Annotated in this window: 49 protein-coding genes (2 of these 49 only partly in view); 11 read left to right on the top strand and 38 right to left on the bottom strand. The window is 67.3% G+C overall.

Annotation, left to right across the window (positions count from 1 at the left end):
- A protein-coding gene (locus tag AC3QLZ_RS04605) for a methyl-accepting chemotaxis protein (protein WP_014238137.1) crosses the window boundary here: on the bottom strand, positions 1–1,062 show its 5' portion. The gene continues 234 nt to the left of window position 1, outside the view; only the first 1,062 of its 1,296 coding nucleotides appear in the window; the start codon lies at positions 1,060–1,062; the stop codon falls past the left edge of the window.
- Positions 1,037–1,558 (bottom strand): PAS domain-containing protein, encoded by a 522-nt coding sequence (locus AC3QLZ_RS04600; protein WP_130458801.1) that lies wholly within the window; start codon positions 1,556–1,558, stop codon positions 1,037–1,039. Before AC3QLZ_RS04600 ends, AC3QLZ_RS04605 begins: the two co-directional genes overlap by 26 nt.
- 228 nt (positions 1,559–1,786) lie before the next feature.
- Here AC3QLZ_RS04600 and AC3QLZ_RS04595 point away from each other — a divergent pair, with 228 nt between their 5' ends.
- Positions 1,787–2,521 carry a S1 family peptidase gene (locus AC3QLZ_RS04595; protein WP_014238135.1) on the top strand — a complete coding sequence of 245 codons (735 nt, stop codon included), beginning with the start codon at positions 1,787–1,789 and terminating at the stop codon, positions 2,519–2,521.
- Positions 2,522–2,533: 12 nt separating this feature from the next.
- On the opposite strand, the gene AC3QLZ_RS04590 is transcribed toward AC3QLZ_RS04595, so the two are convergent.
- The 12 genes from AC3QLZ_RS04590 to AC3QLZ_RS04535 all read right to left on the bottom strand — a co-directional run bounded on the left by AC3QLZ_RS04590 (position 2,534) and on the right by AC3QLZ_RS04535 (position 14,735).
- Complete coding sequence (locus AC3QLZ_RS04590; protein WP_014238134.1) at positions 2,534–3,274, bottom strand: Crp/Fnr family transcriptional regulator; 741 nt, start codon at positions 3,272–3,274, stop codon at positions 2,534–2,536.
- Positions 3,275–3,306: 32 nt separating this feature from the next.
- Complete coding sequence (locus AC3QLZ_RS04585; protein ID WP_130458799.1) at positions 3,307–5,154, bottom strand: nitric oxide reductase activation protein NorD; 1,848 nt, start codon at positions 5,152–5,154, stop codon at positions 3,307–3,309.
- A gap of 92 nt (positions 5,155–5,246) precedes the next feature.
- Positions 5,247–6,239: a 4Fe-4S binding protein gene (locus AC3QLZ_RS04580; protein ID WP_130458798.1), complete on the bottom strand. Its 993-nt coding sequence runs from the start codon at positions 6,237–6,239 to the stop codon at positions 5,247–5,249.
- A gap of 22 nt (positions 6,240–6,261) precedes the next feature.
- Entirely contained in the window at positions 6,262–6,666 is a 405-nt protein-coding gene (locus AC3QLZ_RS04575; RefSeq protein WP_492783412.1) for a hypothetical protein, read from the bottom strand.
- Between the two features lie 9 nt (positions 6,667–6,675).
- Complete coding sequence (locus AC3QLZ_RS04570) at positions 6,676–7,467, bottom strand: CbbQ/NirQ/NorQ/GpvN family protein (RefSeq protein WP_130458797.1); 792 nt, start codon at positions 7,465–7,467, stop codon at positions 6,676–6,678.
- A complete protein-coding gene (locus AC3QLZ_RS04565; RefSeq protein ID WP_492783411.1) occupies positions 7,467–7,757 on the bottom strand; it encodes a cytochrome C oxidase subunit IV family protein in 291 nt (96 codons plus the stop codon). Before AC3QLZ_RS04565 ends, AC3QLZ_RS04570 begins: the two co-directional genes overlap by 1 nt.
- A gap of 10 nt (positions 7,758–7,767) precedes the next feature.
- Positions 7,768–8,370: a cytochrome c oxidase subunit 3 family protein gene (locus AC3QLZ_RS04560; RefSeq protein WP_152088922.1), complete on the bottom strand. Its 603-nt coding sequence runs from the start codon at positions 8,368–8,370 to the stop codon at positions 7,768–7,770.
- 96 nt (positions 8,371–8,466) lie between these two features.
- Complete coding sequence (locus AC3QLZ_RS04555; protein WP_492783410.1) at positions 8,467–10,848, bottom strand: putative bifunctional diguanylate cyclase/phosphodiesterase; 2,382 nt, start codon at positions 10,846–10,848, stop codon at positions 8,467–8,469.
- The gene (locus AC3QLZ_RS04550; protein ID WP_152088924.1) at positions 10,845–11,291 is read right to left on the bottom strand and encodes a type 2 periplasmic-binding domain-containing protein; all 447 of its coding nucleotides are present in this window, start codon (positions 11,289–11,291) and stop codon (positions 10,845–10,847) included. Before AC3QLZ_RS04550 ends, AC3QLZ_RS04555 begins: the two co-directional genes overlap by 4 nt.
- A 10-nt stretch (positions 11,292–11,301) precedes the next feature.
- Positions 11,302–12,594, bottom strand: a complete 1,293-nt coding sequence (locus AC3QLZ_RS04545; protein WP_287873756.1) for a porin — start codon at positions 12,592–12,594, stop codon at positions 11,302–11,304.
- A 285-nt stretch (positions 12,595–12,879) separates the two neighbouring features.
- Positions 12,880–14,256: a cbb3-type cytochrome c oxidase subunit I gene (locus tag AC3QLZ_RS04540; protein WP_014238124.1), complete on the bottom strand. Its 1,377-nt coding sequence runs from the start codon at positions 14,254–14,256 to the stop codon at positions 12,880–12,882.
- A gap of 53 nt (positions 14,257–14,309) precedes the next feature.
- Positions 14,310–14,735 carry a c-type cytochrome gene (locus AC3QLZ_RS04535; RefSeq protein WP_014238123.1) on the bottom strand — a complete coding sequence of 142 codons (426 nt, stop codon included), beginning with the start codon at positions 14,733–14,735 and terminating at the stop codon, positions 14,310–14,312.
- A gap of 198 nt (positions 14,736–14,933) precedes the next feature.
- Here AC3QLZ_RS04535 and AC3QLZ_RS04530 point away from each other — a divergent pair, with 198 nt between their 5' ends.
- The 4 genes from AC3QLZ_RS04530 to AC3QLZ_RS04515 all read left to right on the top strand — a co-directional run bounded on the left by AC3QLZ_RS04530 (position 14,934) and on the right by AC3QLZ_RS04515 (position 20,906).
- A complete protein-coding gene (locus tag AC3QLZ_RS04530; RefSeq protein ID WP_492783409.1) occupies positions 14,934–18,248 on the top strand; it encodes an EAL domain-containing protein in 3,315 nt (1,104 codons plus the stop codon).
- A gap of 38 nt (positions 18,249–18,286) precedes the next feature.
- Complete coding sequence (locus tag AC3QLZ_RS04525) at positions 18,287–18,925, top strand: MBL fold metallo-hydrolase (protein WP_492783408.1); 639 nt, start codon at positions 18,287–18,289, stop codon at positions 18,923–18,925.
- Positions 18,918–19,298: a GIY-YIG nuclease family protein gene (locus AC3QLZ_RS04520; protein ID WP_014238120.1), complete on the top strand. Its 381-nt coding sequence runs from the start codon at positions 18,918–18,920 to the stop codon at positions 19,296–19,298. The genes AC3QLZ_RS04525 and AC3QLZ_RS04520 overlap by 8 nt, the downstream gene beginning before the upstream one ends.
- A 291-nt stretch (positions 19,299–19,589) precedes the next feature.
- Positions 19,590–20,906, top strand: a complete 1,317-nt coding sequence (locus AC3QLZ_RS04515; RefSeq protein WP_014238119.1) for a hemolysin family protein — start codon at positions 19,590–19,592, stop codon at positions 20,904–20,906.
- Between the two features lie 54 nt (positions 20,907–20,960).
- On the opposite strand, the gene AC3QLZ_RS04510 is transcribed toward AC3QLZ_RS04515, so the two are convergent.
- The 4 genes from AC3QLZ_RS04510 to AC3QLZ_RS04495 form a co-directional block, all read right to left on the bottom strand.
- On the bottom strand, positions 20,961–23,462 hold the full coding sequence (locus AC3QLZ_RS04510; RefSeq protein WP_287873753.1) for a putative bifunctional diguanylate cyclase/phosphodiesterase: 2,502 nt from the start codon (positions 23,460–23,462) through the stop codon (positions 20,961–20,963).
- 16 nt (positions 23,463–23,478) lie between these two features.
- Positions 23,479–24,678: an EAL and HDOD domain-containing protein gene (locus AC3QLZ_RS04505; RefSeq protein WP_014238117.1), complete on the bottom strand. Its 1,200-nt coding sequence runs from the start codon at positions 24,676–24,678 to the stop codon at positions 23,479–23,481.
- A 165-nt stretch (positions 24,679–24,843) separates the two neighbouring features.
- Entirely contained in the window at positions 24,844–25,431 is a 588-nt protein-coding gene (mobA, locus tag AC3QLZ_RS04500; RefSeq protein WP_287873751.1) for a molybdenum cofactor guanylyltransferase MobA, read from the bottom strand.
- A 62-nt stretch (positions 25,432–25,493) separates the two neighbouring features.
- Positions 25,494–26,432 (bottom strand): LysR substrate-binding domain-containing protein, encoded by a 939-nt coding sequence (locus AC3QLZ_RS04495; protein WP_287873750.1) that lies wholly within the window; start codon positions 26,430–26,432, stop codon positions 25,494–25,496.
- Positions 26,433–26,501: 69 nt separating this feature from the next.
- Between AC3QLZ_RS04495 and AC3QLZ_RS04490 the strand changes: the two genes are divergently transcribed.
- On the top strand, positions 26,502–27,431 hold the full coding sequence (locus AC3QLZ_RS04490; RefSeq protein WP_287873749.1) for an AEC family transporter: 930 nt from the start codon (positions 26,502–26,504) through the stop codon (positions 27,429–27,431).
- Between the two features lie 7 nt (positions 27,432–27,438).
- Here the strand turns inward: AC3QLZ_RS04490 and AC3QLZ_RS04485 are convergent, their stop codons facing one another.
- The 3 genes from AC3QLZ_RS04485 to ada are packed head-to-tail and all read right to left on the bottom strand — an operon-like array spanning position 27,439 to position 30,301.
- Positions 27,439–28,419 (bottom strand): DNA-3-methyladenine glycosylase 2, encoded by a 981-nt coding sequence (locus AC3QLZ_RS04485; RefSeq protein WP_287873748.1) that lies wholly within the window; start codon positions 28,417–28,419, stop codon positions 27,439–27,441.
- On the bottom strand, positions 28,416–29,069 hold the full coding sequence (gene alkB / locus AC3QLZ_RS04480; RefSeq protein WP_287873747.1) for a DNA oxidative demethylase AlkB: 654 nt from the start codon (positions 29,067–29,069) through the stop codon (positions 28,416–28,418). The genes AC3QLZ_RS04485 and alkB overlap by 4 nt, the downstream gene beginning before the upstream one ends.
- Complete coding sequence (gene ada / locus AC3QLZ_RS04475; protein ID WP_287873746.1) at positions 29,066–30,301, bottom strand: bifunctional DNA-binding transcriptional regulator/O6-methylguanine-DNA methyltransferase Ada; 1,236 nt, start codon at positions 30,299–30,301, stop codon at positions 29,066–29,068. Before ada ends, alkB begins: the two co-directional genes overlap by 4 nt.
- Before the next feature lie 196 nt (positions 30,302–30,497).
- Between ada and AC3QLZ_RS04470 the strand changes: the two genes are divergently transcribed.
- The 3 genes from AC3QLZ_RS04470 (at position 30,498) to AC3QLZ_RS04460 (ending at position 33,154) form a co-directional block, all read left to right on the top strand.
- Complete coding sequence (locus tag AC3QLZ_RS04470; RefSeq protein WP_287873745.1) at positions 30,498–31,817, top strand: FAD-dependent oxidoreductase; 1,320 nt, start codon at positions 30,498–30,500, stop codon at positions 31,815–31,817.
- 121 nt (positions 31,818–31,938) lie between these two features.
- Positions 31,939–32,415, top strand: coding sequence for a DUF2726 domain-containing protein (locus AC3QLZ_RS04465; protein ID WP_492783407.1), 477 nt, complete (start codon positions 31,939–31,941; stop codon positions 32,413–32,415).
- Positions 32,416–32,497: 82 nt separating this feature from the next.
- The gene (locus AC3QLZ_RS04460; RefSeq protein ID WP_492783406.1) at positions 32,498–33,154 is read left to right on the top strand and encodes an HD domain-containing protein; all 657 of its coding nucleotides are present in this window, start codon (positions 32,498–32,500) and stop codon (positions 33,152–33,154) included.
- A 120-nt stretch (positions 33,155–33,274) separates the two neighbouring features.
- On the opposite strand, the gene recQ is transcribed toward AC3QLZ_RS04460, so the two are convergent.
- The 8 genes from recQ to AC3QLZ_RS04420 all read right to left on the bottom strand — a co-directional run bounded on the left by recQ (position 33,275) and on the right by AC3QLZ_RS04420 (position 41,224).
- Entirely contained in the window at positions 33,275–35,113 is a 1,839-nt protein-coding gene (recQ, locus tag AC3QLZ_RS04455; RefSeq protein WP_205229876.1) for a DNA helicase RecQ, read from the bottom strand.
- Positions 35,114–35,235: 122 nt separating this feature from the next.
- Positions 35,236–36,201, bottom strand: coding sequence for a TerC family protein (locus AC3QLZ_RS04450; RefSeq protein ID WP_492783405.1), 966 nt, complete (start codon positions 36,199–36,201; stop codon positions 35,236–35,238).
- 9 nt (positions 36,202–36,210) lie between these two features.
- Positions 36,211–36,489 (bottom strand): hypothetical protein, encoded by a 279-nt coding sequence (locus AC3QLZ_RS04445; RefSeq protein ID WP_492783404.1) that lies wholly within the window; start codon positions 36,487–36,489, stop codon positions 36,211–36,213.
- A 286-nt stretch (positions 36,490–36,775) separates the two neighbouring features.
- Positions 36,776–37,534 carry a UDP-2,3-diacylglucosamine diphosphatase gene (locus AC3QLZ_RS04440; protein ID WP_492783403.1) on the bottom strand — a complete coding sequence of 253 codons (759 nt, stop codon included), beginning with the start codon at positions 37,532–37,534 and terminating at the stop codon, positions 36,776–36,778.
- 48 nt (positions 37,535–37,582) lie between these two features.
- Positions 37,583–38,074 carry a peptidylprolyl isomerase gene (locus AC3QLZ_RS04435; protein WP_014238102.1) on the bottom strand — a complete coding sequence of 164 codons (492 nt, stop codon included), beginning with the start codon at positions 38,072–38,074 and terminating at the stop codon, positions 37,583–37,585.
- Positions 38,075–38,184: 110 nt separating this feature from the next.
- Positions 38,185–38,760, bottom strand: a complete 576-nt coding sequence (locus AC3QLZ_RS04430; RefSeq protein WP_492783402.1) for a peptidylprolyl isomerase — start codon at positions 38,758–38,760, stop codon at positions 38,185–38,187.
- Positions 38,760–40,061, bottom strand: coding sequence for a L,D-transpeptidase family protein (locus AC3QLZ_RS04425; protein WP_014238100.1), 1,302 nt, complete (start codon positions 40,059–40,061; stop codon positions 38,760–38,762). The genes AC3QLZ_RS04430 and AC3QLZ_RS04425 overlap by 1 nt, the downstream gene beginning before the upstream one ends.
- Entirely contained in the window at positions 40,061–41,224 is a 1,164-nt protein-coding gene (locus AC3QLZ_RS04420; protein ID WP_014238099.1) for a nuclear transport factor 2 family protein, read from the bottom strand. The genes AC3QLZ_RS04425 and AC3QLZ_RS04420 overlap by 1 nt, the downstream gene beginning before the upstream one ends.
- 274 nt (positions 41,225–41,498) lie before the next feature.
- On the opposite strand from AC3QLZ_RS04420, the gene cysS reads away from it, so the two are divergent.
- Positions 41,499–42,875: a cysteine--tRNA ligase gene (cysS, locus tag AC3QLZ_RS04415; protein WP_152088938.1), complete on the top strand. Its 1,377-nt coding sequence runs from the start codon at positions 41,499–41,501 to the stop codon at positions 42,873–42,875.
- Positions 42,876–42,973: 98 nt separating this feature from the next.
- On the opposite strand, the gene AC3QLZ_RS04410 is transcribed toward cysS, so the two are convergent.
- The 4 genes from AC3QLZ_RS04410 to grpE all read right to left on the bottom strand — a co-directional run bounded on the left by AC3QLZ_RS04410 (position 42,974) and on the right by grpE (position 48,127).
- Positions 42,974–44,119: an ABC transporter substrate-binding protein gene (locus AC3QLZ_RS04410; RefSeq protein WP_014238097.1), complete on the bottom strand. Its 1,146-nt coding sequence runs from the start codon at positions 44,117–44,119 to the stop codon at positions 42,974–42,976.
- A gap of 139 nt (positions 44,120–44,258) precedes the next feature.
- On the bottom strand, positions 44,259–45,398 hold the full coding sequence (gene dnaJ, locus AC3QLZ_RS04405; protein WP_287873735.1) for a molecular chaperone DnaJ: 1,140 nt from the start codon (positions 45,396–45,398) through the stop codon (positions 44,259–44,261).
- 98 nt (positions 45,399–45,496) lie between these two features.
- Positions 45,497–47,428 carry a molecular chaperone DnaK gene (dnaK, locus tag AC3QLZ_RS04400; RefSeq protein WP_492783401.1) on the bottom strand — a complete coding sequence of 644 codons (1,932 nt, stop codon included), beginning with the start codon at positions 47,426–47,428 and terminating at the stop codon, positions 45,497–45,499.
- A gap of 141 nt (positions 47,429–47,569) precedes the next feature.
- Positions 47,570–48,127, bottom strand: coding sequence for a nucleotide exchange factor GrpE (grpE, locus tag AC3QLZ_RS04395; protein ID WP_492783400.1), 558 nt, complete (start codon positions 48,125–48,127; stop codon positions 47,570–47,572).
- Between the two features lie 145 nt (positions 48,128–48,272).
- On the opposite strand from grpE, the gene AC3QLZ_RS04390 reads away from it, so the two are divergent.
- Positions 48,273–49,670, top strand: a complete 1,398-nt coding sequence (locus AC3QLZ_RS04390; RefSeq protein ID WP_014238093.1) for a protein kinase domain-containing protein — start codon at positions 48,273–48,275, stop codon at positions 49,668–49,670.
- 88 nt (positions 49,671–49,758) lie between these two features.
- On the opposite strand, the gene AC3QLZ_RS04385 is transcribed toward AC3QLZ_RS04390, so the two are convergent.
- The 5 genes from AC3QLZ_RS04385 to hrcA all read right to left on the bottom strand — a co-directional run.
- On the bottom strand, positions 49,759–51,378 hold the full coding sequence (locus AC3QLZ_RS04385) for a methyl-accepting chemotaxis protein (RefSeq protein WP_014238092.1): 1,620 nt from the start codon (positions 51,376–51,378) through the stop codon (positions 49,759–49,761).
- Positions 51,379–51,419: 41 nt separating this feature from the next.
- On the bottom strand, positions 51,420–52,487 hold the full coding sequence (locus AC3QLZ_RS04380) for an FG-GAP repeat domain-containing protein (protein WP_492783399.1): 1,068 nt from the start codon (positions 52,485–52,487) through the stop codon (positions 51,420–51,422).
- A gap of 65 nt (positions 52,488–52,552) precedes the next feature.
- Positions 52,553–52,996: a thioredoxin TrxC gene (gene trxC / locus AC3QLZ_RS04375; RefSeq protein ID WP_492783398.1), complete on the bottom strand. Its 444-nt coding sequence runs from the start codon at positions 52,994–52,996 to the stop codon at positions 52,553–52,555.
- Positions 52,997–53,057: 61 nt separating this feature from the next.
- Positions 53,058–54,161, bottom strand: coding sequence for a ferrochelatase (gene hemH, locus AC3QLZ_RS04370; protein ID WP_492783397.1), 1,104 nt, complete (start codon positions 54,159–54,161; stop codon positions 53,058–53,060).
- Positions 54,161–54,971, bottom strand: the 3' portion of a protein-coding gene (hrcA, locus tag AC3QLZ_RS04365; RefSeq protein ID WP_130458770.1) for a heat-inducible transcriptional repressor HrcA. It continues 218 nt past the right edge of the window; the window shows 811 of its 1,029 coding nt (coding positions 219–1,029); its start codon lies off the right edge, out of view; its stop codon occupies positions 54,161–54,163. Before hrcA ends, hemH begins: the two co-directional genes overlap by 1 nt.

Raw genomic sequence — 54,971 nt, 5'->3', positions numbered from 1 at the left:
GCCGGCACCCTGGCCGATGGTGCCCGCCAGTTCCTCCACCACGGAGGCGGAGCTGGCGGAGCCGGCCAGTTCCTGGCTGAAGGTGTCGGCGGTGCCGCGGGCGTCGGAGACGGCGCCCCCCAGTTCTTCCATGCGCCGGGAGACGTCTTCCATGGCGCCGGAAACGTCGCCGATGGCCTGGGTGATCTCCACCGCGGCCTTCTGGGACTGGTCGGCCAGCTTGCGCACCTCGTCGGCCACCACGGCAAAGCCGCGGCCCGTCTCGCCGGCCCGGGCCGCCTCGATGGCGGCGTTGAGGGCCAGCAGGTTGGTCTGCTTGGCGATGGCGTCGATGTGGCCGGTCAGCTGGCGGATGGCGTTGGTCTTGCCGTCCAGCTCGTGCAGGGCCTCGGCGCTGTGCTGGGCCGAGGTCTGGGCCTGACCGAGGGCGGCGGACATGGATTCGGCTGCACCGGACATGGCGCCAGCGGATTCGGCGAAGGCCCGGGCCAGGGATTCGGCCTGGGCCGATTCCTGGGCCACGGTTTCCAGGGCCTCGCTGACCCGGCCGATGGCGGTGGACAGGCCCCGTTCCGAACGCAGGAAGATCTTCGACAGCAGGGCCTCCCGGGCCACGGATTCCCGGGCCTCGTCGAGGCGGTCGAGCATGCCCTGCATCTGCTCCAGCACGTCGCGGAAGGTGCCGTGCAGGCCCGCGGTATGCAGGCGGCGCCAGGGGCGGCCCTGGGTCGAGGCAGCCATGGCGCCGAGCATTTCGCGGAAGGCGGTTTCGGTCTGGTCCAGGGCCGAGTTGATGCTGATGCGGATGGCGTCGAGCTGGGGATCGTCGATGCTGCGGGGCATGCGTTCCACCAGCAGGCCGTTCTGCACCTTGTCCATCAGGGCGTTCAGCTCTTTCAGGCGCTCCTGGCGGGAAGCGGCGGGCAGGACCAGCAGCAGGGCCGCCAGCAGCAGGGCCGGCAGGGCGTAGAGCGGGTCGAGGAAGGCCAGGCCGGCACCGGCCAGCACCAGGATCAGGAGCGGCCAGCGCCGCTTGTCAAAGTGAGAGAACCAGCTGTTCATAGCTCATTCCGGAAGATTGCAGGAGGTCGGTCAGCACCTTGGTGCCGGCGGCGATGGCGTCTTTGCTGCCGGCGGCCTTTTCGGCCGCCAGCATCTGCTGGTACACCGGCACGATCTTGTCGATGGCGCTGCGCCTGGGGCAGCGCCGCACCGAGTAGTAGCCGACGATGTCGCCCTTGGGGCCGAAGTCCGGGGTGATGTGGGCGAAGACCCAGTAGAAGCTGCCGTCCTTGGACATGTTCTTCACGTAGGCGAAGATTTCCCGGCCCGACTTGAGGGTGTCCCACACCAGGTTGAAGGCGGACCGGGGCATGTCCGGGTGGCGGATGATGTTGTGCTGGGTGCCCAGCAGCTCGGCTTCGCTGTAGCCGGAAAACTCGATGAAAATCTCGTTGCCGTAGGTGATGCGGCCGCTCAGGTCGGTCTTGCTGACGATGAAATCGTTGTCGCGCATGACCCGTTCCCGGTTGGTGGGAACGATGGATTTATCCTTCATTTTTGTCTCGCTCCTCGTCTGGAAGAAGCTATACCTCCCGGGGCCGTAATCTACCTTGTGGCACGGGGATTGGAAAGCTTGGGGGGCCGATATTTGCCTTTTGCCGGGGCCCTGTCGGCAAATGTCCGGGGCAGGCTCTCCGCTTGTGCCCCACAATGGCTTTCCAGGCGGTGCCCGCCCCCTTCGGCGGGAGCCTTTTTTGGCCTGGGGACGAAAGGTGCCAGGATCATGATCGAATCCATTTTGTTGACGGCAGTACGGGTATGCACTTTCGGCGCCGGCCGGGCCCTGACTAATGCCAGCGGCTTTTTCTTCGCCCGGGACGACGGCCGCCTGTTTCTCGTCACCAGCCGCCATGTGCTGTGCGACGCCGCCAGCGGCCACCATCCGGAGCGCATCGAGATCGAGCTGCATACCGATCCGGCCAACCTGGCCGCCGCCACCGGCTTTTCCATTCCCCTCTACCGGGACGGCCGCAGCCTGTGGCGCCAGGGCGAGGACGGGGCCGGGGAGATCGACGTGGCGGCGATCGAGATCGAGCGGGCGGCCCTGCCGCCGACCACGCTCCATGCCGCCTTCACGCCGGCCCACCTGGCCGGCCGCCGGGACCGGGTGGAGGTGGGCAGTTCCCTGCTCATCGTCGGTTTCCCCCTGGGCTTCCACGACCAGCTGCACCACATGCCGGTGGCGCGCCAGGCGGTGGTGGCCTCGTCCTTCGGCCTGCGCTTCCAGGGCCAGGGCTATTTCCTCACCGACGCCCGCACCCACCGCGGCACCAGCGGCGCGCCGGTGGTGATGCGCCTGCCCGACGGCGACGGGGGGCGGGGCGAACTGCCCTGGCTGCTGCTCGGCGTGCATTCGGCCCGGCTCGATGCGGGCGGACGGGATGCGGAGGTGGATGAGGCCCTGGGCCTCAACTGCGCCTGGTATGCGGACATCCTCCTGACCCTGACCCGGGACTGAGTCGGGCGCGGCCTAGGGCGACGCCAGACGCAGGGCTTCCACGTCGGGAATGTGGATGGTGCGACCGTCCACCACCACCAGGCCGCGGCCGGCCAGGTCGTGCAGGATGCGGGAAAAGTGTTCCTGGGTCAGGTTGAGGCGGGAGGCGATGTTGCCCTTGCTGCTGGGCAGGCGCACCACGGCCTGGCGCGGACAGTTGCCGCTGCCGGCCTCCGGCGCCTCGGCGCCGCGCAGCAGGAAGCCGACGATGCGCTCCCAGCCGGACTGCAGGGAATAGGCTTCCACATCCACCACCCGGTGGTGCAGGCGGCGGGAGAGGCTGCTGATCATCTTGCGGCATAGCAGGGGGTCCTGGTCCATCTCGTGGAACAGCACCAGCTTGGAAATGTGCAGCAGGCGGGAGCGGGTCAGGGCCTGGGCGAAGAGGGCGTAGGGCTTTTCCATGAACATCACCGCCTCGCCGAAGGTCTGGCCCGGGTGGATCAGTTCCACCACCTTTTCGTTGCCCTGGTTGGAATTGAAGGCCAGCTTCACCTGTCCCGCCAGCAGCAGGTGGAAGCCGCGGCAGGGATCGCCCTTGTGGAAGAGGATGTCGCCGCGGCCGGCCTCGACCTCGCGCACGCCCCGGGCCAGGCGCTCCAGGTCGGGCTCCTCCAGTTCGGCGAAGAGGCTGGTTTCCCGCAGCAGGGCGATGATGCGGGGATCGGGCGGGGTGCCCGAATCCGGGGGCAGGAGGCAGGTGCTGTTGTTCATGGGCTTACCTTCGTTTCCTGGGAGGCGGTGGGTCAGCGCGTCAGTTGGGCGTAAAGCAGGGGCAGGCGGCGGGGCAGTTCCTCCGGCTTGCGGATCACCGCGTAGCCGGCGGGGCCGAACAGGTGGGGCAGGTAGGAGGCCCCTTCCCGGTCGATGGTGACGCAAAAGGGCTGCAGGCCCAGCTTGCGCGCCTCGATAATGGCCATGCGGGTGTCTTCGATGCCGTAGCGGCCGTCGTAGATATCCAGGTCGTTGGGCTTGCCGTCGGAGAGGATCAGCAGCACCCGGCGGCTGGCCGGCTGCCGCGCCAGCTGGCTGGAGGCATGGCGGATGGCGGCGCCGAGGCGGGTGTAGTAGCCGGGCTTGAGGGCCAGGATGCGGCCCCGGGCGGCGGCGTCGAACTTCTGGCCGAAATCCTTGAGGCGGGAGAAGCGCACCTGGCTGCGCTTCAAGGAGGAGAAGCCGCACAGGGCGAAGGCGTCGCCGGTGGCGCCCATGGCGGTGCCGAACAGCAGCAGGGCGTCCTTGACCACGTCGATGACCCGGGCCTCGTCGCTGACCCAGGTATCGGTGGACAGGGAGAGGTCGGCCAGCACCAGGCAGGCCAGGTCCCGCTCCCGCTTTTCCAGGGAGAGGTAGAGGTTATCCGTGGGGTGGCCGCCGGTGGCCCGGTCGGCGTGGGCGCGCACTGCCGCATCCACGTCCAGTTCCTGGCCGTCGGGCTGGCCCTTGAGCCAGCGCCGGGCCGGCAGCAGGGCGGCGAACTGCTGGTGCAGGCGGCGGGCGGTGCGGGCCAGGCGGTGCGGCAGGGCGCTGTCGCTGGCGGCCTGGGGCGTCACTTCCAGCAGGCGCACATGCTCTTCCAGCAGCTGGCCCTTGCGGTAGTCCCATTCGGGCAGGGGAATGCCGTCGCCCAGGATCACGTCGTCCTCGGCGGCGGAGGGCAGGTCCAGGTCGAAGCGCACCTTGGAGGCCACCTTCTCGCTGTCGTCGGCCAGGGCCAGCTGGTCCAGGTCGTTGGCGGCGGCCACCGCGTCCTCGTTGGGGTCGTCGTCGGTGGGGCGGTTCACCTTCACGTATTCGCCCCAGCTGAAAATGCTCTCGGCCCGGAACATCATCAGCATGCCGTTCTTCTCCGTCGGCATTTCCACCCGCTCGGTCTGGTGGGCGCGCCGCTCCTCCTCTTCCTTCAGCTGCTGGCTGCCGGCCTGGTCCTCGGTGGGCGCCTCGCGGCTGGGCTGGGTGGCGCCGTGCGGCTCGGTGCCGAAGTCGCCCAGCCACAGCATCACCGGGCGGGAGGGCACCGGGGAGCGAGGCAGGGCATCGACGCTGCCCGGCTCCAGCAGGGCGCGGCGGATGGCCTCTTCCCGCGGCCGCTCGGCGGCGGGCAGGCTGTCGGGGTTGAGGCGCTGGGCCAGGTGGGCCTGCACCAGGCGCCGGTAGCGGGGCGCCAGGCCGGGCCAGCAGGCCAGGGCGCGCCGGGTGGCGGCCTGGTTGCGGCGGCAGGAATCGGTTTCGGCGGCGGCCCCGGGCTGCTGGCCGGCGGCGGCCAGGGCGGCCAGCCACAGGTAGAGGTCCCGGTTGAGGGCGGCGTCGGGGAAGGCGGCGATTTCCGGCGGCAGGCGCAGGGTGGCCAGATCCAGGGTGGCGGGAGTGGCCTTTTCGTCGCTGCCGGCAACCCGGGACAGCCAGCGGCGGCGGGCGCCGTGGCGCACTTCGACGGCGGCGGCGACGCGCAGGCCGGGGTCGCCGCCGAAGGCGCGGAAGAGGATGCCGGCGGTGCGTTCCACTTCCTTCAGCTTGACCGCCGCCTTGGGGTAGTGGCCGCCCGCGGCCTGGGTGATCCAGCGGTGCCAGAGTTTGCCGACGAATTCTTCCATGGCCGTTCCTTAATGGGCCGCCAGGGGCGCCGCGAGGGCCTGAGCGCCGGCCTGGGGCCCTTTATCCATGCGGTTCTTGGGGCGGTGCCGGGTCATGGCCGGTCCACCGCGGAAAATCCGGCCTCGTTCTGCCGCGCCGCCTCAGCCTCCACCCACTGCAGCAGGGGCGGCTGGCCCTGGCGGCCCTGGCTCTGGGCGCAGGCGTCCAGGCACTGGCCGCACTGGGTGCAGGCGAACATCATGCGTTTCAGGGTGCGGGGCTTGAGGCGCATGGGGCAGACGGCGTCGCAGGCCGATTGCCGGTCCGGCAGGCAGTCGGCGCATTCGGCCGTGCGCTGCCGGTTGAAGCCCACCACCAGGGCGTCCTTGTTGCCCATCCAGGCCAGGCTCTGGAACAGGCCGACGGCGCAGGCATAGCGGCAGAAGAGGTGGCGGGCGAAGAGGAATTCCAGGGAAATGACCGTGGTGGCGGCCGCGATGAAAATGAGCTGGTTGCGCGTCAGTTCCCCGTTGAAGAGGTTGGCGTAGACCTCCATGGGCGGCAGCAGGTAGGTGAGGAAGACCACCGCCCAGACGAAGGCGAAGGCCACCGCCAGGGGCAGCACCGCCAGCCACCAGATCGGGCCCCGGGGTGCCGGGGTGCCGTCGGGGCGCCAGGGGGAGATGGGCTTCTTGTCCCACAGGCTGTGCTTGCCCGAGGCCCGGATCATCACCCGGTTGATGGTCTCCACCACGGAGAAGTGGGGGCACAGCCAGCCGCAGTAGAGGCGGCCCCATTTCCAGGCGGCCCAGAGGAAGACGGCGGCGCCGGCGAGAATGGGCAGGAACAGCCGGGTGAGGACGTTGAAGGCCGCTTCGCCGGCGCCGATGCGGCCGGCCAGGAACTGGTCCAGGCCCAGGCGCCATTCGAAGGTGAGGAAGAGGGCGTGGCCGCGGGCCAGGTCGTAGCGGAACAGGTCGAACACCGGCGCCAGGGCGAATAGGACGAAGAAGCCCATCTGGGCCGCCAGCCGTTGCCGCTGCACACGCTGGTTGCCGGCCACGGCCTGGGCCGCCGGAATGATGGGAATGACGCGCTGGTTCATGGAAATGGAAAAGGCAGGGCCTTCAGGCCCGGGGCAGGCGCGGGCCGATCAGGGGGAAGCGCCAGGGCTGCCCGGCCATGGCGCTGGCCAGGCCGATGATGCCGCCCACCACCAGGGCCGAATGGACGCAGGTGAAATAGAGGATGACGGCGACCCAGGTCCATTCCCAGTTGAGGCCGCCCAGGGCGATGAAGCCGGCGGACAGGGTGACGATGAGCAGGCCGCCCCAGGCGCTGACCCAGAAGGTCTGCTGCAGGTGCTGGCGGGCCAGCAGGGGCGCCGTGCCGCCGTGGCGCCACCACAGCCAGGCCAGGGCGGCGAAGGCCAGGCCCGGCAGGGCCAGTAGATTGACCAGGAACAGGGCCTCGGCGGCGATGGCCAGGCCGGTGCCTTCCGGGTTGTCTGCAGGGGCGCTGGGGCTGGCCATGGCGGTAGGTCAGCGGCCGAAGGTGGCGTTGACGATTTCCATCAGGGCGCCGGCGGTTTCCACGTCATCGGTGAGGCTTTCCACCATGGCGGCGCGGCAGGCGGTGACCGGGTCCATGCCGGCCTTCACCAGGGTGGCGGCGTAGACCAGCAGGCGGGTGCTGGCGGCTTCCTCCAGGTCCTGGTCCTTGAGGGTGCGCAGGGCCTGGGCGATGGCCACCAGGCGCTTGGCCAGGTCCTCGTCGCAGCCGGTTTCGCCGCGCAGGATGGCGATTTCCCGGGCGCTGCCGGGGAAGTCGAAGCGCAGGGAGACGAAGCGCTGCCGGGTGGAAGGCTTCATGCCCTTCATCAGGTTCTGGTAGCCCGGGTTGTAGGACACCACCAGCATGAAGGAATCCGGCGCCTCCAGCACCTCGCCGGTGCGGTCGATGGGCAGGATGCGGCGGTCGTCGGCCAGGGGGTGCAGCACCACGGTGGTGTCCTTGCGCGCTTCCACCACCTCGTCCAGGTAGCAGATGCCGCCTTCGCGCACGGCCCGGGTGAGGGGGCCGTCGCACCACAGGGTCTTGCCTTCGCCGATGAGGTGGCGGCCCACCAGGTCGGCGGCGGTGAGGTCGTCGTGGCAGGCCACGGTGAACAGGGGCAGGCCCAGCTTGGCCGCCATGTGGGCGACGAAGCGGGTCTTGCCGCAGCCCGTGGGGCCCTTGATCAGGAGGGGCAGCCGGTTCTTCCAGGCGTGCTCGAAAATTTCCACTTCATCGGCGGCGGCGTCGTAGAAGGGCAGGGTGGCGGCCATGTCCATCAGGGCATTCCTTTCCAGTAGGCGATAGCGATGAGGCCGCAGACCAGGACCACCCAGCCGAGGGTGATGCCCTTCCACAGCAGGGGGGCGTGGCGCAGGCCCATGAAGTCGAGAATCACCGCCCGGCTCTTCAAGGCGGCGATGGCCAGCAGGCTGGCGACGGCGGCGGGGCCGCTGATGCCTTCCTCGCCGACGGTCCAGGTGGCCAGGGTGGCGGCGATCAGCAGCAGCCAGACGATGGTGCTGCGACGGGTGCTGTAGGGGGCGGCGACGTGGGTCAGGTTGTCCATGGTTCCGTTCTCAGCGTAGTACATAGACCAGGGGGAAGAGGATGATCCACACCAGGTCCACCATGTGCCAGTAGGAGGCGCCGCTGTGCAGGTTGTTCATGGCGGTGCCGTTGTCCGGGCCGTAGTTGCCGCGGCGGGCCTGGAACCAGAGGACGGCCAGGATCACCAGCCCCAGCAGCACGTGCATGAAGTGGAAGAAGGTGAGGGAGAGGTAGAACATGTAGAAGGGGCTGGTGGACAGGGTGATGCCGGCCCCCAGCTTGTCGGCGTACTCCACCAGCTTGACGGCGACGAAGCCGCTGCCGCAGAGGAAGCCGGCGGCCAGCCAGGGCGCAACCTTGTCCCTGAGGCCCGCTTCGGCGGCCTGCACGGCGCGCACCACGAAGTAGCTGGCGGTGAGCAGGAGGATGGTGTTGAGGGCGCCGGCGTTGCGGTCCAGGGCCAGCTGTTCGGCGTTGAACAGTTCCACGTGCTTGGCCCGGGTGAAGGCGTAGGCGGCGAAGAAGACGCAGAAGGCCAGCAGTTCGGCGCAGATGAAGAACCAGATGGCCAGGTCGCCGGGCAGGCGGCGCTCGCTGGCGGGGGACGGAATGGCAAGGGCTTGGGTATCCATGGGCCCCAGTATAGGAAGGGGGCCCGGGGGCGACTTTGATACCTGCTAAGAACGTCGGCAAAAGGTGGCCGGGGCCGCCGCGGGCCGCGGCAGGCCCTAGCCGGGGGCGCCCGGGGTGGCCTGCAGCAGGGTTTCGAGACGCTCGGCGACGGCGGAAAAGTCGCCGGCGGGCACCGGGCGGGAGAAGTGGTAGCCCTGGCCGTAGCGGGTGCCCATGCCGCGCAGCAGGGCCAGCTGGGCCTCGTTCTCGACCCCTTCGGCCACCACCTCCAGGCCCAGGCTGCGGGTCATGGCGACGATGGCCTCCACCAGGGCCCGGTCGCTGCTGTCCTGGCCCATGTCGCGGACGAAGGACTTGTCCACCTTGACCGTGGTCACCGGGAAACGCTTCAGGTAGGAGAGGGAGGAATAGCCGGTGCCGAAATCGTCCAGGTAGATGCGGATGCCCACCTGGCGCAGGGCCTGCAGCCACTCCAGGGCCTGCTTCATGTCGGACATGAGCACGCCCTCGGTGATTTCCAGGACCAGGGCGCCGGGGGGCAGGCTGCGCCGGCTGAGGGCCTCCATCACCGCCGAGGGCGGCAGGCCGTGGGGAATCTGGCTGCCGGAGACGTTGATGGAGAGGTACAGGTCCTCCCGGCCTTCCCGGCGCCACTGCTGCAGCTGGTCGCAGGCCGTTTCCAGCACCCACAGGCCGATCTCCTGGATCAGGCCGGTTTCCTCCGCCACCGGGATGAAGTCGTCCGGCGGCACCATGCCCTGCTGGGGATGGACCCAGCGGATCAGGGCTTCGGCCCCGGCCAGGCGGTTCTGCTGGATGTCCACGATGGGCTGGTAGAACAGGCGCAGTTCCTGGCGCTCCGCCGCCAGGCGCAGTTCGTTCTCCAGGCGGCGCCGGTTCTCGGCGGCGGCGGCCATGGAGGGGTGGAAGAACTGGTAGTCCCGGCCGCCGCTGCGCTTGACCCGGTCCAGGGCCAGTTCGGCGTTGCGCAGCAGGGTCAGCAGTTCCCGCCCGTCCTCCGGGTAGAGGGCGATGCCGACGCTGCTGCCGACGAAGGCCGGGGTGTCCCCCAGCTCGTAGGCCAGGCCCAGGGTCTCGACGATGCGGTGGGCCACCTTGGACGGCACCTCCTGGCCTTCCACATTGGGCAGCAGCAGGGCGAATTCGTCGCCGCTGGTGCGGCCCAGCCAGTCGCTGCCCTTGATGCAGTTGCGCAGCCGGTTGGCGGCCATCAGCAGCAACTCGTTGCCCACGTCGAAGCCCTGGCCGTCGTTGATGCGCTTGAAACCGTCCAGGTTGATGAGCAGCAGGGCGAAGGGCTGCTTGGGATTGAGGATGATCATTTCCCGGATCTGTTGCTCCAGGCCCATGCGGTTGCCCAGGCTGGTCAGGAGGTCGGTGACGGTCATGCGCTGGGCGAAGGTCTCCACCAGCTTGCGCTGGGTGATGTCGCTGGCGATGCCCTGGACCAGGGCGTCGCCGATGGGGGTCAGGCTCAGGTGCAGCCAGCGCGGATTGTCCGGCAGGGCCAGTTCCAGGTCGTCCTCCTGGGCGCTGTTGCTTTCCAGGCAGCTGCGCAGCAGGGCTGCCGTCTGCTCCGGCTGGCCCCAGGGCAGGGCCAGCAGGTTGGGTGGCATGCCGCCCGGGCGCTCCTCCTGGCCGCTGAGGCGGGCCAGGGAACGGTTGTGGGAGAGCAGGCGGCCCTGCTGGTCGGCCACGAAAATGCCCGATTCGGCGTTTTCGAAAATGTCCCGGTACTTGCGCTCGTCCATGGCCTGGCGCAGGCGCAGGCTGTGCTCCTCCTCCAGGGCAGCCACCAGGTCCTCGGTGAGGCCGTTGATGTCGTCCACCAGGCGGCCGATTTCGTTGCCGCCATGGCCGGGAGGGGCCGGCAGGCGTTCTCCCAGGGTCGGCTTGAGCAGGTGCAGGCGGTCGGAGATGGACTTGATGGGGGCGACGATGAGGCGCAGGACGATGAAGATCACCGCCAGGGTCAGCAGGGCCAGCTGGGCGGCCAGCACCAGGCCGACGAACAGGCTCTCGCGGAAGGTGCGTTGTTCCAGGGCTTCCCGGTTGGGTTGCAGCTCGATTTCACCGACCCAGCGGGTGGGGTCGAAGGGGGAGTAGATGTCGCGCCGCAGGGCGGCGGCGCTGTTCTGGGACAACTGGCCGCTGCGCTCCTCCCGCCCCAGCTCCTGGTTCAGGCTGCGGATGCTGACGGCGGCCACCTCGCTGTTGCGGATCAGGCCCCGGGCCACTTCCGTCGCCAGCTGGGCGTCTTCGATGAAACAGGCGATGCGCACCGTCTCCTCGATGGTGTCGAGCAGTTCCCCCAGGCGGTTGTTGGCTTCCTGCTGGGCCAGGTGGTTGGTGACGACCCAGGTGATGCCGATCACCAGGGTGCCCACCAGCAGGGTGACCCCGGCCATGGCCCAGACGGCCCGGCTGAGGATGTTGCGTTTGGGCGGGCATCTCATGGGGTCCGGTTCTCCAGTTCCAGCACCACCTTGACCCGGCCATCAACCCGGCTGCGGTCCAGGTAGCCGATGGCGCCCCGGTTGCTGGCCACGGTGTTGAGCAGCATGTCCGGCGACTGCTGCTGCAGGGGCGGCGAGGTGCGCCCGGAGAAGATCACCCGGGCCCAGTAGGCATTGATCTCCGCCGGGCTCTTGCCCACCAGGCGCCAGTAGAACTGGGTCCGCTCCAGGGATTCCTGGGGCAGTTCCAGGGGCACGGCGGTGAGGCCGGAGGGGAACTGGCGGTAGCGGCCGAGGAAAATGTTGGTGACGTCTTCCCGGCTCAGTTTTTCCACGCCGCTGCGGGGATTGACCACCACCACCAGGTCGCCGGCGGCCTGCCCGGCTGCGGGGAGCAGCAGGGCCAGGGCGAGGCGGAGGCTGGGCAGGAGGCGGGGTTTCACGGGCGTCGTCTCAGAAAATGAAGTCGGTGACGATGCTGATGACGTCGGTGCGGCCGTTCCAGCCCGGCGTGTCGCGGCGGGTGGGGAAGATGGAATCGCTGCTGCCGCGCACGGCGTCGTACTGCAGCTTCAGGTCCATGTTGGTGCGGAAGTCCCAGCGCAGGCCCAGGGTCACGGTGTGCTGGTGGCTGCGGGAATCGGCCAGGATGCTGTTGACGGCCGCATTCAGCAGGCCAGGGGGCAGTCCCGTGGTCAGGCTCTTGGGCGTGGATTTCTGCCAGGAATAGCCGGCGTAGGGCGTGAACTGGCCGATGCGGTAGCCGGCCAGCAGGGTGCCGGCCCGGGAATCCTGGAAGGCGGCGCTCTGCTGGCGGATGCGGTTGAGCATCAGCTGGGCCTGCAGGGGGCCGGATTCGTAGAGGGCGCCGAGGGAGTAGAACTCGCTGTCCTTGTCCTGGGTGCCGAGGGCGTCGGCCGCGGCGGCAGCACTGGGTACACCGCTGGCCCGCAGGCCGTTAACCACCGGGTCGATGGGCAGGTTCTGGCCGAAGCGCAGGTGGGCGTAGCCGGCCCGCAGGGTCCACGGGCCCTGCAGGTAGTCCAGGTGGCCGCCGTACATGCTGGAGCCGCCCATCTGCCATTGCTGGTCGCCCAGGGCCAGGCTGCCGTGCATGCGGCCGCTGAAGGCCTGCACCTTGCCCAGGCCCGGCCCCAGGGGGAAGGTGAAGCTGCCGTCCACCCCGTCCACGTGGGAGAAGGGCAGGGAGGTGAAGTAATCCACCGAGGGCCGCACCGCCAGGTAGGAATAGCCCACCAGGCGGGAGTCGGCGAGCATGAAGAAATTGGTGCCGAGGCGGCCGGCCCGCAGGCTGAGGGAGGGGGTGGGGTCGTACTTGAGGTAGGCCCAGGTCAGTTCGGGCTGGTAGGTCTGGTCGTAACGGTAGCGGGTGACGCCCTGGACCACCGCCTCGAGCTGGTCGGTGGCCTGCCAGTTGGCCTGCAGGCCGAGCACGCTGTCCACCCGGGACGACCAGTTGCCGCCGGAGGTGCCCCGGGGCTGGGAAAGGTCCCGCACGAAGTCGGCGCCGTCGGCGGAGGAGCGGGTCAGGCCCAGGGTGCCGAAGCCCCGCAGATGCAGGCGCGCGGGCTCGTTCTCCAGGCTGTCGGCAGCGTCCGCGGCGGCCGCGAGCGGCAGGCAGAGCAGGGCGCCGAGCAGGGCTGCGAGGCAGGCTGTAGACGGCCCCGGCGCCAGCATCGGGCCGGGGTCGGGACGGTTCTGGGCAAGACTGTTTTCTTTATACATTGGTCAATTCCACCCCCCCTGGTGCGGCTCGAGGGAATTGCGTCTGTTGGCTGTCAGTCTGTTCTTGACGCAGCTTAACCAATTGCTGCACTGCGTAAAAGCAATTAATACACGCCGGCAGGCCCGCCGGCTGCGGTCCCGGCCGTTCGGCGGGGCAAAAAAAATCCGGCGGACCCTTGCGAGTGCGCCGGTTTGTCAACGGAGGTTGGGAGGTGACAAAAAAGGTGTTGCTGGTTCCGCTCCCGCCGCGGTTGGGGCGGCGGGGGCGGAGGTGTTGCCGGGACCTCAGGCGGCTGCCTTGTCCTCGCCCTTCACGAAGAAGCTGGCGATGTACAGGATCAGGCCGATGAGGAAGACCACGCCGGTCCACTCACGCATCCAGTAGAACAGGGAGATCTTGTCCTGGGTTGCCATGAAGGACAGGGGAGTCTCGGAGACGCGCTGCAGCCAGACTTGCAGGATGCCGGCGGCGGTGAGGAACAGGGTGATGAAGACGATGGAGATCGTCATCAGCCAGAAGCTCCACATTTCCAGGACCTGGGACTTGTTGCTGTTGGCAGCACGGCCGCGCAGGATGGGCATGGCGTAGGAGATCATGGTCAGGTTCACCATCACGTAGGCACCGTAGAAGGCCATGTGGCCGTGGGCTGCCGTGATCTGGGTGCCGTGGGTGTAGTAGTTCACCGGAGCCAGGGTGTGCAGGAAGCCCCACACGCCGGCGCCCAGGAAAGCCATCACACCGGTCCCCAGGGCCCACAGGGTGGCGGCCTTGTTGGGGTGTTCGCGACGACGGCGGTTCACCATGTTGAAGGCGAACACGGTCATGGCGAAGAAGGGGATGGGCTCCAGGGCGGAGAACACGGAACCCCACCACTGCCAGTATTCGGGCGTGCCGATCCAGAAGTAGTGGTGACCGGTACCGATGATGCCGGTGACCAGGGTCAGGGTGATGATGACGTAGAGCCACTTTTCGATGACTTCACGGTCCACGCCCGTCACCTTGATCAGCACGAAGGCCAGCATGGCGCCGAGGATCAGTTCCCACACGCCTTCCACCCAGAGGTGCACCGTCCACCACCAGAAGAACTTGTCCAGGACCAGGTTGGTGGGGTTGTAGAAGGAGAACAGGAAGAACACGGCCAGACCCCACAGACCCAGCAGCATCACCAGGGAGATGGAGGTCTTGCGCCCCTTCAGCACGGTCATGCTGATGTTGAAGAGGAAGGCCAGGGCGACGATGACGATACCCACCTTGGTGATCAGCGGCTGTTCCAGGAACTCGCGGCCCATGGTTTCGAGCAGGTCGTTACCGGTCAGCTCGGCCAGGGTGGCGTAGGGAACCGCCAGGTAGCCGACGATGGTCAGGGCCCCTGCCACCAGGAAGATCCAGAACATGGCGAGCGCCAGCTTGGGGCTGAACAGCTCGGTTTCCGATTCTTCCGGGATCATGTAGTAGGCCGCACCCATGAAGCCGAACAGCAGCCACACGATGAGCAGGTTGGTGTGGACCATGCGGGCCACGTTGAAGGGGATCATCGGGAACAGGAAGTCCCCGATCACATACTGCAGGCCCATGATCAGCCCGAATATGATCTGCCCGACGAAAAGACCGATTGCCGCGATGAAATACGGCGTGGCAACGGCCTGGGATTTATATTGCATAGCGATGACTCCTTAAGCGTAAGCTCTGTTTTTCTGGGGTCCGCGTCGAGGCATCAGCCCTCGATGTTGGGCGGCCAGTTGGCGGTATTGATCTCAGAGGTGTACTTGAGGAAAGCCACCAGATCGTCCAGTTGCTGCTCAGTCAGGTTGAACTGAGGCATCTGGCGACGGCCGGGGGCACCGCTGGGTTGGCCCTTGATCCAGGCTTTGATGAAGTCACCACCGCGGCGGGGATACACATTGCCCAGCTCGGGCGCAAAGTAAGCGCCTTCGCCCAGCAGCGTGTGGCAGCCGATGCAGTTACGGGTTTCCCAGATTTTTTTACCGTTGGCGACGGCCGGGGTCAGATTGGCCCGGTTATCGCGCTTCGGCAGTGTTGCGGTTGAGTCGAACGACAATGCCAAGAACAGCAGAAAGAAAAAGACCGTTCCGCCGAAAAAGATATTGCGCGCCATCGACTTAGTGAAAGCGCCGCTCATGCTGCCCTCCTTTCATGAGAGGAAAAAATAAAGATGGAACACGGCAGTGCGGAGAGTAGCGACGGGGCTCCTTATGCAGCCATGATGTGAATCAAAAAGGCCGGAAGGGCCTCCGTCGCTCTCCGGACAAGGCCGGCTTTGGGATTCCGCCCTCCAGCCCTTAGAATTGAGGCTTCACCCCTAGTCCGGCCTCACGCCATGCCCGAACGCACCCTCGCAGACCTGATGACCTGGAATATCGTCGAGGTGGAGCGTCGGACCACCCTGCTGGCGGCGGTGGAAGTCATGGAAACGGCCCGCATCAGCTCCCTGCTGGTGCGCGAGGGCGCCCTGATGGTGGGCATCGTCACCGAACGGGACATCCTGCGGGCCCTCTCCGCCAACGTGGACGGCCTGCTGGCGGTGGATCAGGTGATGAGCTCCCCGGTGTATACCGCCGATTCCCGCATGTCCGTGCATCACGCCTACCACCTGCTGGCGGAAAAGGGCATCCGCCACCTGCTGGTGACCGGCGAAGCGGGCCAGCCCGTGGGGGTGGTCAGCGAGAGCGACTTCCGCTTCCACCTGGGGGTCGCCTTCTTCCGCCGCCTGCGGGACGTCAATGCGGTGATGCAGAGCAGCGTCCAGCTGCTGCAGCCCGGCGATACGGTGCGCCAGGCCCTGGCCCTGATGTCCGCCGGCAGCCTGCGCTGCGTCGTCGTCGCCGAGGCCGGCCGGCCCCTGGGCATCCTCACCGAGCGGGACGCCCTGCGCTTCTTCCGCCGCGGTGCCGACAGCCTGGAGCAGCCCCTGGCCGCGGTGATGAGCGCCCCGGTGGCCAGCATTCCGGAAGGCTATCCCCTCAGCCAGGCGGTGGACCGCATGCAGGCCGAGCACGTGCGCCATCTGGTGGTGGTGGGGGCGGCCGGGGAGGTGGTGGGCGTGGTGTCGGAGCACGACATCGTCAGCCAGCTGGAAAGCGAATACCTGGACTACGTGCTGCAGGAAGGCCAGTCCATCCGCGCCCAGCTCAGGGAAAGCCGCCTGCGCCTGAGCGCCGTCTTCAACCAGACCAGCGAGTTCATCGGCATCCTGGACCTCAAGGGGCGCCTGCTGGAGGCCAACCAGTCGGCCCTGGACCTGATCGGCCGCCAGCCCGCCGAGGTGCTGGGCCAGCTGTTCTGGGAAACGCCCTGGTGGGTGCATGAGCCCCTGGTGCAGCAGCGCCTGCGCCAGGCCGTCGAGCGGGTGGCGGCGGGCGGCGAGGCCCAGCGCTTCGAGGTCACCCACATGCGCCGTGACGGCCGCCTGCGCTACGTGGATTTCATCCTCAAGTCGGTGGAGGACGAACCGGGCCAGCCCCTGCAGCTGCTGGCCGAGGGGCGGGACATCACCGACCGCAAGGAAGGGGAGGAGCAGCACCGGCTGGCCCTGAGCGTGTTCGAGAACAGCCACGACGGCATCCTCATCACCAACCCGGAAGGCCTGATCATCGAGGTGAACCGGGCCTTCTGCGAACTCACCGGCTACGCCCGGGAGGAGGCCATCGGCCAGCCGGCCCGCATGCTCAATTCCGGCCACCACGACCGTACCTATTTCCGCCAGCTGTTCCAGGTGGTCTCCGAGCGGGGCTTCTGGAAGGGCGAGATGTGGAACCGCACCAAGTCCGGGGCGGTGACGGCGGTGCTGATGACGGTCAGCGCCGTGCATGACGATGGCGGGCGCATCAGCCACTTCGTCGGCGTCTTTTCCGACATCACCCAGCAGAAGGAAAACCAGCGTCGCCTGGAGCGCCTGGCCCATTACGACGCCCTCACCGGCCTGCCCAACCGCACCCTGATGAGCGACCGCCTGCACCTGGCCATGGCCCAGGCCCAGCGCCGCAACAAGCTGCTGGCGGTGTGCTACCTGGACCTGGACGGCTTCAAGGCCATCAACGACAGCCACGGCCACCAGGCCGGCGACCGCCTGCTGATGGACGTGGCCGAGCGCCTGCGCCGCTCCCTGCGCGGTGGCGACACGGCGGCCCGCCTGGGGGGCGACGAATTCGTCCTGCTTCTCAACGACCTCACCGCCCTCTCCGAACTGGAGCAGATCCTGGAGCGGCTGCTGCTTTCCCTGGCCGCTCCCTTTGCCCTGCAGGGACAGACGGCCAGCGTTTCCGGCAGCATCGGCGTCACCATCTATCCGACGGACGATGCCGATGCCGACACCCTAGTGCGCCACGCCGACCAGGCCATGTACGCCGCCAAGCAGTCCGGCCGCAACCGCTACCAGCTCTTCGACACCGAGCAGGACAGCCGGGCCCGCAGCCTGCGGGAAGCCATAGTCAATGCCCGCGCCGCCCTGGAGCAGGAGCAGTTCCGCCTCTACTACCAGCCCAAGGTGAATCTCTGTTCCGGCCTCATCGTCGGCTTCGAGGCCCTCATCCGCTGGCAGCATCCGGAGCAGGGCATCCTGGCGCCGGCGGCCTTCCTGGTGGACCTGGAGGAGACCGACCTCATCGTCGATATCGGCGACTGGGTCATGGAAACCGCCCTGGCCCAGCTGGAGGCCTGGCAGGCCCTGGGCTGGGACTATCCGGTGAGCATCAACATCGCCGCACGCCACCTGCAGCAGCCCAACTTCCTGCCCCGCCTGCAGCGGGCCCTGGAGCGCCATCCGGCGGTGCCGCCGCGGCTGCTGGAACTGGAAATCCTGGAAACCGCGGCCCTGGAAGACGTGGGCCAGGTGAGCCTGGTCATCGCCGCCTGCCAGCGCCTGGGGGTGGGCTTCGCCCTGGACGACTTCGGCACCGGCTATTCCTCCCTCTCCTATTTCAAGAGCCTGCCGGCCCGCACCCTGAAGATCGACCAGTCCTTCGTGCGCGACATGCTGCACGACCCGGAGGCCCTGGCCATCGTCGAGGGCGTGGTAGGGCTGACCTCCGCCTTCCAGCGCAGCGTGGTCGCCGAAGGCATGGAAACCGTCGAGCACGGGGTCATGCTGCTGCGCCTGGGCTGCATCCATGCCCAGGGCTATGCCATCGCCCGCCCCATGCCGGCGGCGGAGGTGCCCGCCTGGGCCGCCTCCTTCGAGCCCGATCCGCGCTGGGTCGAGGTGGCGTCCCAGCAGTGGCTGCGGGAGGATTTTCCCCTGGTGGCGGCCCAGGTCGAGCACCGGCGCTGGATCGACACCGTCATCCAGGCCCTGGAGGAGGGCGACGCGGAGTGCCTGCCCGCCGACCTGGCCGATCCCACCCGCTGCCGTTTCGGCATCTGGTACCTGGGCAGCGGCCAGCAGAACTACGGCGACCTGGCCGCCTATGGGGCGCTGGACGCTCCCCACCGGGAGGTGCATGCCCTGGCCAGGGCCGCCGCGGCCCAGCTGCAGGCCGGCGACGCCCGGGCCGCCAAGGCCGTCATCCCCCAGCTGCGCCGCCATGGGCGGGCCCTGCTGGCGGCCCTGGAACAGTTGCAGGCCGCCATCATCGCCCAGCGGGAACCCCGCTGCGTTGCCGCCCCCTGTGCCGACGACCTGCCCGTCGCCCCTTGATGTCCCCTGACGCCCCTTCAACGAACCAGGCTTGCGCCATGAACTACGCCATCGTCCCCGTCACTCCCTTCGAACAGAACTGCACCCTGCTGTGGTGCCCCGAGACCATGCGGGGAGCCGCGGTGGACCCGGGGGGCGACCTGCCCCGCATCCTGGCCGCGGCCGAGAAGCACGGCGTCACCCTGGAAAAGATCCTGGTGACCCACGGCCACATCGACCATGCCGGCGGCGTCGCCGAACTGGCGGCCCAGCTGGGCATTCCGGTGGAAGGGCCCCACGTGGACGACCGGTTCTGGATCGACGGCATGCCCCAGCAGTCCAAAATGTTCGGCTTTCCCGACGTGCGCAGCTTCACCCCGGACCGCTGGCTCCAGGGCGGCGACAGCGTGCAGGTGGGGCGCCAGACCCTGGAGGTGCTGCACTGCCCGGGCCACACCCCGGGCCACGTGGTCTTCTTCGACCGCCCGGGCAAGCTGGCCCTGGTGGGCGACGTGCTCTTCGCCGGCTCCATCGGCCGCACCGATTTTCCCAAGGGCGACTACGACACCCTGATCCGCTCCATCCGGGAAGTGCTGTTCCCCCTGGGAGACGAGGTGGAGTTCATTCCCGGCCACGGCCCCATGTCCACCTTCGGCCAGGAACGGCGCTTCAATCCCTTCGTCGGCGCCCATGGCTGAAATGGTCGAGACCGTCGATCAGGCGGAGCCCCCCACCTACCAGCTGCTGATCCAGGTGGCGCAGCCCGTCACCGTGACGGTGGGGCGCCTCGGCCCCTGTTCCTTCCCGGCCGGCCGCTACGTCTACACGGGCTCGGCCCGGCGCAACATGGCGGCCCGTCTGGCCCGCCATCTCTCGCCCCACAAGCTGCTGCACTGGCACATCGACTACCTGCTCACCGCCCCCGGCGTGCAGGTGGTGGGCACTCGCCTCTTCGACGAGCCCGAATGCCAGATCAACCGCAACATGCCGGGAGAAGTGCTGATCCCGGGTTTCGGCAGCACCGACTGCCAGGCAGGCTGCGGCAGCCATCTCAAGTATCTGGGGGTTTGAGGCGGGGAAAACTTAGCCACAGAGGGCACAGAGAACACAGAGAAAAGGCGGGAAGCCGAGTTGTTTGGTGTAGATGGGAGCCGGAGGCTTGGCTAGGTGCCGGCAGCGAAGAAGGAAACCCTCTGTGCTCTCTGTGTCCTCTGTGGCAAAGCTGTCGCTCCCCCGCAACCCCTTTATCCACGGGCTTCGGCGTCGATCGGGCGGGCAAGATAGCGGGAAAGGCGGGAAAAATGCTATCTTCACGCCTTCTTCACCCCCGAGCCGCTCCGGAAACGGTGGTCGCGGCCCTGTATGGATCTAGGCATCATCCTGTTGTTGATTGTTTTGAACGGCATTTTCGCCATGTCCGAAATTGCCGTGGTGTCCTCGCGCAAGGCCCGCCTGCAGCGGATGGCGGAGGACGGCAGCCAGGGCGCCGCCGCGGCGCTGAAACTGCATAGCGAACCTTCCCGTTTCCTCTCCACCATCCAGGTCGGCATCACCTCCATCGGCATCCTCAGCGGCGCCGTCGGCGAGGCGGCTCTGGCCGATCCCCTGACCCAATGGCTGTCCCAGTTTCCCCTGCTGGGCGAATCGGCACGGGTCATCGCCCTCTCCCTGACCGTGGTTCTGCTCACCTACATGTCGGTGGTGGTGGGCGAACTGGTGCCCAAGCAACTGGCCCTGCTCGGCCCCGAGGGCATCGCCTCCCTGGTGGCCCGGCCCATGGGCTGGCTGTCGCGCCTGACGGCGCCCCTGGTGTGGCTTTTCTCCGCTTCCAGTGGCGCCATCCTGCGCCTCTTCGGTGCCCGCCGCAGCGATGAGCCGCCGGTGACCGACGACGAGATCAAGGTGCTCATGGGCCAGGGTGCCGAGGCCGGCGTCTTCCATGAGAGCGAACAGGAGATCGTCTCCAACGTGCTGCGCCTGGACGAGCAGCGGGTGGCGGCCATCATGACGCCGCGCAAGGACATGTACCTGGTGGACCTGGCCGAATCCGAGGCCGAGGTGCGGCGCCAGGTGGCCGAGTGCCCCTACGCCCGGGTGGTGGTCTGCCAGGACGGCCTGGACCGGGTGCTGGGCATCCTGCAGCGGGGCGACCTGCTCAAGCCGGTGCTGGAGAACGCCCCCTTCAACGTGCGCAAGGCCCTGCGGCCGCCGGTCTATGTGCCGGAGAGCGTCACCACCACCCACCTGCTGGAATCCCTGCGCCGCAACCGGGCCCAGTTCGCCCTGGTCATCGACGAATACGGCGAGGTGCAGGGCCTGGTTACCCTCAACGACGTGCTGGCCGCCATCGTCGGCGACATGCCGAGCCAGGACGACGACGGCGAGCAGGACGTGGTGGAGCGGGAGGACGGTTCCTACCTGATGGACGGCGGCCTTTCCATCGAGCGCCTGAAGTCGGTACTGGAGGTCAAGGAAGAGCTGCCGGGGGAAGAGGAAAACGCCTTCCACACCCTGGGCGGCCTGGTCATGCACCAGCTGGGCCGAGTGCCGGTGGAAGCCGACCATTTCCACCTGGCCGGCTGGCGCTTCGAGGTGGTGGACATGGACAAGAACCGGGTGGACAAGGTGTTGCTGTCCCTGGGCGACCCGGAGACGGACGACCAGGCCGACGCCGCCTGAGGCAACAGTCTCAGCCGCAAAGAAGAACGCCGGGCAGTGCCCGGCGTTTTTGCGTCAACCGTTGTTGCGTTCCAGCAGCAGCTGGAAATCCTCCACCGGCACCGGCGGGCTGAACAGGTAGCCCTGGATTTCGTCGCAGCCGGCGGCCCGCAGGAAGTCGAGCTGCTCCTCCGTCTCCACCCCTTCGGCGATGACCAGCAGGCGCAGGTTCTTGGCCATGCTGATGATGGCCTTGGCGATGGCCGAGTCGTCGCCGTCGTGGGGGATGCCGCTGACGAAGGACCGGTCGATCTTCAGGTTGTCGATGGGGAATTTCTTCAGGTAGGCCAGGCTGGAATAGCCGGTGCCGAAGTCGTCCAGGGCCAGGCGCACGCCGGCCTGGTGGAAGTCCTCCAGCATCTGGATCACCGCCTCCGAGTTGTGCATGAGCATGCCCTCGGTGATTTCCAGCTCCAGGTTTTCGCCGGGGAAGGCGTGCCGTTCCAGGGTTTCGTTCACCAGCTGGGAAAGGCCGGGGCGGAACTGGCGCGGCGACAGGTTCACGGCGATGGTCAGGTCCTCGTAGCCGGCCTCGCGCCACAGGTGGCCCTGGCGGCAGGCCGCATCCAGGACCCAGGCGCCGATGCTGACGATGAGGCCCGTCTCCTCCGCCAGGGGAATGAAGGCGGTGGGCGGGATCATGCCCTGTTCCGGATGGTGCCAGCGGATCAGGGCCTCGGCGCCGACGATGCGGCCCGTGGCCAGCTCCACCTGGGGCTGGTAGTAGAGGCGGAATTCCTGGCGCTCCACCGCCTTGCGCAGGGCCCCTTCCAGCTTCAGGCGCTCCAGGGAGCGCAGGTTCATTTCCTGGGAATAGAAGAGGGGGCCGCCGCTGGTCTGCTTGACCCGGTACATGGCGGTGTCGGCGTTACGCAGCAGGGTTTCCGCGTCGCGGCCGTCGTCGGGGAAGACGGCGATGCCGATGCTGGCGGTGAGCAGCACCTCGTGGTGTTCGATCTGGAAAGGCTCGGCCAGGGCATCGAGGATTTTCTGCCCCACCAGGGCGGCGTGTTCCCGCTTGGTGATGTCGAACAGGGCGACGATGAATTCGTCGCCGCCCAGGCGCGCCACCACGTCCTCGGCCCGCAGGGTCTCCTGCAGGCGCCGCGCCACTTCCTTGAGCAGGGCGTCGGCGGGGGCGTGGCCGAAGGAATCGTTGATGGTCTTGAAACGGTCCAGGTCCACGAACAGCACGGCACCGTGGGTCTGGTTGCGCTGGGCTTCGATGAGGGCCTGTTCCAGCAGGGAGAACAGCAGGGAGCGGTTGGGCAGGCCGGTGAGGGCGTCGTAGTAGGCCAGGCGGTAGATCTGCCGTTCCGCCTCCTTGCGCTCGGAAATGTCGGAGAAGACCAGGAAGTAGTGGCTGAGGATGCCCCGGGTGTTTTTCACCGAGCTGATGGAGACCCATACCGGATAGGTGTCGCCGTTCTTGCGCCGGTCCCACAGCTCGCCCTGCCAGGCGCCGGAGGAGGCTAGGGCCACCTGGATTTCCGCCGCCAGGTTGGGGTCGTCCCGGGTCGGCTGCAGCAGGGCTGGCAGGCTCATGCGCACTTCGGCCTCGCTGAAGCCGGTGATGTCGCAGAAGGCCTTGTTCACCGACAGCACCCGCTGCATGGCGTCGGTGACGATCACCGCCTCGCTGTTGTGCTCGAAAATCTTGGCGTGCAGGCGCAGCTTCTCTTCCCGCTCCAGCTGGTTGGTGATGTCCACCAGGTAGCCGATGAGGCCCGCCGGTTCGCCGGCCTCGTTGCGCGACAGGGAAAGGGAGACGCTGGCCCAGAACACCTCGCCCGACTTCTTGCGCCGGCGCACCTCGAATTCCCGGCGGCCGTGGTCGAGGAAGGCGTTGTAGAAGAGGTCGTCCTCCTCTTCCAGGGTCTCGCTGCCGTCGTCGGCATAGAGGAAGAGGATGTGCCGGCCCACGGCCTCGGCGGCGGTGTAGCCGAACAGGCGCTCGGCCCCCTTGTTCCAGCCCATGATGTAGCCGGACAGGTCCATGGTGATGACCGAGTCGTGGATGTGGTCGAGGATCTGGCTCTGCTCCTCCACCTTGGCTTCCATGCGGGCCAGGTCTTCCTGGCGCAGGTTGAAGGCCTGGCGGGCATGCAGGGCGCCGGCCAGGAGGGCGGCCAGGTCGCCGAAACGGCGGTGTTCCAGGGCGCTGTAGCCCTCGGCCTTGCCGCCCACGGCGAGGAGCCCCAGCAGCATGTCGCGGAAGGTGAGGGGACAGGCCAGGGCGTCGGGCCGGGTGGCTACGGTGCCCGAGCGGCGCGCTTCTTCAAGCAGGGCCTGCCAGGGACCGGCACTGGCGGGCAGTTCCAGGGTGCCATCCCCGTTGGCCAGGTACAGCGTGCCTTCCGGGCTGGCCATGGCACTGCGGCACATCGCCTCCAGCTGGGCCACGGGAATCTCGCCTTCCCGCAGCAGCAGGGCGTAGCACAGCTGGCCGGCCAGCTCGAAATCGGTGGCGCCGCCACCCAGATGGGGAAGGAAGGAGTTGCCCTGGTCGGGAGCCATGGTTCTGCCGCCTGCCTCAGGCCACGTCGATGTGGCTGACCCAGGCCAGGGCGTCCACCTGCAGCTGGCCCAGGGCATCGCCGCGCAGGCGCAGCTTTTCCAGCAGGGCCGTATCCGGCGCCGGCAGGCCCCGTTCCAGACTTTCCACCAGGGACAGGGCGTCGCCCAGGGGGCCCTGGTGGCGGCCCACGGCCTCGGCCACCTCGTCGGCCAGGGGCAGGGCCGCCAGCACGCTGTCCATGGGCAGGTGCAGCAGCACGTCGAGCAGGGAGAAGGCTCCGGCCATGTAGGCGCAGTCGTGGAAGTCCGTGTCCTCCGCCGCTTCCGGATGGGCGGCGAGGGCGATCAGTTCCACCAGGCGGCCGCGCAGGGCGGCCTGGGGCATCAGGGGATTGGGCTGGCTGCCGGCGTTGAACTGGTTGGCGTAGATCAGCAGTTGCAGCCAGCGCTGCAGCTGGCGCCTGCCGAGCAGGGTGATGGCCTGGGCGAAGCTGGTGATCTTGGTGGTGGCGCCGACGGAAACGGAATTGACCAGGCGCAGCAGGTTGTAGGAGAGCTTGGGCTCCTGCTTGATCATTTCCTCGATCTCCCGGGTGTCCGCGTCCTGGACGATGAGGGAGAGCAGCTTGAGCAGGCGCAGCTTGGTCGGGTCCGCCGGGGAGGTGGGGCATTCCTCCGGCTGGGGCACGAATTCGCCGCTCATCAGGGTAAAGCCCCGGGCGCCGCACCAGACGAAGAGGTCGTGGCTGCTGACGCCGTCGGCCACCAGGGTCAGGCCCTTTTCCTTGAGCCGGTTGAGCAGCACCGGGGAGACCTGCTCCCGGGCCGTGGCCGCATCCAGGCGCAGCAGCTGGGCGCCGGCCTCGGCGCATTGTTCCAGGGCCGGGGCCGAATCCACGTCGGCCCCCAGACGGTAGCCCTGCTTGGCCAGTTCCTGGCAGCGGGCGGCGCCGGCCGCATCGAGCCAGACCTCCGCCGGCAGCAGCAGGGAGACCTGTTGCGGCGGCAGCTGGCGGGTCAGGCCGCTGTGGTTGAGGTCCGTACCGCTCAAGGGCACCAGCCAGGGCAGGGGCGAGGGCTGGGGCTGGTTCTGGCCGTGGGCGAAAAGCTGGCTGCTGGCGGCCAGGCCGATGCCCCGGGGCCCCAGTTCCAGGGCCGACCAGGCTTGATTGACGTCCAGCAGGGGGCGCAGGCAGGAGAGGGTGGCCGAGGTCATTAGGGATTTACTCAAAACGAAGCGGTGTTCTTGGGTCGATTCTTGTTTTTTCGGGCCCGAGGGCCGTTTTTCCGACCTCGTGGGGGCATCCCCCGACGGGGGGCGCTGCAACGGGATGGTAACGGGAGACCAGGAAAATTCAACCCTTTTTGTCAATAAAGCGTCTTAACCCAATAAATCTTCTCGGATATTGCAATTGCGGAAATCCTCGGGATGGGGAAAGTCCACCAGCACCAGGCGGCGGCTGTCCTGCCATTCCCCCACCTTGTGGCGGCCCTCGGCCACCCAGGCCGCCAGGTCCGCCGCCAGCTCCCGGCGGCAGAGGCAGAAGACGGAGTGGCGCCGCTCTCCGGCCCGGGCCACGGCCACCTCGGCGTCGGCCTCGAGCAGGGCGTGGCGGAGGCGCGCCACCAGGTCCGCAGGGAAGTCCGGGGAATCGCAGGGCACCAGCATCACCAGGGGCTGGGGACTGGCGCTGAGGGCGGCGTGGAAGCCGCCCAGGGGGCCGGGGTAGTCCGGCAGCAGGTCGGGCAGCAGGGGGTAGCCGAAGGCGGCGTAGGCCTCGGCGTTGCGGTTGGCATTGATGGCCACGGCCTCCACCTGGGGCGCCAGGCGGGCGGCGATGCCCTGGGCCAGGGGCCGGCCGCGCCAGGGCAGCAGGCCCTTGTCGGCCCCGCCCATGCGGCGGCCCAGGCCCCCGGCCAGGACGACGCCGAATACCGGGGGTGGGGAGGCGGGGGAAGGGGAGGGCATGGCGGCAGCGGCAGGCGGGGAGTGGGCAGGGGCGGCCATTGTACCCTGGCGGCGGCGGCGCCTCAGTCGAGGCCGGCCTGGCGGCGCACCTGGCGGGCACAGGCGAGGAAGTGGGGCAGGCAGGGGTTGGGATTGGCGGCGGCCCAGATGATGCCCTGCTCCACCAGGGGTGGCGCGGCGATGGGGCGGAAGGCGGCGCCCTGCAGCTGCATCTTGCCCATGGAGCGGGGCACCAGGGAGACCCCCAGTCCTTCGGCCACCAGATTGACGATGGTCTGCTGCAGGTGGGTTTCCAGGCAGACCCTGGGCTCGAAGCCGTGCTCCCGGCAGCAGCCGGCCACCAGGGCGTGCAGGGCCGGGGCGGTGGCGGCGGGAAAGGTGATGAAGGGCTCCCCCGCCAGATCCGCCACGGCCACGGTCTCCTCCTGCGCCAGGGGATGGTCCGCCGGCAGCACGGCGCAGAGGGGCTCCCGGTGCACGCACAGGTATTCCAGGCCCGCCGGACGCTGCCAGGGAAAGGCCAGGCCCACGTCGCAACGGCCGGCCAGGAGGGAATCGTCCAGCTCCCGGGGCAGCAGTTCCCCCAGTTGCACCTCCACCTGGGGGAAGTCCCGGCGGTAGGCCTTGATCAGGGGCGGCAGGGCGCTCCAGGCGGCGGCCATGGTGAAGTCCAGGCGCAGGCTGCCCTGTTCGCCCCGGTGCACCGCCCGGGTGCCCTGCACCGCCTGCTCCAGGTCGGCCAGCAGGCGCCGGGCCTGGGCGAGGAAATGCCGCCCGGCCACGGTCAGTTCCACCTGGCGGGAGCTGCGCTGGAACAGCATGACTCCCAGGGATTCCTCCAGGGCGGCGATCTGCCGGCTCAGGGGCGGCTGGGAGATGTGCAGCAGGGCGGCGGCCCGGCCGAAGTGCAGGGTCTCGCCCAGGGTGACGAAGTAACGCAGTTGGCGCAGGTCCGGCAGCATCGTTGCGTCCAGGGTATTGATGTACGACTTATATAGCATTGGACGGTATGAATGGGGAAGTCCTAAGCTGGCGCCTCCGTTCCCGCTCCCCGGTTCCCCGGCCCCGCCATGATCGCCATCCTGCAAGTCGTCCTGCCCATTTTCGGCCTCATCCTGGCCGGCTACGTGGGCCGCCGCAGCCATTGCCTGGGGGAGGCGGCCTCCTTCGAGCTGAACCGCTTCGTCGTCTGGCTGGCCCTGCCCTCCCTGCTCTTCAAGGCCACCGCCACGGCCACCTGGGCCGAACTGTGGCAGCCGGGCTTCGTCATTTCCGTCTGCGTCGGCTGCGTCGCGGTATTCGCCGTGACGGTGCTGCTGCGCCTGCGCCAGCTGCGCCACCTGGCCGACGCCAGCATCGACGGCCTGTCCGCCGCCTACGCCAACACCGGCTTCCTCGGCATTCCCCTGTGCGCCCTGGTGCTGGGGGACGAGGGCCTGGTGCCGGCCATCATCGCCACCCTGATCGTGGCCTGCGCCCTTTTCGCGGTGGGCATCGTGCTGGTGGAAATCAGTCTGCAGCAGGCTCCCTCGCCCTGGCGCATCGCCGCCCGGGTCGGCCTGGCCCTGGCCCGCAATCCCCTGGTGGTGGCGCCCCTGCTCGGCGCCGCCTGGGCCGGGGCCGGCCTGGCGCTGCCCCTGGCCCTGGATCGTTTCCTCACCCTGCTCGGCGGCGCCGCCACGCCCTGCGCCCTGGTTTCCCTCGGCGCCTTCCTGGCCCAGCCCCAGGCGGGGCAGCGTTCGGGCACCGCCGGCCTGGTCCTGGCCAAGCTGGTGCTGCAGCCCGCCATCACCGGGCTCCTCGCCTACCGGGTGTTCCAGCTGCCGCCCCTGTGGGCCCACGCCGCCCTGCTCCTCAGCGCCCTGCCTACGGGCACCGGACCTTTCATGCTGGCCAGCTTCTACGGGCGGGAAGGGGGCATGGTGGCCCGGGTCATCCTGCTCACCACGGTGGGTTCCCTCGCCACCATTTCCCTCTGCCTCTATGTGATCGCCCGTTAGGGCTGTCTCAGGCCTGCAGGCGCAGGCTGGCCCACAGGTGGGCCGCGGCCAGGGCCCGCCAGGGGCGGAAGGATTCGAGCCAGGTTTCCGTTTCCCGGGCCTCCACCGTCCGGCCCAGCAGCAGGCCCAGGGCCCGGCGCACGGCCACGTCGCCGTGGAGGGAGCCGTCGAGCCAGGCGAAGCCCCGCAGCAGGGTGTAATTGACGGTCCACGGACCGATGCCGCGGCGGGCCAGGAGGGCGGCCTGCAGGCCCGGCAGGTCCGCCGCCGGGCAGCTCAGGTCCAGTTCTCCCGCCGCCACGGCCCGGGCCAGGTCCAGCAGGGTCGCCGCCTTGCTGCGGGAGAAGCCGGCCTGGCGCAGGTCCGTTTCGTCGAGCCGGGCCAGGGCTCCCGCATCGGGGTAGCAGTAGAGGCCGGAGGAGTGGCGCAGGTCCGCCGCCAGGATCAGCTGGCGACGCAGGGAAACGGCGGCGGCGACGCTGATCTGCTGGCCGGTGACGGCCCAGGTGAGGGCCTCGAAAGGAGTGGCCGTCTGGGGCACCCGCAGGCCGGGCAGTTGGGCGATGACCGGCCCCAGCTGGGGATTGTGCCCATGGGCGGCGGCGAACTCGGCCACCGGCTGGGCCAGGCCCAGCAGATGGCTGACCAGGGCCTGCACGGCGGCAGCGGCGGGGCGGGGGCCGCCGTCCACCGCCAGGGTCGCCGTTACCCGGGCGCCGGGGCCCAAGGTTTCCGTTGCGGCCTTGTCTGCTCCTTCGCTTGCGGCGGCTGCCTTGCCTTGTCTCTTGCCGACCCTGCCAAGGGCCGCCTCCCCGGGGCTTTCCAGCATCAGGCTGAGGCAGGCGGGACGGCCCTGCCACAGCAGGCCCTTGTCGATGCGCTGCGCCGTCACCCGCTCGGCCAGGGCCTGGCCGTCGCGGCGGTGGAAGGCCAACAGGTCGTCGCCGCGGAAATCCGGCGGCAGTGCCAGGGTCAGGCTGGTCTTCATCGGCGGGCCCGGCGCAGGGTCAGGTTGAGGCGGCAGGGGCCGGTGAGGGCGTGGTTCCCGTCTTTCACTGGCTGCACGCCGTGGAAGCGCAGCCGGTCCGGCCCTCCCCACACCAGCACGTCGCCGTGCAGCAGGGGAATCTTCACCGTCTTGTCGTTGCGGCTGGCACCGCCGAGGAGGAACACCGCCGGCAGGCCCAGGGAAAGGGAGACGATGGGCTGGGAGAAGTCCTCCTCGTCCCGGTCCTGGTGCAGGGAGAGGCGGGTGCCGGGGGCGTAGCGGTTGATCAGGCAGGCATCGGGGACGAAACCGGGAAAGCCGGCGGCCGTGGCGGCCTCGTCGGCCAGTTGCAGCAGCAGGGGCGGCAGGGGCGGCCAGGGCTGGCCGCGCAAGGGGTCGAGAGGGACGTAGCGGTAGCCCCTGCGGTCCGAGATCCAGCCCAGGGGGCCGCAGTTGCTCATGCTCACGGCCATGGTCTGGCCGCCGGGGGTAATCATCTGGCGCCAGGGGGAGGCGGCAATGATGCCTTCCACTGCCGCGATCAGTGCCGGCGCCCGCTCCAGGACATAGCCGTGCAGCAGCACCGTGCCCGGCCCCAGCCGTTCGGCGTGGGGCGGCAGGTCGGCAAAGAGGTCCGGGGTGCCGCTCATGGCGCTGCCTTGGTGCCGGGTCTGGGGCGGGGTGGAGCCGTGCTGGCGGCGGGATTTTCCGCCTGCTGCCGTTCCCGCTGTTGCAGGGCGGCCTTGCGCTCCAGGCCCCAGCGGTAGCCGGCCAGGTTGCCGTCGCTGCGCACCACCCGGTGGCAGGGCACGGCCACGGCCAGGGGATTGGCGACACAGGCGGCGGCCACGGCGCGCACGGCCTTGGGCAGGCCCAGGTCCCGGGCGATTTCGGTGTAGCTGCGGGTCTCTCCGGGGGGGATGGCCTGCAAGGCTTGCCAGACGCGGCGTTGAAAGGCGGTGCCCTGGAGATCGAGGGGCAGGGCCAGTCCCAGCCGGGGGGCTTCCACCAGGCCCACCACCTGGGCGACCCAGGCGGCGAAGTCGGCGCTGCCCGTTTCACCTGCCGTTTGCCCTTCCTCCTCCGGCCCGCTGCCGATCAGCCGGGCCTTGGGGAAACGGGCCTGCAGGTCCGCCACCAGGCCCAGGGGATCATCCCCCAGCAGGATGGCGCACAGTCCCCGGGCGCTGCGGGCCGCCAGCAGGGCACCGAGGGAGGTCTGGGCCACGGCGAAGCGAATTTCCTCGGCGACGCCGCCCTGGCGGAAGCGCCCCGGCGTCATGCCCAGCACCCGTCCGGCCTCGCTGTAGAGGCGGCTGCTGGCGTTGTAGCCGGCGCCGTAGGCGGCCTCGGTCACTCCCTGGCCGGCGGCCAGGTTCTGGCGCAGGCGCTCGGCCCGCCGGGCCTTGGCATAGGCGCCGGGAGTGAGGCCGGTGTGGGCCTGGAACAGGCGGTGCAGATGGTGGGGGCTGAGGCCGGCCCGGGCCGCCAGCCGGGCCAGGGTAGGGGGCGTCTCGGCGGCCTCGATGAAGCGGCACAGATCGGCCACCACGGCAGCCTGGCGCTGGGCCAGGGGCGCCTCCTCCGGCCGGCAGCGGCGGCAGGGACGGAAGCCGGCGGTGGCCGCGGCCTCCCCGTCGGCGAAGAACTGCACGTTCTCCGGTTTGGGCCGGCGGGAGGGGCAGGTGGGGCGACAGTAGATGCCGGTGCTGCGCACGGCGTAGACGAACCGGCCTTCAGCCGCCGGGTCCCGGGCGCAGAGGGCCGCCCAGCGCGGGTCGGCGGTGATTGTCGCGGCACCGGCGACGGCGTCGGTGGCTGCATCGCCGGCCTGGGCGGCGGGCTGGTTGGGGGCGGATTGGGCGTGGGCGGCGTTTTTCATGGGGATGCTCCGGCAAGGCGACGGGGCCAGCTTAGGCGGCGGCCGGCCCGGGCGCACTCCGGTGCTTGCTTTCAAATTCCATGGTTCGGTTTTACCGCTGCCGTCGCCCGGGAGCAAGGGCTGTGAATTGATGCGCGTCAGGTCGCCCGGCGGCGTCCTTGGCTAGACTGGCGCTTTCCCGTTGCGATCACGAGCCATGAAGCCGAGCCGCCGTCACTTCCTCACTGCCACCGCCGCCCTGGGCGCCCTCGGCGCCATGCCCCTGGCGCGGGCCGCTGCCCCCGCAACCGTCCCGGGCAAGGGCGGCCGGGTGCTCATCGTCGGCGGCGGCTGGGGCGGCCTCGCCGCCGCCCGCCATCTGCGCCAGGAGGCGCCCCAGCTGGAAGTGGAACTGCTGGAACGGCTGCCCGCCTTCTGGTCCTGCCCCCGCAGCAACCACTGGCTGGTGGGTCAGGCGGATGGCGCCGCCCTGAGCTTCGACTACCGCCAGGTGGCCGGCCGCCTCGGCTACACCTTCCTCCAGGCCGAAGTCAGCGGCGTGGACCGGGACCGGCGCCAGGTGCTCACCAACCAGGGGCACCTGGAGTACGACTGGCTGATCCTCTCCCCCGGCATCCGCCACGACTATAGCGCCTGGTTCGGCGACGATGCCGCCGGCCGGGAGGCCGCGGCCCTGGCCCGCAGCCGCTACGCCCCGGCCTACACCGCCGGACCCGAGTTCGCCGCCCTCAAGACCCGGCTGGCCGCCTTCAAGGGCGGCGACCTGCTGATGACCGTGCCGCCCTATCCCTACCGCTGCCCGCCGGCCCCCTTCGAGCGGGCGGTGCTGCTGGCCCGGCACTTCCAGCTGAACAGGATTCCCGCCCGCATCACCCTGCTCGATGCCAATCCGCCCAACCCGGGCTACGCCAAGGTCTTCAACGAATACTTCAAGGACCAGATCCACTACGTGCCCCACGCCCTGGTGCGCCGGGTGGACCTGGGCGCCCGCCGCATCGTTACCGCCGCCGGCGAATTCGGCTGGGACGAGGCCATCCTCATGCCGCCCCAGCAGGCCGGCGACATCGCCTGGCAGGCCGGGCTGGTGGGGCCGGACGATGGTGACAAGAGCGGCGGCAAGAACACCGGCTGGGCCCAGGTGCGCGGCACCAGCCTGCAGAGCCGGGCCGACGAGCGCATCTTCGTCATCGGCGACGCCGTCGGCGCCGTCTCGCCCCTCTTCGGCCACTACCCCAAGAGCGGCCACGTGGCCAACCGCATGGGCCGCATCGTCGCCAAGGAAATCGCCGCCCGGGCCGCCGGCAAGACGGCAGAACCGGCCTTGCCGGACAATCTCTGCTACGTCACGGTGAACCCGGAGCCCCTGGACGTGCTGCTGATGGACACCCAGTACAAATTTCGCGGCGACGGCGTCATCGTCCAGACCCTGCGCCAGTATCGGGACCCGGACCTGGCAGCAGACGAGCTGGCCTGGCATGGGGCGTTGATGGGGGAGATGCAGGGATTGGGCGGTTAAGGTCCGGAGTCTGAAGCCGCCTCTGGCTTTTTTGGAAAGTTGTTTGTCATAATCGCGAGCAGGTTTCATCGCTCCCCACCCCGGGGATATGGCAACGCTGGACGCATCCGGAGAGGCTCTCGTGCTGAAGCAACTGGTTCCTGTCGCTGTTGTTGTTTTCCTCGTCATTGCCGGCATTGCTGTTCTGCTGCTGCGGCGGATGTCCGGCAAGGGGGCCGAGGCATGGCCCTTCTATGCCAAGAAGCCCTTGTCCCAACCAGAGCAGGTGCTTTATCACCGGCTGGTTGCCGCCTTGCCCGAGTGTATGGTGCTGGCTCAGGTCCAGCTTTCCCGGGTGCTCGGCGTGAAGAAAGGGTTCAGAGTCAATGAATGGAACAACCGCATCAACCGCATGAGCCTCGACTTCCTGGTTTGTCTCAAGGATTCCAGCATCGTGGCGGCCATCGAACTGGACGAAAAAAGCCACGAGCGGGCAGCGCGGATGGAGGCGGATGCAAAGAAGGAAAAGGCACTGGCTGCCGCCGGGATCACTTTGGTCCGCTGGCATGTGAGCGCCATGCCCGACGAAGCAACCATCCGCAAGGTATTTGCCGGTTGAAATTAGGCCCGGGCGGGGCATGACTCCGGCCATGCTGCCGGGGCCTTAGAATGGCGCCTTCACTGTCCTGAATGTGCCTTTAATGAGTGAATCATCCGGCGACTGGTCTCGCCACCTTGCCGCTCTCGCCATTGCCGACAGCCATGACGACGGCGCCCACGACCTCAATCACCTGCATCGTGTCTGGCAGACGGCCCAGACGCTGCTGCAGGACCATGCCGAGGCCGATGCGCTGGTGGTGATGGCGGCCTGCTATCTGCACGATCTGGTCAATCTGCCGAAGAACCATGCAGACCGGGCCCGGGCTTCGACCCTGGCGGCGGAGTTGGCGGTGGAAAAACTCAGGGAAGCGGGTTTTCCGGCAGAAAAGCTGGCCGCCGTGGCCCATGCCATCGAGGCCCACAGTTTTTCGGCGGGCATCGCGCCCACCACCATCGAAGCCAAGATCGTCCAGGATGCGGACCGGCTGGATGCTTTGGGGGCGGTGGGATTGGCCCGGCTGTTCTACACGGCGGGGCGTCTGGGTTCGGCTCTGGCCCATGCCGGCGACCCGCTGGGGGCCGCGCGGGAGCTGGACGACAAGGCCTACGCCCTGGACCACATCGAGGTGAAGCTGGCGACCCTGCCGGCCACCATGCAGACGGCGGCAGGTCGCCGCCTGGGGGAGGAAAGGCTGCAATGGCTGCGGCAATTTCAGGCGGACTTTGTGGCCGAGTGGGGAACCGGTAGCAGCTCCTGAAAATGGGGTGGCCTGGGAGGCAGGCTGGACGCCGCTCCCGGTCTTGCCATGCCGAAGAGTGGCGTCCCTATTGCCTCATCGGGTAGTAGCGTTTGAATCCATCGCCGCCACCCGGACGGCTCAGGCTGCCCGGATGATGCCCAGCAGGTCGTCGCCGTAGCGTTCCAGCTTGGCGGTGCCCATGCCGGAGATGTTCATCAGCTGATCCCGGGTGGTGGGCCGTTCTTCCGCCAGTTCCTTCAAGGTCTTGTCGTGCAGGATGACGTAGGCCGGCACGCCCTGTTCCTTGGCGGTGGCGGCGCGCCACTGGCGCAGGTCTTCGAACAGGGACTGGTCTTCCAGGGTCATGTCGTCCAGCTTGGTCGGCGCCCGCTCGCTGCGGCTCTTGCTGCCGCCGCCGCTGCCACCCTTGCGCGCCACGTGGCGGCGCATCTGCAGGGTCTGTTCGCCCTTCAAGACCGGGCGGGCGGCATCGGTGAGCTTCATGGCGCCGTGTTCGGCCAGGTCGGCGGTGAGCATGCCGCCGGCCACCAGCTGGCGGAATACGGCGCGCCAGGCCCCGTCGTCCAGGTCGGCGCCGACGCCGAAGGTGGGCAGGGCGTCGTGGCCCCACTGCTTGACCTTGTCGCTGACCTTGCCCCGCAGCACGTCGATGAGGTGCACCACGCCGAAGCGCTGGCCGGTGCGATAGACCACGGAGAGGGCTTTCTGGGCGGCCACGGTGCCGTCCCACAGTTCCGGCGGGGTGAGGCAGACGTCGCAGTTGTTGCAAGGCTCGCTGGCTTCGCCGAAGTAGTCGAGCAGCACCACCCGGCGGCAGCGGGGGGATTCGGCGTAGGCCAGGAGGGCGTTGAGTTTCTGGGCTTCCAGGCGCTTCTGTTCTTCCGGCGCGACGGAATCTTCGATGCGGGAGCGTTGCAGCACCACGTCCTGCAAACCGTAGGCCATCCAGGCTTCGGCGGGTTCGCCGTCGCGGCCGGCCCGGCCCGTTTCCTGGTAGTAGGCTTCCAGGCTCTTGGGCAGGTCCAGGTGGGCGACGAAGCGCACGTCGGGCTTGTCGATGCCCATGCCGAAGGCGATGGTGGCCACCATGGTGATGCCTTCTTCCCGCAGGAAGGTGCGCTGGTTGTCGGCCCGCACCTCGGCCGGCAGGCCGGCGTGGTAGGGCAGGGCGGGAATGCCCTGGCTGGTGAGCCAGGCGGCGGTCTCTTCCACCTTCTTGCGCGACAGGCAGTAGACGATGCCGGCCTCGCCTTTATGGTTGGCGAGGAAGCCGAGCAGCTGCTTGCGGGGGTTGTCTTTCTCGACGATGAGGTAGCGGATGTTGGGCCGGTCGAAGCTGGCGACGAAGACCCGGGCTTCGGTCAGCCCCAGGCGTACCCGCATTTCTTCCCGGGTGGCCGTGTCGGCGGTGGCGGTGAGGGCGATGCGGGGCACATCCGGGTAGCGGTTGTGCAGGGCCGAGAGCTGCAGGTATTCGGGGCGGAAGTCGTGGCCCCACTGGGAGACGCAGTGGGCTTCGTCGATGGCGAAGAGGGCCAGGCGCTTGTCCTCTTCCAGCTTGTCCAGCAGGGAGAGGCAGCGGTCGGTGAGCAGGCGTTCCGGGGCCACGTAGAGCAGGTCCAGGTCGCCGCAGAGGACGCGCCGCTCCACTTCCTGCACCTGCTGCCAGTCTAGGGTGGAATTGAGGTAGGCGGCCTTGACGCCGAGCTGGGTGAGGGCGTCCACCTGGTCCTGCATCAGGGCGATCAGGGGCGAGATGACCACGCCGCAGCCGTGGCGCAGCAGGGCGGGAATCTGGTAGCAGAGGGATTTGCCGCCGCCGGTGGGCATCAGCACCAGGGCGTCGCCGCCGTCGGCCACGTGGCCGACGATGTCGCCCTGGCTGCCGCGGAAGGCGGTGTAGCCGAAAACCCGGTGCAGGATTTCCAGGGCGGCGGTGTGGGTGTTGGTTTCCATGGGCCGCGATTATCTCACGGCCCATGGGGGGAACCGGCATCAGCAGGTGCCTGGCGTCGTTGTGCCGCCTTGCCGTACTCCGTGTACTGCCTGCGGCGGCACGCCTAGCCAGGCCCCTCCTGCTACCGATTCCCGGCCGTGGCTTGCTCCGGCCGCAGCAGGGAGGCGACGATGGAGACCGCCAGGATGCCGGCCACGGCGCCCAGGGAGGCGAACACCGGGATGTGGAACCACTTGACGATCAACATCTTCACGCCGATGAAGCACAGCACCGCCGCCAGGCCGTACTTGAGCAGGTGAAAGCGGGAGGCCATGTCCGCCAGCAGGAAGTACAGGGCCCGCAGGCCGAGGATGGCGAAGATGTTGGAGGTCATGACGATGAAGGGGTCCGTGGTCACGGCGAAGATGGCCGGAATGGAATCCACGGCGAAGATCACGTCGGTGACCCCGATCAGCACCACCACCACGAACAGGGGCGTGAACCAGCGCACCCCGTCCTTCCACACCGACAGCCGGTCGCCATCGTACTGGGGCAGGATCTTCAGGTGGCCGCGCATCCACTTGAGCACCGGATTCTGTTCGATGTCCGGCTCATGCTCGCCGGGCAGGGCCATCTTGATGCCGGTGACGAGCAGGAAGGCGCCGAAGACGTAGAGGATCCAGCTGAACTGGGAAATCAGCCAGGCGCCGATGAGGATCATGACGGCCCGCAGCACCACGGCCAGGATGACGCCGACGATGAGGGCCTTCTTCTGCTGCTCCGCCGGTACCACGAAGGCGGTGAAGATCATCAGGAAGACGAAGATGTTGTCCACCGACAGGGATTTCTCGATCAGGTAGCCGGTGAGGAACTCGGTGGCCTTCAGGTTGGCCACTTCCCGGCCCACGCTGTGGTCCAGCCAACCCCACAGAATGGCGCAGAAAATGAGGGCCAGGCTTACCCACAGGGCCGACCAGGCCAGGGCCTGGCGGGCGGTAACGGCCCGGCCTCCCTTCTTTTCCAGGGCCACCAGGTCCACCACGATGGCGACGACGACGAAGACGGCAAAGCCGACCCACCACCACAGGTTGCCGATGCTTTCAGCCATGGCGCCTCCTTACCAGTTCTGCCGGCGGTCGCCGGCCGGGTCGATGCGGCGCCATTCCCCGTTCAGGGTGACGGGCTGGCGGGGAGCGCTGGAGGCCCGGGCGTAGGCCGGCGCGAAGGCCGGTTCCGCTTCTGCCTGGGCGCGGCGCACGGTGTCGGCCTGGCGCGCCAGGCGGCGGACAATGGCTGAGAAGAGGGCCTTGAAAATGGGGAGGATGACGAAGCGTCCGATGCCGGCCAGGAGGGCCAGACGGAGCTTGAAGAAGAGGAGCGAGAGCAGCTTTTTCATGACGGTTCCTTTTGCATAAGATCGAGATTAACCGATCCTCGCCGCCCGTAAACGCAAAAAACCTTTGCCGTTGGCGGCAAAGGTCTCGCTTGGGTTGCGTCGGCGCTCTGGATGTTGCGCCTCTGGAACCACCCACCGGGCCGGGGAACTTTCATTCCCGTACTGACGACTTCCGGCGGTTCAGCTACTCCCCTTCGTGGGATCGCGGAGTTGAATTTACGGGGGATGGGCGCTTTGGTCAACCCCGAGGGGCTTGTGGTTATTACGCAGGCCGCCCCGTGGCGGATCAGGCCAGGGGACGTTGCAGGCTTTCCCGCTGCAGGGTCTCGCCGTCCCACACCAGGCAGTCGCCCCAGGCCCGGCTGGCGTCCTGGCGCCAGTCGGCGAGGACCCAGCGCTCGCAATGGATGCCGTCCACGATGTGGTCGTGGCGGTCCGGGCGGTGGGTGTGGCCGTGGATCAGGGTGGCGTAGCCGTTGTCGCGCAGGAAGTCTTCCACCGTGGCGGCGTTGACGTCCATCAGGTAGTCGGCGCCGTCCCGTTTTTCCGCCTTGATGGTTTCGGAGCGCTGGCGCAGGGCGGCGGCGATGGCCTTGCGTTCCGCCAGGGGTTTGGCCAGGAACTCGCCCTGCCAGGCCGCGCCGCGCACCTGGGCGCGGAAGTCCTGGTAGTCCCTGTCGTCGGTGCACAGGATGTCGCCGTGGCTGAGGACGAACTGCCAGGTGACCACGGACAGCACATAGGGGTCGGGCAGCAGGCGCAGGCCGGCGGCGGTGGCGAAGTCCTGACCCAGGAGGAAGTCCCGGTTGCCGTGCAGCAGATTGAGTTCGATGCCCTGGTCGGCGGCCTGGCGCAGGGCGGCGATGATGCGGGCGTTGTAGGGATCGGTGCAGTCGTCGTCGCCGACCCAGTGGTCGAAGAAGTCGCCGAGGATGTAGAGGCTGCTGGCCTGGCGGCCGGGCAGGGAGGCCAGGAAGTCGAGGAAGAGGGCGGTGATGCCCGGGACTGCCGGCGAGAGGTGGAGGTCGGAGATGAAGTAGAGCATGGGGCGCGAGGGTGTGATGATGGCTCGCGCCCCGGTACGGCGGGCTGCTTAGACGACTTCAGCGCGTTCGATGATCACGTCTTCCACCGGCACGTCCTGGTGGAAGCCGCTGCGGCCGGTCTTGACGCCCTTGATCTGATCCACCACCTCGGTGCCTTCGACCACCTTGCCGAAGACGCAGTAGCCCCAGCCGCTGGCGGAGGGGGAGGTGTGGTTGAGGAAGTCGTTGTTCTTGACGTTGATGAAGAACTGGGCCGTGGCGGAATGGGGATCGTTGGTGCGGGCCATGGCGATGGTGTAGACGTCGTTCTTCAGGCCGTTGTCGGCCTCATTCTTGATCGGGGCCTGGGTGTCCTTCTGCTTCATGCCGGGCTCGAAGCCGCCGCCCTGGATCATGAAGCCGTTGATGACCCGGTGGAAGATGGTGTTGTCGTAGTGGCCGGCTTCCACGTAGGAAATGAAGTTCTTCACGGTTTCCGGGGCCTTTTCGGCATCCAGTTCCAGGCCGATGACGCCGAAGTTGGTGTGCAGTTTGATCATGAGCTTGCCTTTCGATGCTGGGTGGACGCCGCCGCTGGCGACGCCCGAATTGCCCCTCGCCCTCGCAACGAGGGGCCGGGGGTGAGGGCGGCGGGACGGGCCCGCCGGGTTTATTTCTTTTCCGGGAGCAGCTTGACGGACTGGATCACCACCGGGGAGGCGGGGACGTTCTGGTGCCCGCCCTGGTTGCCGGTGCGCACCTGGCCGATCTTCTTCACCACGTCGATGCCTTCGCGCACCTTGCCGAAGACGGTGTAGCCCCAGCCGTCGAAGGAGGGATAGTCCAGGTTGCGGTTGTCCACCAGATTGATGAAGAACTGGGCCGTGGCGGAGTGGGGATTGTTGGTGCGGGCCATGGCGATGGTGCCGATGTCGTTCTTCAGGCCGTTCTTGGCCTCGTTCTCGATGGGCGCCCGGGTGGCCTTCTGGATCATGTCCGGGGTGAAGCCGCCGCCCTGGATCATGAAGCCGTCGATGACCCGGTGGAAGATGGTGCCGTCGTAGAAGCCGTCCTTGGTGTATTGCAGGAAGTTGTCCACGGTCTTGGGCGCCTTGTCCGCATACAGCTCGAGGACGATGCGCCCCTGGTTGGTCTGGATTTCCACCTGGGGATTGGCGGCCAGGGCCAGGGGGGCGACCAGGGCCAGCAGCAGGCCGGTGGCGGCGCGGTGCAGGGATTTGAACATCAGGCGGCTCCTTCGTAGATGATTTTCCAGGTGCCGTTTTCCCGCACCCAGTATTGGCGTTTCTTCATCTGGTTGTTGAGGTTGTTGCTGCGGTAGTCCTGTTCGAAGGTGACCACCACGTAGTCTTCCTTGTCCGGGGCGCGGAACATGGACATGCCGGTCAGCTTGACCTTGATCCATTCCTTGCTGGCGTTGACCTGGCGCTTCTGCTGGGCGAAATCCGCCAGGTTCTGCTGGCCGTTCTTGAAGCTGGCGGAGTAGTGGGAGAGGAACTTGTCCACATCCTTGCTCTCCCAGTCGGTCCGCCAGGCGTCGATCTTCTTGTTCAGTTCGTTCCGTTCCTTGTTCCAGTCGTCCAGGGACAGCCATTCCACGGAATTGCTGATGATCACCGGGGTCAGGCCCACCTGCAGGTTCTTGGCCAGGGCGTCCAGGTCCGGATTGGCAAGCACGACGCAGCCGTCGGAGGCCCGGGGCGGGCGGGAGAAGGTGTCCGAGGGGGTGCCGTGCAGCCAGATGCCGTGGCCGTTGCGGCCCTGCTGCTTGTCCCACTCGTTGGGGTAGTTGATGGGGAAGGCGCCGCTGCCGTAGAGATCGGCCAGCTTCTCCCGGGGCAGGCTGGAGGTGACGTGGTAGACGCCGATGGGGGTCTTCTTGTCGCCTTCGCGGAATTTCTCGGCGCCCAGCTTGCCCTGGGTGATGTAGTAGTCGGCGACAAAGCGGGGGCGGCCGGCCTTCAGGTCGTTCTCGTAGAGGTAGAGCCGGGATTTCTGGGTGTCCACCACCACCGCGTACTTCTGCTCCGGCACCATCTGCATCAGGTAGCGGGGCACCGCGTCGGCCTGGGGCTTGTCCTTGTAGCCGCGCAGACGCACCATGGCCTCGGCCCGCAGGTCCGCCAGCTTGTCCTGGGGGGCGCCGGGGGCGTTGCCGAAGGTTTCCAGGGGCCGGGTACGGGCCAGCAGCAGGTCGCCCTTGATCAGGTGGCCCAGGCGGAACTTGGGAAAGCGCTCCAGCAGGGTGTCGGTGAGGATCAGGGCCTTGTCCAGGCGGTTGCGTTCGATCTCGTCGAAAATGCGCGCCAGCATGGGCTCCGGGCCTTGCAGGCCGGCGCCGGAATCGGAATAGGTGGCGCCGTCGGCCGGCAGGGAAAGGTCGGCCTCGCTGCTGCCGTTGCCGTGCTTGTAGCGCCACAGGGCATTGGCCTTCCAGGCGGCGCCGGCGGCAACCAAAACGATCAGGGCAACTACGGTGCGGCGGAAGCGCCGGCCGGAGTTGCCCCGGGTGTACATCAAGGACATCAGCTACCTACTTTTTCCTGCTGGATCAGCCATTTGCCACCGCTACGCTGCAGCACGAGGGTCTTGGCGGCGGAGGATTTGAGCGTGGCGGAGGTGTAATTCTGCTTGAAGCGCACCGTGGCCTTGTCGCCGTTCTGGCTGACCTTGATGTCCTCGACCGATACCTGCAGCTTGCCAGGCTTGTCGATACGGCTGGCTCGTTCCTTCTCCCAGGCCTTGCGGTTGCCGCCGGGGGCCTGGAAATCGGGGGCGTAGAAGGAGAGATAGCCCTTCACGTCCTTGCGCGACCAGGCGGCTGCCCAGTTCTGCACGGCCTTGGTGACGGCGCCTTCGTCGGCGGCTTCAGCCTTGGCGGCTGCAGGAGCGGGCTTTTCGGCCTTGGCCGGTTCGGCGGCGGGCTTTTCCTTCTCCGGCTTGTCCAGCACGGTGACCTTGGCCGGCGTGCCCTTGGCCGCTTCCGGTGCCTTGGCCGCAGCAGCGGCCGGGACGGGGGCGGGAGCCGGGGTCGGCGCCGGGGCGGCAGCAGGAGCCGGGGCGGGGGCAGGCGTCGGAGCGGCAGCAGGCGCGGCGGCAGCGGGTACCTTGCCGCCGGGAGCCCGGGAAGAGCCGATCATTTCGCGGATCAGGGACAGCTTGGACTGGGCGTGGGCATTGGAGGAGTCCAGTTGCAGCGCCTTGTCGTAGGCCTGGCTGGCCAGCTTGGCATAGACGTCGCCCAGGTTCTCGTGGGCCACGGCGTAGGAAGGATGGGTGCGGATGGCCATTTCCAGGGCGGTGCGGGCCTTGTCGTACTGCTTCTGCTGGGCGTAGAGCACGGCCAGGTTGTTGTAGGGCTCCGGCAGTTCCGGGAAATCCTCGGTGAGCTTGGTGAAGACCGCGATGGCCTCATTGTTGCGATTCAGCTCGGTGAGAATGATGCCGCGCAGGAAGCGTCCCTGGGCGTCCTTGGGACGGGTGGCGATGTAGGCATCCACTTTTTCCAGGGCCTGGGCGTTCTGTCCCTGTCTGACCATCTTCTGGATATCGGTGATGGCAACGTCGGCCGCCAGGGAAATGTTGGCGGAACCGAGCCCGATCAGGGCGCCGATCAGCAGGGCCGGAAGCAGCCGGGAACGGCTGGAATGGCGCGGCAGGCGGGCAGCTGGCGAAAAGTGGGAACCCATCGTTGTGTTATACTCTCTCGGACGATTTGACGGTGTTTTGCATATGCCGAAGCGAACGCCGAACGGCTTTTTTCAGGCTTTTCGCAAAACTGCCCGATTCTAACAAAGAAGGGCGCCGGAGCGAAGTTGCCGGGCCATCGACCTGGTGAATTTCGGTGCCGTCCGCCTCCCGGGTTCCACGGCAGTTGCCGCTTGTGTCCAGGCCTGCCGTCGGGCGGGTAAGCTCCCGCCCTTTCTTTTGCCCATCCGATAATCCCCATTTTTCTTTCTGCCCATGCTGAAAATCTATAACACCATCGCCCGGGAAAAGCAGGAATTCGTCCCCATTGAAGCCGGCAAGGTGAAAATGTATGTCTGCGGCATGACGGTTTACGATTTCTGCCACCTGGGCCACGCCCGGGTGCTGGTGGTATTCGATGCCGTCTATCGCTGGCTGCGGGCCAGCGGTCTGGACGTGACCTACGTCCGCAACATCACCGACATCGACGACAAGATCATCCGCCGGGCCGTGGAAAACGGCGAGACCATCGGCCAGCTGACCGACCGCTTCATCGCGGCCATGGATGAGGATGCCGCCGCCCTGGGCGTGCAGAAGCCCACCCACGAACCCCGGGCCACCGAGTACGTGCCCCAGATGCTGGGTCTCATCGGCCAGCTGGAAGCCAACGGCCTGGCCTACAAGGCCGCCGACGGCGACGTGAATTTCTCGGTGCGCAAGTTCCCCGGTTACGGCCGCCTCTCCGGCAAGTCCCTGGACGACCTGCGGGCCGGCGAGCGGGTGGAAGTGGATTCGGCCAAGCAGGACCCCCTGGACTTCGTGCTGTGGAAGCACGCCAAGGCAGGTGAGCCCGCCTGGGAATCCCCCTGGGGCGCCGGCCGTCCCGGCTGGCACATCGAGTGCTCGGCCATGAGCTCCGATTTGCTGGGCAAGCATTTCGACATCCACGGCGGCGGCCAGGATCTGCAGTTCCCCCATCACGAGAACGAGATTGCCCAGTCCGAAGGGGCCCACGGTTGCACCTTCGTCAATTACTGGATGCACAACGGCTTCGTGCGAGTGGACGACGAGAAGATGTCCAAGTCCCTGGGCAACTTCTTCACCATCCGCGACGTGCTGAAGAAGTACGACGCCGAAGTGGTGCGCTTCTTCATCCTGCGCGCCCACTACCGCAGCCCCCTCAACTATTCCGACGCCCATCTGGACGACGCCCGGCAGGCCCTGACCCGGTTGTACACCGCCCTCAAGGCGGCGCCGGCGGAAGCGGTGGCGGTGGACTGGAACGAGGCCCATGCCCAGCGCTTCCAGGCGGCCATGGACGACGACTTCAACACGCCGGAAGCCCTGGCGGTGCTGTTCGACCTGGCTAACGAGGCCAATCGCAGCAAGGACTCAGCCGTGGCGGCCCAGCTGAAGGCCCTGGCCGGGGTGCTGGGGCTGCTGCAGCGCGATCCCCAGGCCTTCCTGCAGGGCGCCACGCCGGATGCGGCCGATGGCCTCAGCCCGGCGGAGATCGAGGCCCGCATCCAGGCCCGCATCGATGCCAAGAAGGCGAAGAACTTTGCCGAGGCCGACCGTCTGCGGGCCGAACTGCTGGCTGCCGGCATCGTGCTCGAGGACTCCGCCCAGGGCACCACCTGGCGCAGGGCCTGAAGCCGGGCCGTCTTCCGCTCTTTCGTATCCGCCTCCCGTCGGGAACGGGGGAAACAAAAAAGCCCGCCATCGGCGGGCTTTTTCTATGCTTGGTCGGTCTAGCGCAGGACCTTGCCGCCGTTGCCGATCACCGTCAGGTCCACGAAGCGGGAACCGTTGTGGTCGCTGGTGGAGTAGCTGACCCGGTAGCCGCCCAGGTCATAGCTGCCCATGCTTTCCAGGGCCGTGGTCAGCTTGTCCCGGGTGAGGTCCTTGCCGGCTCGCTTGATGCCTTCCACCATGACCTTGGCCATGGCATAGCCCTCGACGCCGTAGTAGGGAGACTGGCTCTGCTTGCCCATGGTGGTCATCAGCTTGCGGTATTCCCGCACCAGGGGGTTGGAGTCGTTCCAGGGATAGGGCATGACCTGGGAGATGCCGATGCCCCGGGCGTCGTTGCCCAGTTCCTTCACCAGCAGGTCGGCGCCCACCGGGGAGAGGGTCATGAACTGGGGGTTCTGGCCGTGCTTGCGCATCTGGCGCACGAACTCGGCGGTGGGCTTGTACAGGGTGACCATGATCACGGCCTGGGGCGTGACCTTGGAAATGGCTTCCACCGCCTTGGCCACGTCCAGGGAATTGCGTTCCACGGTGCCGACGGCGGAGGGGGCCAGGCCGTGCTTCTTCAGGGCGGCGGTGACGCCGTCCAAGCCGGACTTGCCGAAGCCGTCGTTCTGGTAGAAGACGGCGATGTTCTTCAGGCCGAGGGAGGCCAGCTGGCTGACGATGGCATCGGTTTCGTTGGCATAGCTGGCGCGCACGTTGAACATGTAGCGGTTCACCGGGTTGCGCAGGGTTTCGGCGCCGGAGATGGTGCCCACCAGGGGCACCTTGGCGCCGGAGAACACTTCCATGGCGGCAGTGGTGGGGGAGGAGCCGTAGAAGGCCAGCAGGGCGAAGGCCTTTTCGTCGTGGATCAGCTTCTTGGTATTGGCCACGGCCCGGTCGGTCTCGTAGCCGTCGTCCAGGGAAACCAGTTCCAGCTTGCGGCCGTTGATGCCGCCGCCCTTGTTGATCTGCTCGAAGTAGGCGGTGATGCTTTCCCGCATTTCCGTGCCGTAGATGCCGTTGGGGCCGGAGAAGGGGGCGGACATGCCGAGGGTGATGGTGCTGTCGGTGACCCCGTTCTCTGCCATGGCGGCGCCGGACAGCAGGGCGCAGGAGGCCATTAACAGGGATGCCAGACGGTGACGAAAGCGCTTCATTTTTCCCTCCTTGAGCGTCATTTTGTGGTGTGTTGTGGGGGAGGACTATGGCATTGGTCGGGCCGGATTGCAAGACGCCGCCTGGCTTTGCGGCCCGAAAAAAAGGCGGCCCGGAGGCCGCCCTGGTTTGTCTCCGGGACTACTGCCCGAAGAAATCCTTCACCTTGTCCATCCAGCTCTGGGCTTTCGGATTGTGGTTGGCGGAATCGCCCTGGCTGATCTCCTCCAGTTCCCGCAGCAGTTCCTTCTGGCGCTCGGTGAGATTGACCGGGGTTTCCACCACCACGTGGCACAGCAGGTCGCCGTGCACATGGCTGCGCACGCCCTTGATGCCCTTGCCGCGCAGGCGGAAGACCTTGCCCGACTGGGTTTCCGCCGGGATCTTGATCTTGGCGGCACCGTCCAGGGTGGGGATTTCGATTTCCCCGCCCAGGGCGGCGGTGGTGAAGCTGATGGGCATCTCGCAATGCAGGTCGTTGTGGTCCCGCTGGAAGACGGAGTGGGCCTTGAGGTGGATCTGCACGTAAAGGTCGCCCGGGGGGCCGCCATTGACGCCGTGTTCCCCTTCGCCGGCAAGCCGGATGCGATCGCCTTCGTCCACCCCGGCCGGAATCTTCACCGACAGGGTCTTGTGCTGCTTGACCCGGCCGGCGCCGTGGCAGGTGCCGCAGGGGTCGGGAATGATGCGGCCGGTGCCGTGGCACTTGGGACAGGTCTGCTGGATGGAGAAGAAGCCCTGCTGCAGCCGTACCTGGCCGCTGCCCTGGCAGGTGGGGCAGGTCTTGGGCTGGGTGCCGCTCTTGGCACCGGAGCCGCTGCAGGTGTCGCAGACTTCCATGGTGGGGATGCGGATCTTGGTTTCCGTCCCCTTGGCCGCCTGCTCCAGGCTGATTTCCAGGTTGTAGCGCAGATCGGCGCCGCGGTAGATGTTGGAACGGCCACCGCCGCCACCGCCGGCACGGCCGCCGAAGATGTCGCCGAAGATGTCGGCGAAGGCATCGCCGAAACCGCCGCCGCCAAAGCCGCCGCTCCCGCCGAAGCCGCCGGCCTGGGGATCGACCCCGGCGTGGCCGTACTGGTCGTAGGCAGCCCGTTTCTGGCCGTCGGAGAGGATCTCGTAGGCTTCCTTGGCTTCCTTGAACTGCTCTTCGGCCTTGGGGTTATCCGGATTGCGGTCCGGATGGAATTTCATGGCCAGCTTGCGGTAGGCCTTCTTGATCTCGTCGTCGCTGGCATCCCGATTGACGCCGAGGACTTCGTAAAAATCTTTTTTTGCCATTTCAGCTCTCTAAAAGGCATGGCCGCAAAGCGTGCAAAGGGGCCTTCCGGCCTGGCTTTGCACGTCCTTGCGACCCATGGTCGGACCGGAAGAGGAGATTACTTCTTGTCCTTCACCTCGGTGAACTCGGCATCCACCACGTCGCCTTCCACGGTCTTCTCGCCGCCGGAAGCTGCACCGGCTTCGGCACCGGGGGCGCCGCCGGCAGCCTGCTGCTGGGCGTACATCTTCTCGCCCAGCTTCTGGGCGGCGGCGGCCAGGGCCTGGGTCTTGGCTTCGATCTCGGCCTTGTCGGTGCCGCGCACGGCGTCTTCCACTTCCTTGATGGCGGCTTCGATGGCGGCCTTTTCCTCGTCGGACAGCTCCTTGCCGTACTCGGTCAGGGACTTCTTGGTCATGTGCACCATGCCGTCGGCCTGGTTGCGGGCATCGGCCAGCTCATGGACCTTCTTGTCCTCTTCGGCGTGCAGCTCGGCATCGCGCACCATGCGTTGCACTTCTTCCTCGGAGAGGCCGGAGGAGGCCTGGATCTTGATCTTGTTTTCCTTGCCGGTGGCCTTGTCCTTGGCGGAGACGTGCAGGATGCCGTTGGCGTCGATGTCGAAGGTGACTTCGATCTGGGGCATGCCGCGGGGGGCCGGCGGGATGTCGGACAGGTTGAACTGGCCCAGGCTCTTGTTGCCGGAAGCCACTTCCCGCTCACCCTGCAGCACGTGGATGGTCACGGCGTTCTGGTTGTCGTCGGCGGTGGAGAAGACCTGGCTGGCCTTGGTCGGGATGGTGGTGTTCTTCTGGATCAGCTTGGTCATGATGCCGCCCAGGGTTTCGATACCCAGGGACAGGGGAGTCACGTCCAGCAGCAGCACGTCCTTCACTTCACCCTGCAGCACGCCGCCCTGGATGGCAGCGCCGACGGCCACGGCTTCGTCCGGGTTCACGTCCTTGCGGGGATCCTTGCCGAAGAACTCCTTCACCTTGTCCTGCACCTTGGGCATGCGGGACTGGCCGCCTACCAGGATCACGTCGTCGATGTCGCTGACCTTGACGCCGGCATCCTTCAGCGCGGTGGCGCAGGGAGCGATGGTGCGTTCCACCAGGTCGTCCACCAGGGATTCGAACTTGGCCCGGGTGATCTTCTGGGTCAGGTGCTTGGGGCCGGAAGCGTCGGCAGTGATGTAGGGCAGGTTGATTTCGGTCTGCTGGGAGGAGGACAGCTCGATCTTGGCCTTTTCGGCGGCTTCCTTCAGGCGTTGCAGGGCCAGCACGTCCTTGGACAGGTCGGCGCCCTGTTCCTTCTTGAATTCGGTGACGATGTAGTCGATCAGGCGCTGGTCGAAGTCTTCGCCGCCGAGGAAGGTGTCGCCGTTGGTGGACAGCACTTCGAACTGGTGCTCGCCGTCGATTTCGGCGATTTCGATGATGGAGATGTCGAAAGTGCCGCCACCCAGGTCATACACGGCGATTTTCTTGTCGCCCTGCTTCTTGTCCATGCCGAAGGCCAGGGCCGCGGCGGTGGGTTCGTTGATGATGCGCTTCACTTCCAGACCGGCGATGCGGCCGGCGTCCTTGGTGGCCTGGCGCTGGCTGTCGTTGAAGTAGGCGGGCACGGTGATGACGGCCTCGGTCACTTCCTCGCCCAGGTAGTCCTCGGCGGTCTTCTTCATCTTGCGCAGCACTTCGGCGGAAACCTGGGGCGGGGCGATCTTCTTGTCGCGCACGTCCACCCAGGCATCACCGTTGTCGGCCTTGACGATCTTGTAGGGCATCAGGGCGATGTCCTTCTGCACTTCCTTTTCCTCGAAGCGGCGACCGATCAGGCGCTTCACCGCGAACAGGGTGTTGCGCGGGTTGGTCACGGCCTGGCGCTTGGCGGGGGCGCCGCACAGCACTTCACCGTCTTCGGCATAGGCGACGATGGAGGGGGTGGTGCGGGTGCCTTCAGAGTTTTCGATGACCTTGGGCTGGCCGCCTTCCATGATGGCGACGCAGGAGTTGGTGGTGCCCAGGTCGATACCGATGATCTTGCCCATGTTTCGTGTCCTTTCAGAGTGGCGGCGGTGGGGGCCTTCGGCCCGGCGCACCCGCCGGAATCAATACGAATTGCTTTCTGCACCCCAAATGGGGGTGGGGTCGGCTATTTCAAGGCTGTTTCCAGCCTTTTTTGCCGAAAATCAGGCGTCCTTGCCCTTGGCGACCATGACCATGGCCGGGCGCAGCACCCGGTCGGCGATGAGGTAGCCCTTTTGCAGCACATTCACCACGGTGTTGGGTTCCTGCTCGGACTCGACCATGCCGATGGCCTGGTGCTTGTTGGGGTCGAACTTCTGGCCAACGGGGTTCTCTTCCTTGACGCCGGATTTCTCGAAGGCGGAGAGGAGGTTCTTCAGGGTCATGTCCACGCCGACCCGCAGGGAGTCGGGGTTGGTGTCGGCCAGGGCCATTTCCAGGGTGTCCTTCACCGGCAGCAGGCTCTCGGCGAATTTCTCGATGGCGAACTTGGAGGCCTTGGCAATGTCTTCCTGGGCCCGGCGACGCATGTTCTCGGTCTCGGCCTTGGCCCGCAGCCAGGCGTCGTGGTGTTCCTGGGCGTTCAGTTCGGCCTGGCGCAGCAGCTCTTCCAGGCTCGGGGTGGTGTCGGTCTGGCCTGCAGCGGGCTGGGCCACGGATTCGGGGGCATTGGCATCGCCGCCCAGTTCCAGGGGGTCCTGAGGCTTGTTTTGATCTTGCATGGGGATTCTCCGGAAAAACTTTTCTCCACGTGGGGGCGCTCTCGGGGATTTCAAGCCCCGGGGCGTGATTAATTTCCGCCGGCCCCCGCCGGGGCTTTGCTAGCATCTGCCGATGCAGACCAAAACGCCTCGCGGGGACTGAACCATGCCGGAACGCATCGGCCGCTACGAAGTCGTCCGGGAACTGGGACGGGGAGCCACCTCCATCGTCTATCTGGCCCGGGACCCGCAGGCCGTGGACGAGTCGCGCCGTCAGGTGGCGCTCAAGCTGATGCGCCTGGGGGGGGAGAATGCGGCCCTCTCGCGGCGCCTGCTGAAGCTGTTCCAGACCGAGGGCAGCATTGCCCGGCGCCTGGACCATCCTCACATCACCCGGGTCTTCGACGCGGTGATGGAAGAGGTCAATGGGGAGCAGCGCACCTACATGGTCATGGAGTACGTGAATGGCACGCCCCTGGACCAGTTCTGCGCCATCGACCGCCTGCTGCCCATGCACCGGGTGGTGGGCATCATCTTCAAGTGCTGCCTGGCCCTGGACTACGCCTTCCGCCAGGGGGTGGTGCACCGGGACATCAAGCCGGCCAACATCCTCATCGATGCCGACGACAATCCCAAGATCACCGATTTCGGCCTGGCCCTGAATCTGCAGAAGGACGTGGGCAAGGATTCCACCTTCGTCATGGGAGTGGGTTCGCCGGCCTACATGTCGCCGGAGCAGGTCAAGGGTTATCCCCTCAACCACAAGACCGACCTCTATTCCCTCGGGGTGGTGCTGTTCCAGCTGCTCACCGGCCGCACGCCTTTCCGGGCCCCCACGTCGGCAGCCCTCATGTACAAGATCGTGAACATGGATACGCCCTCGGTCTGCGCCCTCAATCCGGCCATTCCGGAGGCCATGGACGGCATCATCCGCCGGGCCCTGGAGAAGGACCTTTACAGCCGCTACCGCAACGGGGCCGATTTCGCCAAGGACCTGTCCACCGTCCGCTACCAGATTCTGGACGAGGACGACACGGCCCGGGACATGGTCCGCTTCGACCGGCTGCGGCAGCTGCCCTTCTTCGCCAGCTTCGAGGATGTGGAACTGTGGGAGGTGCTGCGCATCAGCATCTGGCGCGAGATTGCGCCCAAGGTGGAGTTGATGCGGGAAGGGGACGAGGACCGGCGCTTCGGCATCATCGTCAGCGGCTATGCCGAAGTCTCCCGGGACGGACGCGCCATCTGCCGCCTGGGGGCCGGCGAGGTGCTGGGGGAAATGGCCTACCTGCATCCGGAAAGCCCGGAGCGCAGTGCCAGCGTGGTCACCCTGGAGCCCACCGTATTCCTCGAGGTCAGCGGCCCGGCCCTGGAACTGGCCTCGGAAGAGCTGATCGAGCGCATGCGCCGTGCCCTCATGGCCCGGGTGGTGGAGCGGCTGCGGGAGGCGGACAAGATCCTGGCCCGTTTCGGCGACAAGGCGGTGGAGGGGGGCGGTGCCCGCAGCGGCGGCGTTGATTACGCCGAGCTCGACTGCGACCTGGAGTTGCTGCCGCCCATCGAATAGCGGACTGACCGCCGCCGGCAGCGCCGCAACAAAAGAAAACACCCGGAGGCTTGGTGCCTGCCGGGCGTTTTTTGTGGGCGGTCCGGGATCAGACCTTGAAGCGCCCCACCGTGTTCTGCAGGGAATCGGCCAGGGCTTCCAGGGATTGGGCAGCGGCAGCCGTCTGCTCCACGGATTCGTTGTTTTCCCGGGCCATGGCGGCGATGGCCTCGATGCTGTCCGCCACTTCGCCGCTGACCCGGCGCTGCTCGTCGGTGGCGCCGGCGATGGCATCCAGGCCGTGGCCCACTTCAGTGACGGAGCCGTTGGCGGCCTGCAGGATGTCGGCCACGTTGGTGACCGAAGCCTGGCTGGAGGACAGGTGGCCCAGGCCCTCTTCGATGGCCCGCCGCACATTGACCGACTGGGCCGAGAGGGTTTCGGTGATGGCATCGATCTCGCTGGCGGAGCGGGAGGACTTCTCGGCCAGTTTGCGCACCTCGTCGGCCACCACGGCGAAGCCCCGGCCCTGCTCGCCGGCCCGGGCCGCCTCGATGGCGGCGTTGAGGGCCAGCAGGTTGGTCTGCTCGGCGATGTCCTTCACTTCCTGGGTCATCTTGTTGATGGCGTCGGTGTTGCGCACGAACTCATTCACCGACTCGGCCATTTCCTTGACCGTCTGCTCCACGTTGTTCATTTCCTCGAGCAGGTGGCCCAGGCTCTTGTTGCCCTCCTCGGAGCGCTTCAGGCTTTCCTGAGACTGCTGTTGTACGTGCTCGGCGCTCTGGGAAATGGCGGCGATGGACGACACCATCTGTTCCACGGCGGAGGCGGCAGTGACGGACTTCTCGTTCTGCTGGTGGGAGCCGTCGGCCACCTGGGAGGCGCTCTGGGCCAGGGCATGGGCCTTGGCGGAAACCTCGGTGGCGGACTGGCTGACCTGGCGCACCAGGGTGGAGAAGTTCTCCATCACCTGATTGAAGACGGTGGCGGCCAGGCCCACTTCGTCCCGGCCCTTCACTTCCAGGCGGCGGGTGAGATCCCCTTCGCCGGTGGCGATGTCCTGCAGGCCGTGGGTCAGATGCTCGATGGGAATGGTGACGAAGTGGCGGATGAACAGGTAGATCACCGCCAGCAGCAGCAGGCTGGCACCGAAGGCGGCGGCAGCGATCTTCAGGCGGAAGGCGTTGACCTCGGCGTCCACCTTGTCGAGGGAAACCTTCATGCTGACCAGGCCGAGGACGGACCCTTCCGGCACCTGGTGGCACATGATGCAGTTCTTGCCCAGGTAGTTGGTGGAAGCCAGGGTGGGGGTGACCACCCGCAGGTAGGTGGCGCCGTTTTCTTCATGCACGGCGGTATAGGCCTTGCCGCTCTGCATTGCCTGTTGCTCGATGCTGTCCATGGGACGTTTGTCCTTGGTGTCGGGGCCGAAAATCTTGCTCACGGCTTCGCCGCGGACCACGTGCAGGTCCTTGATGACGGAGAGCTGCTTGATCTGGTCGAGGAAGACTTCGCGCTGGCCGACGGTGCCGGTGATCATCATGCCGGTGAGGCCGGCCATGGTCATTTCGTGGATGCTGCCGGCAAAATCCTTGGCTTGGCCGATGGCTGTTTCCCGATTGACTTCGGATTCCCAGACGATCATGCCTGTCCATACGGCAATGAGCATGAACCAGATGGCTGCGGTGAGGCGCACCCAGATTTTCAAATCGGCGATACGAGCCATAATCTCCCTTGGTCCTCGGCTTTAATTTGTCGGTCCTGCCGCTATACAGTCAAGTCCAGTTGTTGGATCGAGCCAACGCCTCCATTCTGCTGTAAAAACACGCCGGAAGCCAGCACTGAAGCCTGTAGCCGGTTCTGCGCCGTCTTCACCTCGAAGGGGGTGGCCAGATGTTGCAGGCCGATGGCGCCCACGCCCTTGTCTGCCAGGGAAAGTAGCTGGTCCCGGCCAGCCCCGTCTTTGATCCAGATTCTTAACTGTTCGAAAATGGGGTCGTTCTCGTCGATCCAGCCGTTGCGGTCGGCGTCGTAGGCGGCCAGTTCGGCAAAGCCGTCGCCGCTGCGGGTGCCGAACAGCTCGCCGCCGTCCGTGGCGCTGCCGTTGCCGTCCTTGTCGAAAACCAGGAAACCGCTGCCGCCGCTGGTGAAGTTGATCATGTCGTCCTTGCCGTCGCTGTCGATGTCGAAGGCGAAGCGCTGGTCGGTCAGCTGGGCGGCGGTGCCGGCGAAATTGAGCACCAGGGGGTCCTTCTTCACCGCGTCGCCGGCGCGGAGGCTGACGCTGCTTTCCTCGTGGTAGAGCCGGCTCATGGCCAGGTTGAGGTCGAAGCTGATTTCCTTGCCGTCGCTGGTGCGCACCACCCCCTGGGCGGAGAAGGTGGTCTGCTCCATTTCCGTGTAGGACTCGTGGTGGTCGTATTCCACCCCGTAGCCGGCCTTGGCCGGTGCTGCGTCGGCCGGTACGCCGCCCGCTGCCTGGCCGCCCGCAAGCGTGCCCGTTTCGGCGCTGAGATCGGTCTGGCTGAGGAGCTCGATCTTGCGGCCGGTGAAGTACTCGATCAGGGTCTTGAGCAGGGCCAGCTTGGGGTCCAGCGTCTCTTCGGCCTTGGCGCCGGCAGCCTCCACCCCGTCCTGGGCCTGGGCCGCCAGGGCTTCCGGGGACAGGCTGACACTGGTGGCCGGCGATGTCGGGGAGGCTGTCGCCAAGTCGCCGTTGCCTTCGAAGTCGGGTCGCCGGTCGCCGACCCAGACGCGCAGGCTTTCGCTGACTTCATGGTGTTGCAGGCTGGCATGGCTGGCGGCCATCTGGACGTCGGTAGAGGCGATTTTCATGGGAGGCTCCGGGTGGCGGGTGGCTACCTCGTCTACGGCCTCCCGGAGCAAAGGTTGAGGCGTTTCTACACGTCCACGCTGCGCAGCCAGCGGATCAGGTTGGCTGCATCCATGGCGCCGGCCTGGCGGGCCACTTCCCGGCCGCCGCGGAAGAGGGCCAGGGTGGGAATGCTGCGGATGCCGAAGCGGGCGGCCATGGCCGGTTCGGCTTCCGTATCCAGCTTGAGCAGGCGGTAATGGGGTTCCAGTTGCCGGGCCGCCTGGGCGAAGGCGGGAGCCATCATGCGGCAGGGGCCGCACCAGGGGGCCCAGAAATCCACCAGCAGGGGCAGGTCGGAGCGGCCCAGGTGAGCCTCCAGGGCGGCGCTATTGACTGCCAGGGGCTCGCCGGTGAACAGCGCTGCCTTGCAGCGGCCGCAGGTGGGCTGTTCGGTCAGGCGCTGGGTGGGCAGGCGATTGACGGCCTGGCAGTGGGGGCAGACCAGGTGCAGGGATTCGGGGGCGGCCATGGCGGGCTCCTTGATTAGACTTGTCTAATATGGAGACGCCGCCCCGGTCTTCAAGAGGGGGTCAGCGGGAGGCGCCCCGGGCCTGGGCCCGCAGGGCGCTTTGTTCCAGGGTCGCCTGGTCCGGGGCTTCCCGGGTAGGCCAGCCTGAAAGGTGCGTCGTGACGATGTCGGCGAGGGCCTCGATCCAGTCCGGCCGCTCGTTGAGGCAGGGGATGTAGCCGTAGGTCTTGCCGCCGGCAGCGAGGAAATCGGCCTTGCCCTCCATGGCGATCTCCTCCAGGGTTTCCAGGCAGTCGGAGGTGAAGCCGGGGCAGATGACGTCCACCCGTTCCACCCCTTCCTTGGCCAGCCGGTGCAGGGTGGGGGCGGTGTAGGGCTGCAGCCATTCGGCCTTGCCGAAGCGGGACTGGAAGCAGATTTCCACCTGCTCCTTGGGCAGGCCCAGGGCTTCGCTGAGCAGGCGGCCGGTCTTCAGGCATTCGCAGTGGTAGGGGTCCCCCAGTTCCAGGGTGCGTTTGGGGACACCGTGGAAGCTCAGCATGAGACGGTAGGAAGGGCCGGGCTGGCCGTTCTCCGCCCAGTACTGGCGCACGCTGGCGGCCAGGGCGGCGATGTAGCCGGGATGGTCGTGGAAATTGCGCACGGCGCGGATTTCCGGCTGGTTGCGGCTCTGCTGCAGCCAGGCGTAGGCCGCATCCAGGGCGGTGGCCGAGGTGCTGCCGGCGTACTGGGGATAGAGGGGCAGCAGCAGGATGCGGGTGCAGTTCTGCTGCTTCAGCCGCTCCAGGGCATCGGCCACGGAGGGCTGGCCGTAGCGCATGGCGTAATCCACCACCAGGCGGTGGCCGGCCTGGCCCAGGGCGCCCTTGAGCAGCTTGGCCTGGCGTTCCGTGTGTACCCGCAGGGGCGAGCCTTCGGGCAGCCAGACGGAGGCGTACTTGGCCGCCGACTTGGCGGGGCGGGTGTTGAGGATGATGCCGTTGAGGATGGGCCACCAGATGAGGCGGGGAATCTCCACCACCCGGGGGTCGGAGAGGAATTCCTTGAGATAGCGGCGCAGGGCCGGCGCCGTGGGGGCGTCGGGGGTGCCCAGGTTGATCAGCAGAACCCCGGTCTGGGGGGCGGTGCCATGCTTGAATTCGGGTTCCGGACGGAAAAAGGGCATCAGGTATTGGCCTGGTAGGTAAGGGCGGAGGAGAGCAGCTTGGCGGTGATGTCTACGATGGGGATGACCCGCTCGTAGGCCATGCGGGTGGGGCCGATGACGCCGACGGAACCCACCACCTGGCCATTCACCTCGTAGGGGGCGGTGACGACGCTGCATTCGTCCAGGGGCGCCAGGCCCGATTCGCCGCCGATATAGATCTGCACACCGTCGGCGTTGTTGGAGATGTCGAGCAGGCGCACCAGGCCGGTCTTCTGTTCGAAGAGGTCGAACAGCTCCCGCAGCCGCTTCATGTTGGAGGAAAGTTCCTCCACTTCCAGCAGGTTCTTCTCGCCGGAGATGACGTACTGGCTGGCGCTGTCGTTCAAGGCCTGGTTGCCGGCCTCCAGGGCCGAGGCCATGAGGATCTTCAGGTCGTCCTGCAACTGCTGAATTTCGCCGGTGAGGCGCTGGCGGATTTGGTCGAAGTCCAGGCCGGCGTAATTGTGGTTCAGGTAATTGGCCGCCGTTGTCAGCTCCGACGGCGAGTAGGGCCGTTCGGTGAGCAGGATGCGGTTCTGCACGTCGCCGTCGGTGGTGACGATGATGAGCAGGATGCGCTTTTCCGAGAGGCCGAGAAACTCGATCTGGCGGATGGTCGGCGTCTTGCGCCGCGGCGTCACGACGATGCCGGCAAACTGGGTCAGTTCCGAGAGCAGGTGGGAGGCGTTGCCGATCAGCTGCTGGGGCTGGGTCTGGATCAGCTGCCCTTCCATCTCGTGGATCTGGTTTTCCTGCAGGGGCTGCACCGCCAGCAGGCTGTCCACGAAC

The organism is Azospira sp. MPR-LB4, from assembly GCF_058809525.1.
Note: the sequence above shows the minus strand (reverse complement) of the source record. Positions and strands in the feature narration are given on the sequence as shown.

Coding starts and splice junctions, on each gene's coding strand:
- AC3QLZ_RS04600 (WP_130458801.1), bottom strand. CDS start 1,558: ATGAAGGATAAATCCATCGTTCCCACCAACCGGGAACGGGTCATGCGC.
- AC3QLZ_RS04595 (WP_014238135.1), top strand. CDS start 1,787: ATGATCGAATCCATTTTGTTGACGGCAGTACGGGTATGCACTTTCGGC.
- AC3QLZ_RS04590 (WP_014238134.1), bottom strand. CDS start 3,274: ATGAACAACAGCACCTGCCTCCTGCCCCCGGATTCGGGCACCCCGCCC.
- AC3QLZ_RS04585 (WP_130458799.1), bottom strand. CDS start 5,154: ATGGAAGAATTCGTCGGCAAACTCTGGCACCGCTGGATCACCCAGGCC.
- AC3QLZ_RS04580 (WP_130458798.1), bottom strand. CDS start 6,239: ATGAACCAGCGCGTCATTCCCATCATTCCGGCGGCCCAGGCCGTGGCC.
- AC3QLZ_RS04575 (WP_492783412.1), bottom strand. CDS start 6,666: ATGGCCAGCCCCAGCGCCCCTGCAGACAACCCGGAAGGCACCGGCCTG.
- AC3QLZ_RS04570 (WP_130458797.1), bottom strand. CDS start 7,467: ATGGACATGGCCGCCACCCTGCCCTTCTACGACGCCGCCGCCGATGAA.
- AC3QLZ_RS04565 (WP_492783411.1), bottom strand. CDS start 7,757: ATGGACAACCTGACCCACGTCGCCGCCCCCTACAGCACCCGTCGCAGC.
- AC3QLZ_RS04560 (WP_152088922.1), bottom strand. CDS start 8,370: ATGGATACCCAAGCCCTTGCCATTCCGTCCCCCGCCAGCGAGCGCCGC.
- AC3QLZ_RS04555 (WP_492783410.1), bottom strand. CDS start 10,848: ATGAGATGCCCGCCCAAACGCAACATCCTCAGCCGGGCCGTCTGGGCC.
- AC3QLZ_RS04545 (WP_287873756.1), bottom strand. CDS start 12,594: ATGTATAAAGAAAACAGTCTTGCCCAGAACCGTCCCGACCCCGGCCCG.
- AC3QLZ_RS04540 (WP_014238124.1), bottom strand. CDS start 14,256: ATGCAATATAAATCCCAGGCCGTTGCCACGCCGTATTTCATCGCGGCA.
- AC3QLZ_RS04535 (WP_014238123.1), bottom strand. CDS start 14,735: ATGAGCGGCGCTTTCACTAAGTCGATGGCGCGCAATATCTTTTTCGGC.
- AC3QLZ_RS04530 (WP_492783409.1), top strand. CDS start 14,934: ATGCCCGAACGCACCCTCGCAGACCTGATGACCTGGAATATCGTCGAG.
- AC3QLZ_RS04525 (WP_492783408.1), top strand. CDS start 18,287: ATGAACTACGCCATCGTCCCCGTCACTCCCTTCGAACAGAACTGCACC.
- AC3QLZ_RS04520 (WP_014238120.1), top strand. CDS start 18,918: ATGGCTGAAATGGTCGAGACCGTCGATCAGGCGGAGCCCCCCACCTAC.
- AC3QLZ_RS04515 (WP_014238119.1), top strand. CDS start 19,590: ATGGATCTAGGCATCATCCTGTTGTTGATTGTTTTGAACGGCATTTTC.
- AC3QLZ_RS04510 (WP_287873753.1), bottom strand. CDS start 23,462: ATGGCTCCCGACCAGGGCAACTCCTTCCTTCCCCATCTGGGTGGCGGC.
- AC3QLZ_RS04505 (WP_014238117.1), bottom strand. CDS start 24,678: ATGACCTCGGCCACCCTCTCCTGCCTGCGCCCCCTGCTGGACGTCAAT.
- mobA (WP_287873751.1), bottom strand. CDS start 25,431: ATGCCCTCCCCTTCCCCCGCCTCCCCACCCCCGGTATTCGGCGTCGTC.
- AC3QLZ_RS04495 (WP_287873750.1), bottom strand. CDS start 26,432: ATGCTATATAAGTCGTACATCAATACCCTGGACGCAACGATGCTGCCG.
- AC3QLZ_RS04490 (WP_287873749.1), top strand. CDS start 26,502: ATGATCGCCATCCTGCAAGTCGTCCTGCCCATTTTCGGCCTCATCCTG.
- AC3QLZ_RS04485 (WP_287873748.1), bottom strand. CDS start 28,419: ATGAAGACCAGCCTGACCCTGGCACTGCCGCCGGATTTCCGCGGCGAC.
- alkB (WP_287873747.1), bottom strand. CDS start 29,069: ATGAGCGGCACCCCGGACCTCTTTGCCGACCTGCCGCCCCACGCCGAA.
- ada (WP_287873746.1), bottom strand. CDS start 30,301: ATGAAAAACGCCGCCCACGCCCAATCCGCCCCCAACCAGCCCGCCGCC.
- AC3QLZ_RS04470 (WP_287873745.1), top strand. CDS start 30,498: ATGAAGCCGAGCCGCCGTCACTTCCTCACTGCCACCGCCGCCCTGGGC.
- AC3QLZ_RS04460 (WP_492783406.1), top strand. CDS start 32,498: ATGAGTGAATCATCCGGCGACTGGTCTCGCCACCTTGCCGCTCTCGCC.
- recQ (WP_205229876.1), bottom strand. CDS start 35,113: ATGGAAACCAACACCCACACCGCCGCCCTGGAAATCCTGCACCGGGTT.
- AC3QLZ_RS04450 (WP_492783405.1), bottom strand. CDS start 36,201: ATGGCTGAAAGCATCGGCAACCTGTGGTGGTGGGTCGGCTTTGCCGTC.
- AC3QLZ_RS04445 (WP_492783404.1), bottom strand. CDS start 36,489: ATGAAAAAGCTGCTCTCGCTCCTCTTCTTCAAGCTCCGTCTGGCCCTC.
- AC3QLZ_RS04440 (WP_492783403.1), bottom strand. CDS start 37,534: ATGCTCTACTTCATCTCCGACCTCCACCTCTCGCCGGCAGTCCCGGGC.
- AC3QLZ_RS04435 (WP_014238102.1), bottom strand. CDS start 38,074: ATGATCAAACTGCACACCAACTTCGGCGTCATCGGCCTGGAACTGGAT.
- AC3QLZ_RS04430 (WP_492783402.1), bottom strand. CDS start 38,760: ATGTTCAAATCCCTGCACCGCGCCGCCACCGGCCTGCTGCTGGCCCTG.
- AC3QLZ_RS04425 (WP_014238100.1), bottom strand. CDS start 40,061: ATGTCCTTGATGTACACCCGGGGCAACTCCGGCCGGCGCTTCCGCCGC.
- AC3QLZ_RS04420 (WP_014238099.1), bottom strand. CDS start 41,224: ATGGGTTCCCACTTTTCGCCAGCTGCCCGCCTGCCGCGCCATTCCAGC.
- cysS (WP_152088938.1), top strand. CDS start 41,499: ATGCTGAAAATCTATAACACCATCGCCCGGGAAAAGCAGGAATTCGTC.
- AC3QLZ_RS04410 (WP_014238097.1), bottom strand. CDS start 44,119: ATGAAGCGCTTTCGTCACCGTCTGGCATCCCTGTTAATGGCCTCCTGC.
- dnaJ (WP_287873735.1), bottom strand. CDS start 45,398: ATGGCAAAAAAAGATTTTTACGAAGTCCTCGGCGTCAATCGGGATGCC.
- dnaK (WP_492783401.1), bottom strand. CDS start 47,428: ATGGGCAAGATCATCGGTATCGACCTGGGCACCACCAACTCCTGCGTC.
- grpE (WP_492783400.1), bottom strand. CDS start 48,127: ATGCAAGATCAAAACAAGCCTCAGGACCCCCTGGAACTGGGCGGCGAT.
- AC3QLZ_RS04390 (WP_014238093.1), top strand. CDS start 48,273: ATGCCGGAACGCATCGGCCGCTACGAAGTCGTCCGGGAACTGGGACGG.
- AC3QLZ_RS04385 (WP_014238092.1), bottom strand. CDS start 51,378: ATGGCTCGTATCGCCGATTTGAAAATCTGGGTGCGCCTCACCGCAGCC.
- AC3QLZ_RS04380 (WP_492783399.1), bottom strand. CDS start 52,487: ATGAAAATCGCCTCTACCGACGTCCAGATGGCCGCCAGCCATGCCAGC.
- trxC (WP_492783398.1), bottom strand. CDS start 52,996: ATGGCCGCCCCCGAATCCCTGCACCTGGTCTGCCCCCACTGCCAGGCC.
- hemH (WP_492783397.1), bottom strand. CDS start 54,161: ATGCCCTTTTTCCGTCCGGAACCCGAATTCAAGCATGGCACCGCCCCC.